Here is a 57,671-nt window from a genome sequence, read left to right on the forward strand (position 1 = left end):
AGGCAGTGGCCGCCCTGGAGGAGGAGGGTGTGCGCCGCAAGGAGGCCATCACCAGGGTGGCCAAGGAGACCGGGGTGCCCAAGCGCCGCGTGTACGACCTGGTCCACGGGGTCGTCGAAGCTGAGTGAGACCCGCGTCGCTTCCCGGAACCTTTTCCGGCGGGCGGCGTCGAACCTGGCAGTAACGGCGACAGGAACGAGGATCCGACCATGCGCAGCGAGCTCTTCCAGCAGGCCCAGGAGACCCAGCGCCCGGGCATGCACCTGCAGAACCACAAGATGCTGAGGGTGGGCCTGAACGGCGAGTTCCTCGCCCGGCAGGGCTCGATGGTCGCCTACCAGGGCAACATCGACTTCGCCTACCAGGGATCCGGCAGCGTCGGAAAGTTCTTCAAGAAGGCCTTCACCGGTGAGGGCCTGCCGCTGATGCGCGTCTCCGGGCAGGGCGACGTCTTCCTGGCCCGGGACGCCTGGGACATCCACCTGATCGACCTGGAGGGCGACTCCATCACGGTCAGCGGGGAGAACGTACTCGCCTTCGAGCCCGGCCTCGATTGGGACATCCGCCGTGTCCAGGGCGCCGGAATGGCGGCCGGGGGCCTGTTCAACACCGTGTTCACCGGGCACGGCCGAGTGGCGGTCGCCTGCCACGGGACCCCCGTGCTGCTCAACGTCGACCAGCCCACCTTCGTCGACACCGACGCGGCCGTGGCGTGGTCGAGCACGCTCCGGGCCGGGATCCGGAGCACCGTCAGGGCGGGCGCCATCATCGGGCGCGGCAGCGGTGAGGCCTTCCAGCTCTCGCTGGAGGGTCAGGGCTTCGTGCTGGTGCAGGCCTCGGAGGGCGCCCCCGCCCCCACGCAGGCCTGACGCAGAGCGCTCCCGGAAACGGGGAGGGGCCCCGGCCCGCGCGGTGGGCGCGGACCGGGGCCCCTCCTCTGCCTGCGGGCCGGGATCAGACGACGGCGCCGTCGTCCGCGTCCCGGGCGGCCTTGGCGGCCACCTTCTCCTTGGCCTTGCGCTCCTTGAGCACATGCGGCGCGGGCGTCCTGTCCCACTTCTGGAGCCAGATGGCGATCGGCACCGCGACGAACACGGTGGAGACCACACCGGTGGTGAGACCGACCAGCATCGCGATGGAGAAGTCCTGGAGCGAGGACCCACCGAGGAAGGTGAGGAAGCCCAGGATGATCCACGCGCCGACGGTCGTGTTGACCGTACGCGGCAGGGTGTTGAGCACCGCGCGGTTGGCGATCTCCTTGAACGAGGACTTCTCGTCCCTCGCCCACTCGTCTCGGACACGGTCGAACACCACCACCGTGTCGTTGACCGTGAAGCCGATGACACTCAGGATCGCGGCGAGGAAGACACCGTCGATCGGCTTGCCCAGCCAGATGAACAGACCGATGACCAGCACCATGTTGAAGGCCAGCGACAGCATGGTGGAGACACCGAAGGACCAGCGGAAACGCCAGGCCAGGTAGATCATCTGGAGGGCCAGGGCCGCAGCCAGGGCGATCAGGGCCCGGTTGCGCAGCTCGTCGCCCATGCTCGGGCCGATCAGCTCGTCGCTGACCATCTCCACGCCGCCGGTCTCCTCGGTGAGGGCGTCGGCGATGCCGGCGGCCTCGGCGTCGGAGATGTCACCGGTGCGCACGGCGATGTCGCCGTTACCGGACTCCTGCACCACGGCGGTGTCCGAACCCGGGAAGTTCAGCCCGGAGATGACCGAACGCGCCTCGTCGACCGAGAGGGTCTGGTCCCCGGTGATCTCGTACTCCAGGACCCGGCCGCCGGTGAACTCGACACCCAGGTTGGTGTCGCGGACCAGCGGGGCGGCGATCGCGACGAGCACGATCAGCGCCGCGACGATCAGACCGTTGCGGCGGTGGTCCATGAGCTGCGGGTTCTTCTCGACCAGCCAGGTGCGGACCGGGCCGATGCGGTCGAGACCGGTGATCGACGGGTGCTTCTTGATGACCGCGCGCCGCACGGCCCACTCGACGAACACGCGCGCGATGATCAGTGCGGAGATCATCGACGCGATGGTGCCGATGCTCAGCGTGACGCCGAAGCCCTGCACGGTGCCGGAGGCGAAGAAGAACAGCAGACCGGCGGCGAGGAACGTGGTGACGTTGGTGTCGAGGACCGCGCTCCAGGCCTTCTGCGTGCCCTGGACGAACGCCTTCTCCAGGTTGGGCGCGATGGCGCGGCGGCGACGGCGGGCCAGCGCGCCGCTCTCCGACTTGGCCGACTCGGAGTCGCCGGCGTCCTTCATGCCCGCGGACTTGTTGGCCTCGTAGGTCCGCTGTTGGCGCTGGTACTCCTCACGCGCGCGCTCGAAGATCAGCACGTTGGCGTCGATGGCCATACCGATCGCCAGCACGAAACCGGCCAGACCCGGGAGGGTCAACGTGGCCCCCAAGGCGACCAGCGCTCCGTAGGCGATCAGCGTGTAGAACGCCAGGGCGATCGAGGCCAGGAAGCCCACGAGCCGGTACACCACCGTGATGTACAGGGCGGTGAAGGCGATGCCGAGGAGCGCGGCGATGGCGCTGGCCTCGATGGCGGCGGCACCCAGGGTCGGGCCGACGGTCTGGCGCTGGACCTCGGTGACCGGCAGCGGCAGCGAGCCGCCCTCGATCAGCACGGCCAGCTCTTCGGCGCTCTCACTGGTGAAGTCGTTGCCGCTGATGGTGGTCTGACCACCGGACATACCGGCTTCACAGCCGATCTCCGGGGACACCTGCGGGGCGGAGATGATCTGGTCGTCCAGCACGATCGCCACACGGCGGCGGGGGTCGCCGTCGTTGTAACAGGCGGCCTTGCCGGTCAGTTCGCGCCACTGCTCGCGGCCCTCGCCACGGAAGCCGACGTTGACGACCCACTGGGCGCGGTTGGCGCTGTCCAGCGCAGCGTCGGCCGTGGAGACCCGGTCGCCCTGGATGAAGGTCTCACCCAGCTGGAGCATGTTGCCCTGCTCGTCGGGCAGGGTCTGGGCGACGTCCTCGGGGTTCTCCGCGGAGGGGCCCGCGGGAGCCTGGGGCATGCCGCCCTGGCCGCCGAGCATGTCCTCCAGGCCCTCCATACCCTCGAGGCCCTCCATGCCCTCCGGCAGTTCGCCGCCGCCCTCGGGGGCGCCGTCCTGGCCGTCGGAGGGGGCGCGGGCCTCGTCCGCGGGCGGGTTGGCGAAGTCGCCGCCTCCGCCGGGAGCCTGCACGCCCTGGCCACCCTGGTCGCCGACGCCCAGGACCTCGTGGAAGGACAGCTGGGCGGTCTGGCCGACGATCTGCGCGGCCTCCGCCGGGTCCTGCACGCCCGGGAGTTCGACGATGATGCGGTTCTCACCGGAGCGGGACATGGTCGCCTCGGCCACACCGAGGCGGTCGATGCGCTGTCGCAGCACCTCGACGACCTTGTCGGTGTTCTCCGAGTTGGCCTGCGTGCCGTCGGTGCCGTCCTGGGTCTCCAGGACGATCTGCGTGCCGCCGCTGAGGTCGAGCCCCAGGCGCGGTGGGATGAACCACGCCGCGCCGAACGCGACGAGGATGACGAGGAGGGAGATGAGCGCGCGTGTCCAGCGCGCCCCGGCTCCCGTTTGACTGGACAAGGGGTGAACCTCTCACTGCGGATGGTGGGTACCGGTCGCTTGCCCGGCGGCGCCGGGCAGGGGGGTGCGTGGGGCCGGTCCCGGCGCCGTCGAGGGCTCCGGGAGACGGCCGACCGGGATGGTCAGACGAGGGTGTGCGCGGTGAGAGGCGGTGCCCGGGTGGGCGGCAGCTCCTCCGCGTCGACCGTTTCGGGAACGGGGTCGTGGTGCGGCAGGGGCAGCGGCCACCAGGGTTGGTCCCACACCGCCAGGCGCAGTGCGCACGTGGGGACGACATCGGGCAGGTCCCGCAGTACCGACCGCTGGTCGCAGACGGAGACGGGCGGCCCGAGGGAGACCGTCTGGGTGCCGCGGTAGGGGTGCGCCTCCTCCGACGCCCCCGAGGGGTCGTCGTCGGCGGACTCCGCGGCGTCGCGCTCGGGGGCGCTGTGCCCTCCGTGCGCGGGCAGGGCGACGGTGTCCCTCTCCCCGGACAGGCCGGAGGCCACCGGGAAGGACAGGATGACCAGCAGGACCACGCTGGTGATCAGCGATCCGGTCCGCAGGGCAGGGCGGGGTAGGGCACGGGTAACCGTGGGGACCACCGCCTCAGAGCCGGGTTGGAGGGTCGTGCTGGCATCGGCCGGTGCCCCCGGGGGCACACGGCTCCATCCAGCAGAGCATACGGGTAGGCACCCTTCGGGGGGAATCACGTGAGTCGCCCCTGTGGACGGGGCCCTCCCCGGCGGACACCGGGTGTCCTTTGGTGCTCGGACACCCCGGGCCACCTTTAGTCTTGAGTCATGTCGTCGAATCGCCACATCCTGACCGCGGTCGCCTGGCCCTACACCAACGGCCCGCGCCACATCGGCCACGTCTCCGGTTTCGGGGTCCCCTCCGACGTCTTCTCTCGCTTCCAGCGAATGTCGGGGAACAGCGTGCTGATGGTCAGCGGCACCGACGAGCACGGCACCCCGATCCAGGTGCTGGCCGACCAGGAGGGCGTGTCCGCCCGGGAGCTGGCCGACCGCTACAACCGGATCATCGCCGAGGACCTGGTCGCGCTCGGACTGTCCTACGACCTGTTCACCCGCACCACCACCGGCAACCACTACTCCGTCGTCCAGCAGCTGTTCACCACGCTCTACGACAACGGTTACGTCTTCACGCGCACCACCCAGGGCGCGATTTCCCCGTCCACCGGCCGTACGCTGCCCGACCGCTACATCGAGGGCGTCTGCCCGATCTGCGGCTTCGACGGCGCGCGCGGCGACCAGTGCGACAACTGCGGGAACCAGCTCGACCCGATCGACCTGATCTCGCCCCGTTCGCGGATCAACGGCGAGACGCCGGAGTTCGTGGACACCGAGCACTTCATGCTCGACCTGCCCGCCTTCGCCGACGTCCTCACCGACTGGCTCAAGGGCAAGGAGGGTGAGTGGCGCCCCAACGTCCTCAAGTTCTCCCTGAACCTGGTGGAGGACCTCCAGCCGCGCGCGGTCACCCGTGACCTCACCTGGGGCGTGCCGATCCCGCTGGACGGCTGGAGCGACAACGCCGCCAAGCGCATCTACGTCTGGTTCGACGCGGTCATCGGCTACCTGTCGGCGTCCATCGAGTGGGCCCGGCGCGTGGGGGAGCCCGAGGCCTGGCGCCGCTGGTGGCAGGGCGACGAGAACGAGTCCTTCTACTTCATGGGCAAGGACAACATCGTCTTCCACTCGGTCATCTGGCCGTCCATCCTGCTCGGAGCGAGCGGGAAGGGCGACCGGGACGGCGACGTCGGTCCGCTCGGCGAGCTGAACGTGCCCACCGAGGTGGTCTCCAGCGAGTTCCTCACCATGGAGGGGCAGAAGTTCTCGTCCTCGCGCCGCGTGGTGATCTACGTGCGCGACTTCCTGGAGCGCTACTCCGCCGACGCGCTGCGGTACTACATCATGGCCGCGGGTCCGGAGAACCAGGACACCGACTTCACGTGGGCCGAGTTCGTCCGCCGCAACAACGACGAGCTGGTGGCGGCCTGGGGCAACCTGGTCAACCGCTCCATCTCCATGGCGGCCAAGAACCTCGGTGAGATCCCCGCCGCGGGTGAGCTCACCGACGAGGACCGCGCGGTCCTGGCCGCCTCCCGGGAGGCCTTCGCGACCGTGGGCGCCCGGCTGGAGAGGTCGCAGTTCAAGGCGGCGCTCCAGGAGGCCATGCGCACCGTCGCCGAGGCCAACAAGTACATCTCCGACCAGGCTCCGTGGGCGCTCAAGAAGACCGACCCGGAGCGGATGGCGACCGTCCTGCACGTCTCCCTCCAGCTGGTCAGCGACGCCAACACCCTGCTCACGCCGTTCCTCCCGGAGTCGGCGAACAAGGTGTACGCGATGCTCGGAGGCACGGGCACCTGGACGGGTATGCCGCGCATCGAGTCCGGCCACGACACCATCGGCGGCTCCGAGGAGAAGGTGGACTACCCGGTCATCACCGGTGACTACGCCGACAACGACGCCCGCTGGGAGTCGGTGCCGATCGTCGCGGGCACCCCGCTGGGCCGTCCCACCCCGTTGTTCACCAAGCTCGACCCGTCCGTCGTGGACGAGGAGCTGGCCCGCCTGTCCGGCGGCGACGAGTAGCGCCCGACCCCGCGCCGAGGCGGGCACCGGACCCACGCGGACCGGTGCCCGCCTCGGCGTGTTCGAGGCCGTTCGGGCCCCGTGGTGCCCATCGGTGCCGATTCGGGGGACCGGGCCACCTAGAATCACCACGGCGCACGCGGTACACGGTGATGGGGGCATGACATGGGCAGACGCAAGGGCAGTGCGGTCAGGGAGCGCAACGCGCAGACCCCGCCCCCCGCACCCGAGGCGCTGCCGGTGCAGGTGGCAGACAGCCACACCCACATGGACATGCAGACGCCCGAGGTCGAGGAGATCATCGCGGCCGCCGAGGCCGTGGGCGTCACCCCGCTCGTGCAGGTGGGCGTCGACCTGTCCTCCTCGCGTTGGGCGGCGGAGGTCGCCGCGAAGCACCCCGGCAAGGTGTGGGCCGCCGTCGCCCTGCACCCGAACGAGGCGCCGCGCGTGGTGCACGGCGACGGCGCCGAGGGCGTGGAGGCCGACGACACCGACTGGACAGGGAAGGCCCGCCCCGCCGGGGGGATCGAGGCCCTGGAGGCGGAGCTCGCCGAGATCGACGCGCTGGCGGCGCTTCCACAGGTGGTGGCGGTCGGAGAGACCGGCATGGACACCTTCCGGACCGGTCCCGAGGGCGCCCGCGCCCAGGAGGCGTCCTTCCGCCGCCACATCGCCATCGCCAAGAGGCACGGCAAGGCGCTCATGATCCACGACCGCGAGGCACACGAGGACGTCCTGCGGATCCTGGAGGAGGAGGGCGCGCCCGAGCGGGTGGTCTTCCACTGCTTCTCCGGCGACGCCGACATGGCCCGGGTGTGCGCGGAGCGGGGCTACTACATGAGCTTCGCGGGCAACGTCACCTTCGCCAGCGCCGAGCCCCTGCGCGAGGCGGCCAAGGTCGCCCCGCCCGAACTGGTGCTCGTGGAGACCGACGCCCCCTTCCTCACTCCCAAGCCCTACCGGGGCCGCCCCAACGCCCCCTATCTCATCCCGCTCACCCTGCGGGTGCTGGCCGGGACCAAGGGACTGGGCGAGGAGGAGCTGGCCGGGATCGTCGCGGACAACGCGCGGCGGGCCTTCGGGTTCTGAACGGGCGGGGCCGGAGCGGGTGAACACCCGCCCCGGCCCCGAGCCGGGTCAGAGGCCGCGCTTGAGCCTGCCGGCCTCCCGTCCCTCGCGGGTGTTGCGCTTCCACTCCCTGCGGCGCTCCGCACGCAGGCGGGCGTCGCCCCGGGACCGGTTCCACCCGGCCTCGCGGCGCAGCCTGAACCAGCGTTCGAGGCGCCCGGAGTCCAGCTCACCCTCGTCCACGGCGGCCCTGACCGCGCACCCGGGCTCGGCGCCGTGGGAGCAGTCCCGGAACCGGCACCGTTCCGCCAGTTCGTTGACGTCGGCGAAGGCGCGCTCCAAGCCACTCCCGTCCCCGGGGACGTCGATGCGGCGCACTCCCGGGATGTCCAGGAACAGCGCGCCCCCGGGCATGGCGATCAGCTGGCGGTGGGTGGTGGTGTGGCGGCCGCGACGGTCGTCGCGGATCGCCCCCGTCTCCATGACCGGCCGCCCGGCCAGCGCGTTGAGCAGGCTGGACTTCCCGGCGCCCGAGGTGCCGAGCAGGACCCAGGTGGCCCCTGGGCGCAGACGGGCGGACAGCTCGTCCAGGCCGAGGCCCCTGTGTGCGCTCACGGTGTGCACCTCGACGCCCGTGGTGACCGACTCGACCAGCTCGACCACCTCGGGGAGGCGGTCACCGGCGAGTTCGGCCTTGGTGACGGCGACGACGGGTGCGGCGCCGCTGGTCCAGGCGAGGCTGAGGAACCGTTCCAGACGACCCACGTTGGGTCCCTGGTCGGCGGCCTCGCAGATGAGGACGGCGTCCACGTTGGCCGCCAGGACCTGGTCATGGGAGTCCTTGGCCACGCCCTGGCGGACGAGGGTCCCCGAGCGTTCCAGGACCGCCTCGACCAGCCACGTGTCGCCGGAGCGACGGACAGCCACCCAGTCCCCGCTGGTCGGTGCGGTGAAGGGGTCGGCCTCCGCGGCCCTGCGCACCTCGGGGGAGAGCGCGGCGGTCTCGTGCCCGGGCAGGCGGACGCCGACGGCGCCTCGTCGGGCCTCGGAGACCCGGGCGGGGAGCAGGACGTGCGGCGCGTTGTGGGCGACGGCGTCGAAGGCGGTCTCGACGCGGGTGTTCCAGCCCAGTGCCGAGAGCGGGTGGGCGGGGTGTTCTTCGGATATGGGGTTCGTGCTGTGGTGACTCACGGTGCTCTTTCTGGGAGCGCGAGCCGCCGCTTGACGCTACCTACGGCTCGCTGACGACGGAAGTTCGGAAACCGGGGCCGGGCATGGGGTGGGCCATGGCGTGCTCCTCTCGTCAGCGGCCGGCGCGGACCGCACGGCACGCACCGACCCTAGGACAGGGCTCGGGCGCGGTGCCAGTGGTTTTTCCGGTGCCGGTCAGCGGCGCCGGGTCCACACGTCGTCCCCGGGCCGGGGTTCCGACGGGGCGCCGTGTCGGGGCGTGTAGGTGTCCTCGGAGCCGACCGTGTGTTCCGCCGCCCGGTGTGAGGCGCGGGAGTAGTCCCGACGTTCGTTCTCCTCGTCGTCGCCGAGCAGGAGGAAGAGGCTGCAGATCAGCAGGAGGACGAACAGCCCGGTGATCACCGGGAGCAGGAGGTCCCAGGCCTTGGCTCCGTCGGGTGGGCTGACGGGGGTGAAGTCGGGCGGGACCACGTGCATCCCGGCCATGCTGGTGTAGTGCGTGGCGGTGACCGCGGCGGCCATCACCGCGGAGGCGAGGAGGATCGCGGGCGGTCCCTGCAACTGGCGGGCGCACCACAGGGCGACGGTGGAGGCCACCACGGCGATCACGGCGGAAACGGCCGTGAGGGTCGGGTCGTGGTGCATGGTCCCGTGCACGTTCATGGCGACCACGCCGACGTGGTGCATGGCGATGATGCCGACGCCGACCAGGACGCCGCTGGCCAGGAGCCGCACGGCGGTGGCCTGGCGCACGATCAGGTGCAGGGCGAGCACGGTGGCCACCACCGGGATCACCCCGCTGACGGCGGTCAGGGGACCGTCGTAGCGCAGGGCGGTGCCGGGGACGCTGAACCCGAGCATGGCGACGAAGTGCATCGCCCAGATGGCCATGCCGCCCAGGGCGAGCGCGGCCAGCCCCTGCCACTGCCATCGGAAGAAGCCGGTCGTGCGGCGGGCCCTGGCCGCGAAGGAGAGTCCCAGGAACGCGCCTATGACCGAGATGGCGTAGGCGATCGAGGGTGTCATCCAGCCTTGGGGGAGGAGATCGGACACGGTCCCTCTGCTTTCCATGAAGTGGGTCCCAGACATGACCCCCGTTCATGGAGCGTAGGGACGCTCGCCGCCGATGACCAGGGGTTCCACCACCGAATCGATGGCCTGATGTGGCCAGGGGTGATTCCTGGGGCCAGTGGGGCGATCAGTCCCGGCTGGACCGCAACCCTTCGAAGGCGATGCGGCACAGGGAGTCGGCGATCTCCTCGCAGGACATGCCCCGGTCCGGCTTGTACCACTCGACGATCGAGTTCACCATGCCGAAGAGCAGGCGGGAGGCGACCGCGGGGTCGACGTCGCTGCGGATGTCACCGTCGACCACACCCTCGCGGACGAGGTCGGCGATGAGGTGGTCGAACCTGCGGCGCCGCTCCAGGGCGTGCTTCTCCACCTCGGTGTTGCCGCGCACCCGCAGCAGCAGGGTGACGTGGGGCAGCTCCTCGACGAGCACCCGGACGCTGCCGCGCATCACGTGTTCGAGCCGCGCGATGGCAGGGCCGGTGGTCGCGCCCTCCTCGCGGGTGACCTCGAACAGCGCGTCCATGGCCAGGTCGAGCGACTGGCGCAGGAGTTCGGACTTGCCGGTGACGTGGTGGTAGATCGCGGACTTGGTCACGCCGAGGGCACGAGCCAGGTCCTCCATGCTCGTTCCGTCGTACCCGCGTTCGTTGAACACGCGAGCGGCCACGCGGAGCACGGAGTCGGCGTCGTGCCCGGGGCGGCCGGAGCGGCGCCTGCCGGTCTGCCTCGGGGCGGCTGGTTCGGGTGCGGAAGATCGGGACACGGTTGTCGAATCTACCTCGTGACGGGGGCGAACGTGCGCGGGGTCGGTGGTCCGACCGCGTCGGCCGCCCGAGGGTTTGCTAACTTAACGAACGGTCGGTTGGTAAACCACCCTAGACCCCGCACCACCACCTGAGGAAGGGCGCGCGCCGTGTCGAAATCCCACCCGGACCTGCTGGAACGACACCGGACCACCCTCGACGACGCCGTGGCGGCGGTCCGCGGGCGCTACCACCACTCCGCCTTCCCGGAGTCGCCGAGCCGGTCGGTCTACGGCGAGGACGCCGCCGCCCGGGGGCGGGCCGCCTTCGAGGCGCTCCTCGACCGGGACTTCCCGCTGTCCGGACCGGGAGGGAGGGGCCGCGTGGCCACGGAACGCTCCCCCTACGGCCCGGAACTGGGCGTGGGCTACCCGCGCGCCGACCCCGACGCGCTGCTGGCCGCCTCCCGCCGCGCCCTCGCTTCCTGGCGCCGCGTACCCCTCGACGTGCGCACGGGGGTGTGTCTGGAGATCCTCGACCGTCTCAACCGGCGTTCCTTCGAGATGGCGCACGCGGTGCAGCACACCACCGGCCAGTCCTTCGTCATGGCCTTCCAGGCGGGCGGACCGCACGCCCAGGACCGGGGGCTGGAGGCGGTCGCCCTCGCCCACGACCTGATCACGCACTACGCGGGCGAGTCCCGGTGGGAGAAGCCCCGACGCCGGGGCGGCCCGATCACCATGGCCAAGCGGTACACCGCGCGGGGCCGGGGGGTCGGTCTGATCATCGGCTGCAACACCTTCCCCACTTGGAACTCCTACCCCGCGCTCTTCGCCAACCTGGTCACCGGCAACACCTCGATCGTCAAGCCGCACCCGGGCGCGGTCCTGCCGTTGGCCATCACCGTGTCCGTCGCGCGCGACGTGCTCACGGAACAGGGGCTCGACCCCGACGTGGTCCTGCTGGCGGCCGAGGCCCCCGAGGACCGCCTCGCCGCGGACCTCGCCACGCGCCCCGAGACGCGGCTCGTGGACTTCACCGGCTCCACGGAGTTCGGGGACTGGCTGGAGGAGAACGCCCGACAGGCCTTCGTCAGCACGGAGAAGGCCGGGACCAACACGGTGGTCGTGGACTCCACGGACGCCTACCGTCCGATGCTCGCCAACCTCGCCCACTCGCTGGCGCTGTACAGCGGCCAGATGTGCACCACCCCGCAGAACGTCTACATCCCGGCCGGGGGCGTGACCACGGACGAGGGGCACCGGAGCGCCGACGGGTTCGCAGCCGACCTCGCCGCCGCAGTCTCGGAGATCGCCGCCGACCCCGCCCGCCTGGTGGGCGTGCTGGGCGCCGTGGTCAACGACGGGGTGCGGGAGCGGGTGGACGCCGTGGCGGACCTGGGCGAGGTCCTGCTCGCCCCGACGGCACCCGAGCACCCGGAGTTCCCGGGGGCCGTCGTCCGCACCCCGGCCCTGGTCCGGCTGTCCGCGCGGGACCGCGACGTGTACGGGCGCGAGCACTTCGGCCCGGTCTCCTTCGTGATCACCACCGCCGACACCGACGAGTCCCTGCGCCTGTTCGGCGAGACCGTCGCCGAGCGCGGTGCCATCACCGCCTCCGTGTACTCCACCATGGAGGACGTGCTGGAGCGTGCGGAGGAAACGGCACTGGAGGCGGGGGTCAACCTTTCCGCGAACCTGACGGGCGAGGTGTTCGTGAACCAGTCGGCGGCCTTCAGCGACTTCCACGGCTCGGGCGCCAACCCGGCGGCCACATCGTCGCTCACCGACCCCCGTTTCGTGGCGGGCCGGTTCGACTTCGTGCAGGCCCGCAAGCACGTCTGATTCCGGGGTTGGCTGAATGTGGCCATGCGGCGTTAGGAACGCGTCAATCCACTTGTGAGCGCTCCCGAGCCAGGAGTAGCTTTTACCCGCTTTGCTGGCAAAAGTCATTTTGTTCGTAAAACGGAAAAAGAGCCCCAAATGGCTATAACCCGTCGCGGTGCCTTCAAGGCGTCGCTTCTCGGCGGCGTCGGCGCCGCCGTCGCCACCACCATCCCCGCCTCCGTCGCCTGGGCCGACGCCGCCCCCGCGGCCCCCGCCGCCCGGAACGCCCGGGAGGCCCTGCGCCTGCTCAAGGAGGGAAACCGCCGCTGGTCGCGATACGCGTCCAGACACCCGAACGAGGGCAGAGCCCGCCGCGCGCAACTGGTCGAGGGCCAGGCGCCCTTCGCGACCATCCTCGGCTGCGCCGACTCCCGTGTCCCCCCGGAACTCGTCTTCGACCAGGGCCTGGGCGACCTCTTCACCATCCGTTCGGCCGGCCAGGTCCTGGACGGCTCCGTGCTCGGCAGCCTCACCTACGCCGTGGAGCACCTGCACACGCCGCTGATCGTGGTCATGGGTCACCAGACCTGCGGCGCCGTCGACGCCGCCGTGGAGGCCCACCGCACCGGTGAGCTCCCGCACGGACACATCGGCGGTCTGGTCGCCGAGATCCTGGAGGTCGTCGAGTCCACCCCCGACGACGGCGAGGACTTCCTCGACGACTGCGTCCGGGCCAACGCGGAGCACATCGCGCGGCTCCTGCGCGAGGACGACGAACTCGGCGAGTTCGTCTCCGACGGCAGGCTGGAGGTCGTCGCGGCCCGCTACGACCTGGAGGACTCCAAGGTCGTCTGGCTCTGACCCCCACTGGCCAGTCCGCCGAGTATGGGGGAGAATGCCGGTGACCATCCCCCCGGCAGTGCAGGGAGCCCGGAATGTTCCGGATCGCGATCAGTCGGCTCACCGACGGCGGCCAGCGCATCACCCCCGAACACCGGGGAACAGCGCTGTCCGTCGACGAGGCGGTCCTCGCCCTCCGGGAGCATCTGCCCTCGGTGGACACCAGTGCCTTCGGCAGTGACGCCGTGCAGCGCTCGGTCAACCGGGTCAACGACTTCCGCCACGACGTCGCGACGTCGGACGGCGGACACTACCGGGTGGTCATCGCGCCGATGATGTGAGTCCGGTGCCACGGGGACCCGTGGCACCGGACGCTCCGTTCCCCGGCCGGACCGGTCAGTCCGACCCGAAGGCGGAGTCGAAGGACGCCTCGGGGGCGTCGAAGGCGTTCGCCCTCACGAACCGCACCGCCTCGGCGGCCCCGGCCAGGCGGTCCATGCCGGCGTCCTCCCACTCCACGGAGATCGGCCCCTGGTAGCCGATCGAGTTGAGCACGCGGAAGCACGCCTCCCACGGAACGTCGCCGCGACCGGTGGACACGAAGTCCCAACCCCGGCGCGGGTCGCCCCACGGAAGGTGGGATCCGAGCCGCCCGTTGCGGCCGTTGCCCACGCGCTTGCGGGCGTCCTTGCAGTCCACGTGGTAGATGCGGTCGCGGAAGTCCCACAGGAAACCGACCGGGTCGATGTCCTGCCACACCATGTGGCTGGGATCCCAGTTCAGCCCGAAGGCCTCCCGGTGCCCCACGGCCTCCAGGGCCGCCTGGGTCGACCAGTAGTCGTAGGCGATCTCGGACGGGTGCACCTCGTGCGCGAACCGCACTCCCACCTCGTCGAACACGTCCAGGATCGGGTTCCAGCGGTCGGCGAAGTCCCGGTAGCCGGCCTCGATCACGTCCGCGCCGACCGGCGGGAACATCGCCACGTACTTCCAGATAGCCGAGCCGGTGAAGCCCACCACCGTGGAGACGCCCAACTTCGCGGCGGCCCGGGCGGTCAGCTTCATCTCCTCGGCCGCGCGCTGGCGGACCCCCTCCGGGTCGCCGTCGCCCCAGACCCGGGAGGGCAGGACGTCCTGGTGCCGGTGGTCGATGGGGTCGTCGCACACCGCCTGGCCCAGGAGGTGGTTCGAGATCGCCCACACTCCGAGGCCGTGCCGTTCGAGGATCTTCAGGCGCTCCCGGACGTAGGAGTCGTCCACGGCGGCGCGGGTGACGTCCAGGTGGTCGCCCCAGCAGGCGATCTCCAGGCCGTCGTAGCCCCAGGAGGAGGCGAGAGCGCACACCTCCTCGAAGGGCAGGTCGGCCCACTGGCCGGTGAAGAGGGTGACCGGTCGGGTCATCGGGCTGCCTCCAGGGTGGTCGTTGGTGGGACGGGGCCGGACGGCCCCGCCCCGGATCGCCGGGGGTTCAGCGCGGGGTCGGCCCCGCCGGTGCCGGCACACCGACGAGGCCGAGCATGAGGTCGCGCACCTCGGTGGCGGCGACGCGTTCGCGGGCGAGCGCGGGTTCGGTGCACAGCACGAGGGGCCCGTCCCGGGGATCGTCGTGCGGGCGTCCGTGCGTGCCGCGGACACAGCCCGGGTCCAGGGGGACGACGTTCATCGTGTAGCGCAGGCCCGCCTTCTTACGGACCAGGTTGGCCGCCGCCCTCGCCTTGACCAGGGGGTCGGCGGGGTCCAGGAAGAGTTCGGCCGGGTCGTAGCCGGGCTTGCGGTGGATGTCCACGCCACGCGCGAAGTCGGGGGCCGACCTGTCGTCCAGCCAGTAGTAGTAGGTGAACCAGGCGCCGGGCCGGGCGAACAGGACCAGTTCCCCGGAGCGTTCGTGGTCCAGCCCGTACTCCGCCTGGGCCCCGCGGTCCAGGACGAGGTCGACCCCGTCCAGCCCCCGCAGGTGTTCGGCGACCTTCGGCAGGTCGTCCGGGTCGCGGACGTACACGTGCGCGCACTGGTGGTCGGCGACCGCGAAGGCCCGCGAGGCCCACGGGTCGAGGTACTCCATGCCCTCCTGCGTGTACACCTCCAGGAAGCCCTCCCGGCGCAGCAGCCGGTTGACGTCCACCGGCTGGTCGGCGGGGGTGATCCCGTACTCACTCAGCACCAGGACGGCCGCTCCGGCCGCCTCGGCGTCGTCCAACAGCGGGGCGAGGGCGGCGTCGAGGTCGCGCACCGCCTGCCGCGCCCGTTCGGAGTCCGGGCCGAACCGCTGGAGGTCGTAGTCCAGGTGGGGGACGTAACAAAGGGTGAGGTCGGCCCGGGGCAGCAGCTTGCGGGTGGCGGCGACGATCCACTCGGTGGAGCGGATCGAGGCGGTCGGCCCCCAGTAGTTGAAGAGCGGGAAGGGGCCCAGCTCCGAGGTGAGTTCGTCGTGCAGCTCGACCGGCCGGGTGTAGCAGTCGGGGGACTTGCGGCCGTCCGCGTGGTAGACGGGCCTGGGTGTGACGGTCCAGTCGGTGGTGGCGCCCATGGCGTACCACCAGCAGACGTTGGCGGTCCGAAAGTCCGGGCGGTGGCGGCGGGCGGTCTCCCACACCTTCTCGCCCTGGACCAGCCGGTTGTGCTGACGCCACAGGTACACCTCACCCAGATCCCGGAAGTACCAGCCGTTGGCGACGGCGCCGTGGTCGGCGGGGGCGGTCCCGGTCAGGAAGGTGGACTGCACGGTGCAGGTGACGGCGGGCAGGACGGTGTCCAGCGGGGCCCGCCACCCGCGCTCGGCCAGTCGGCGCAGGCGTGGGGCGTGTTCGAGCAGGCGGGGGGTGAGCCCGACCGCGTTGACGACGAGGAGGCGGCTGGTCATGGGTGGCGGTCCCTTCCTTGGTGGGCCGTGGCGTGCCTTGGTGGGCCGTCAGAGCGGGGTGAGCCCGAGTGCGGTGAGCCGGTCCCGGGCCCAGGCCAGTTCGGCGGCGATCCCGGCGATCAGCCCCTCCTCGCCGACCGGCCGCCGGTCCTCGGGGAGCACCGTCCAGGTGTAGGTCTCCACCTCCACGTGGTCGGTGCGGGCGCTGTCGGGGCCGAACAGGCGGGACAGGGTCCGGTCGAGGTGGTCCGTGGTGCCGCGCAGGGGAGCGGCGGCCGGGGAGTGCAGGGGCGCGTGGAAGTGGGTGCGCCAGGGGCCCCGGCCGTCCAGGGGACGGGGACCATCGAGGGCCTCGGGCAGGTCGTCCCGGGCCCGGGTGCGACCCTCGTCCAGCTCCCGGGTCTGGTGCAGGAACCGGTCCTCGGCGAAGGCGGTGAGGGCGGCGCGGGTCCCGGGGGCGGTCGGGTCGGGCGCCTCCACGGCGGCAGACGCCTGGGTCTTGACCACCGGGAGTCCGGCCCGGGCCAGACGGTCCAGCGCGGCGCCCGGTTCCTCGAACTCCACGGCCAGGTGGCAGGTGTCCAGGCACACTCCCACGTGCGGGGGCGGGTCGGCGAGGAGCCGGGCGGCGTCCCGTGTGGTCTCCACGGCGCAGCCGGGTTCGGGTTCCAGGCCCACCCGGACCGGGCGCCCCGCGTCGGCCAGCCCGTCCAGCACGGCGGAGAGTTCGGTGAGGTGCGCTCGCGCCGCGGCCTGGCGCCCGGTGTCCCAGTGCTCCCGCCACGCCAGGGGCAGGGTGGAGACGCTGCCCCTGGCGGCGTCGTCGGGCATGAGCCGGGCCAGCACCCGCGCGCAGTCCACGGTGTAGTCCAGGCGGGCCCGCTCGGTCCAGTCGGGTGAGTACACGGCGTGCTTGACGACGGGCGCGTGGAACCCCGTGTAGGGGAACGCGTTGAGCGTGACGGTCTCCAGCCCGGCAGCCGCCAGACCCGCGCGCAGCCGGTCGGTGAGCGCGGGGGAGCGGGCCAGTTCGCGGGCCAGGGGCGCGGGCAGCCACAGGCCGAGCCCGAGCAGGTCGGTGTCCAGGGCCGCGCGGACCCCGCCGCCGAACACCCGGATCTGGCGCAGGACGCCGTCCAGGTCCTCGGCCGGGTGCACGTTGGTGCAGTAGGCGAGGTGGACGACGGTGCCGTCGGGGTGCCGGAACCTCATTCGGCGCCCCCTCGCGGGTCCTCCGCAGCGCCCTCCGGCGGCTCCACCTCCGGGCGTTCGCCGCGCAGGATCGAGTTGCCCGAGAAGGTGGCTCCGGCCGCCGGTCCCGTGTCCTCCTCCAGCAGCAGGCGGCCGCTGCGCCCGTAGAACTCCACGGGGTTGCGCCACAGCACGCGGTCCACGTCGTCCTCGGTGAATCCGGCCTCCAGCATCCGCTGACCCGTGTAGAGGGTGGTCAGCGGGTCGCTGTGCCCCCAGTCGGCCGCCGAGTTCACCACCATGCGGTCCAGACCCCACTCGGACAGCACGCGCACCATCCGCTCCGGGGACATCTTGGTGTCCGGGTAGATGGAGAAGCCCAGCACGCAGCCTGAGTCGCGCACCATCTCCACGGTGGTCTCGTTGAGGTGGTCCACCAGGACCATCTCCGGGGCGATCCCCGACTCCTCGACCAGCCGCAGGGTGTGCCGGGTGCCCTCGACCTTGTCCCGGTGCGGGGTGTGCACCAGCACCGGCAGACCGAACTCCCGAGCCAGTTCCAGCTGGTGCCGGAAGGCCTTCTCCTCCTCGGAGGTCCGCGAGTCGAACCCCACCTCGCCCACGGCCACCACTCCGTCCTTGGCCAGGTAGCGGGGGAGGAGGTCGAGCACCCCGGCCAGGCGGGGGTCGTTGGCCTCCTTGGGGTTGAGCGCGATCGTGCAGTGGTGGCGGATACCGAACTGGGCTGCCCGGAAGCGCTCCCAGCCGACCAGGCCGTCGAAGTAGTCGCGAAAGGAGCCCACACTGGTGCGCGGCTGCCCCAGCCAGAACGCGGGCTCCACCAGGGCCCGCACACCGGCGTCGTGCATCGCCTGGTAGTCGGCGGTGGTCCGCGAGGTCATGTGGATGTGCGGGTCGAAGATACGCATGACGCCTCCTATGAGCGGGGGGTCGGACCCTGTGGGCGGTCCGGGCCGGTGGTCCGGGGGAAGCGCTCCAGCACCCGGTGGACGTCGGCGGGCACCGCGCGGCCCGCGCGCTCGCGTTCACGGGCGAAGTCCGCGCACATGCGGGCCAGCTCGGCGTCGGCGCGCTCGTTCACCCCCGCCACCAGGCGCAGCGGCACCCCGACGAACAGGCACTTGAGCACGGTCTGGCGCCAGGCGTGCTCGTCCAGCAGGGCCTGGGCCCCGCTGGCCGCGGCCGCGGCGACCAGACGGGTGTCGTTGGTCCGCAGGGCGTCCGCCAGCAGGCGCCGGGCGGTGGCGGCGACCTCGGGCTCCCGGGTGTCCAGGCGGTCCAGCCCGTGCAGGACGGCGCGGCGCTCCTCGGCGTCCCCGTACTCGTAGAGGGCGTCCACCTCCCGGGCCAGGTCCGCCGGGGGCAGCGCCCCGGCCAGCACACGCAGCAGGTCCGCGCGCACCAGGTCGTCGAGGGTCGGCCCCTCCGCCCCGGTGGGGTCGCCGGAGGGTCCGGCGCCGCGCGCCACCCGGCGCGCGGCGGCCGGGAAGAGCACCGCGACGCGCTCCGGGTGCTCGGCCACCTCGGCGCGCAACGCGGCCAGCCTCGTACGCGCGTCCCCCTCCAACAGGTCACCGGCGTCCACCACGGTGCCTCCCCTCCCGGTTCGGTCTCCGCCCCTGCTGATCACTCCGGCTTCCCCCGTTCCTCCAGCACCCGGGACCAGGCCGCGTCCAGCGCCCGCTTGGAGCGCTCGGCGACCAGCGGGGCGGCGTGCCCGTGCCGGGGCAGCTCCACCGAAGCCAGCCCCGTGTAACCGACACGGTCGAGGGCGCCCAGCACTCCGGCCAGGTCGAGGTCGCCCTCCCCGAACTCCAGGTGTTCGTGCACCCGGGGGCGCATGTCGTCCAGCTGCACGTTGGCGATCAGGTCCCCGGCCCGGGCCACCGTGCCCTCGGGGCCGTCGGGCTCGTTGCACACGCCGTGCCCCACGTCCAGGGTCACCCGGAGCCGCGCGGGGTCGCCCAGCGCGCGCCGCAGCTCCAGGACGTCCTCCAGGCGCTCGGCGAACATGCCCGGCTCGGGCTCGAAGGCCAGGTCCACGCCGAGCTCCTCCGCCGTCACCAGGACCTTCTCCACGCCGGAGAGGAGCCGTTCGCGCCCCTCCTCCCGCGTGGCCCCGGCGGGCAGGACGCCCGACCAGAAGGACACCGCCTCCGCCCCGAGGGTGTGGGCGATCCGCACCGCGCGGCGCAGCAGGTCGACCCGCACGTCGCGGTCCCGGTCGGAGACCAGGGTGGGTTCGTGCTTGCGGCGCGGGTCCAGCAGGTACCGGGCACCGGTCTCCACGACCACCGCCAGTCCCAGCTCGTCCAGCCTGCGGGCGACCGCCGCCACCCGGGCCTTCACGTCCAGGGAGAACGGGTCCAGGTGCGGGTGGTCGAGGGTGAGACCGACCCCCTCGTAACCGAGGTCGGCGATGATCGCCAGGGCGTCGACCAGCCGGTGGTCCCAGAACCCGTTCGTCCCGTACCCCAGCCTCAGCTGCTCGCTCATGTCACCGACACCGCCCTCGCCGCCCGCGCGGTCACCGGTGCCCCGGCGGCCAACGCGCACGCGGTGCCCACCGCCCCGTACCGGGAGAGCAGCGCCGCCTGGAGCGGGATCATCCCCCGGATGCCGGTCCCGGTCGCCGCGCGCGCGTGGTCCGCGCTGGGTTCGGCCAACGCCCGGGCCTGGGCCGTTCCCACGGTGGCCGCGAACGAGCCAGCGAAGGCCCCGGCCGCCAGCTCGGCCAGCGAACCCCGCACCGTGGCGGGAGCCGTGCGCGCCGGGTAAGCCGCCACTGCGGCCCCGGCCAGGGTGCAGGCCAACGCCCCGGCGGCCACCTCCGGTCGGGTGCCGTGGACCTCGCCCCGGCTCAACGTCGTCACCCCGTAGGTGTGGACGGCCATGGCGGCCGCGGGCAGCGCGGCCGCGCCGGTCCGGTCACCGGCACCGAGCAGCACGTCCAGCCCCCGGTTGACGGCCATGCCCAGCGGGGCCAGGGGCGTGGGCTTGAGGACGAGGTCGTAGGTCCACACGGTGGTGGCCAGGGCGGTGGCCACCAGAGCGGAGCGGCCGCCCCCGGCCAGCGCGGCGATCCCCACCCCGGCAGCCGTGAGCCCGGTCGCCACGGCCAGGGCCTCGCCCGGGGTGACCTCGCCTGAGGGCAACGGGCGTTCGGGGCGCTCGACCGCGTCCAGGTCGCGGTCCGCGTAGTCGTTGAGCGCCATCCCGGCCCAGTACAGGCACACCGAGGCCGCGGGGAGGGCCCACGTGCCGGGCCGGTCCAGCCGGCCCGCGGCGGCCGCGCCGGTGAGGGAGTCGCCGAGCACGGTCAACGCGGCGGGCAGGCGCACCAACCGGGCCAGGGCCCTCAGCTTCCGGCTCATCCGCGCCCCGTCCCCTCGGCGGCGCACCAGGCGGTGAGCGCCTCCCACTGCGCCACCAGTCCGTGCACGTCACTCCCGGCCGGGTCCTTGAAGAAGAAGCCCAGTTCCGGGACCGGTCCGGACCGGCCGGTCCGGTGGGCGTGGGCGGCCAACCGGGCCAGGTCCAGGACCAGGGGCGCCGCCAGCGCCGAGTCGTAGCCGGACCAGGTGAACTGCAAGCTCATCCGGGTTCCCAGGAAGCCCTCGAAGGACACGTGGTCCCAGGCGGTCTTCGCGTCACCCAGGTCGGGCACGTAGTCGATGTGCAGGGGCCCGTCCACCGGGTGCCCCAGCAGGTGCTCCAGCCCCCGGGCCTTCGAGGCGGTCTTGTTCTCGTTGCTGGCGGGGTCGGCGAGGGTCGCGCCGTCGCCGCCGCCCAGGAGGTTCATGGAGGACCACGAGCGCACGCGCAGCGCCCGGGCCGCGAACATCGGCGCGAGCACGCTCTTGACCAGGGTCTCCCCGGTCTTGCCATCCGAGCCCGCCCAAGGCAGACCCAGTTCCCGTGCCAGGGCCGCCAGCGCGGGCGGGCGCGGCCCCGCGTTCGGGGTGAACTCCACGAAGGAGCACCCCGCCCGCAGGGCCGCGTAGGCGTACACCGAGCTGGCCGGGATCCGGGCGGTTCCCGCGTCCAGGGCCGCTTCCAGCAGTTCGGGTTCGTCCAGCTCGGGAACCCGCTCCGGGGCGGGCTCCGTGCTGGACAGGTCCACGACCACCACGCGCTCCACCGCCTCGCCTTCGGCGAACGCGCGCAGGTCCTGTTCCAGACGGTCCACATGACACCGGGCGAACCCCTCGGGGCGGGGCTCCACGCCCCGGCGGACGCGCCGGTCCACCGCGTCGAGCTCCTCGGCGAAGGCCTCAGGCAGGTGCGGCGGGATCACACCCGACCTGGCCAGCGGCTCCGCGCTCTTGGACAGGTGGGTGTCCGAGAGGTCGTGGCCGCCGAAGACCAGGTCACCGAGGCCGGGCAGGCCCGCGTCGGCGAACTCGGGGCGTTCGGTCACACACCCCGTCCGCTCGGCGGCGCCCGCCCGCACTGCCAGCGCGCCCAGGACGGCCGTGGTGGCGACCGACCCGCGCGCTCCGACCAACCACACTCCGATGCGTGTCATGTGCTCCCCTGCTGGTTGTCGTGCTGGTGCTGCTGGAGGCCCCGGCTCAGTGGCCGTCGTGGGCGGGCGGCGGCCCGTCCCCGGTCGCGCCGTCGCCGTCCTCGGCCTCGTCGGGCTGGAGGGCGCCGCTGCCCGGTTCGGAGGGTAGGTACAGGTGGATGTGGCCGTGCCCGGCGTCGATGCTGACCATGTCGAGCTGGGTGGCCGCCACCGACCAGGCCGTCACGGCTTGGTCGCGCAGGTCGGCGGCCAGTTCCAGAAGCTCGGTCTGCTGGTCCCCGTCGGACTGGGAGGCGGCCTGGTAGGCGCTCACCGCCGAACCGAGCAGGTCCACGGAGCCGTCGAGTCCGGCGAGGGTGACGTTGAAGTCGGTCTGGCCGGAGTCGCCGAGGTCGAAGTGGGCCCCGGCGTCCCGGATCGTGCCGAGCCAGGCGTCGATCTCCTCGCCGTCCGGGAAGTCGTCGGAGGGTGCGGAGCCGTCGGCGGGCAGGACCCCGTTGAGGGACTCCAGCGCCGGGACCAGCTCCTCGTGGGCGGCCCTGGTGTGGCCGATCAGGCTGGACACCTGGTCCACGTGGCGGGCGTCGGCGGAGGCCTCCAGCTCGGCCACCCGGGCCGGGTCCGGGGAGACCTGGTCGTCCCCGCCTCCGAAGAAGAGCACCACCGCGGCGACGACGGCGCCGACCAGCAGCACGGAGCCGCCGGTCAGCCACCAGGTGGTGGGATTGGAGTTCGCGGAGTGGACCCCCGCGGTCCGGTCCGGGGCGGTCTGGCCGCTCTCCGGGTCGGGGGACTTCCCCTGTTTGGTGCTCAAGGGGTCGGTGCTCACGGGCACCTCCTGTCAGGTTGACACTGGCCGGGTGACGGGCGGCGCGTGCCGTGCGAACGACGCCGCGGGGGTGTGGCGGGGCCGGGGGACGGCCCCGCCACGGTTCGTCGGGTTACTGCTGATCTGGGACTACTCGGGTACTGCGGTCAGGTGTTCGAGGCCGTCGGCCAGGCGTCCCAGCTCCTCTCGGGTCTCGGGGTCGGCCACGGTCTCGGCGGTCGTCCGGAACCGGTCGAGTGAGCGTCCGGCCTGCGCGGGCCGGCCCACGCTCACGTTGTGCTCGGCCAGCTCCAGCTGGCGGGTGAGCCGGGTGGCCTCGGAGGCGGTCAGAGCGCCCGCCTCGGCCAGTTCCCCGACCCGTTCGTGGACCTCGGCGAACGTGAACGTCTCCGTCTTGTCCTCCAGGTCGGTGACCTGCACGTCGCGGAACCACACGAGGTCGTTCGCGCCGTGGTTCTGGATCCCGACGTGCCCGGCCGAGAGGTCGCGGGCGGGGTCGGTGCTCTCGAACTCGTTCACCAGCTCGCCGTTGATCCACACGCGGATCATCGGGTCGTCGACCTCGATCTCCATCGTGTTCCACTCGCCCACGACCTCCGGGTGGGAGGTGGCCGCCTGGAAGGTGTAGATGGCCCCGGTCTGGGTGAGGGGGTCGCCCTCGGGGGCGCCGTACGGGTCGATCTGGATCTCGTAGCCCTCGTTGACCGCGACCCACGGGTCGTCGCCCGGGTCCGGGAAGCCGACGAAGACACCGGAGTTGTCGGACTCCTCGTGGGTGAGGTAGTCCAGCTTCAGCCGGTAGGAGCCGAGCTCGTTCTCGTGCCAGAGCAGGCCCATCCCACCCTCGGTCTGGAGGACGCACCCGTCACCGTCGTCGACGATCTCGAAGCCGCCCGGACCGGCCATGTTCCAGCCGTCCAGGGACTCCCCGTCCCACAGGGCGCGGTAGCCGTCGTCGAGGTTGGGCGGCGCGCACTCCACGGGGGAGGGCTCGTCGCCGACCGTGATGGTGTGGGTGGCGGAGGCGCCGGTGCGGCCCTCGCCGTCCGTGGCCACCGCGCTGACCGCGTACTCGCCGTCGGGGACGTCGGACCAGGTGGCCTCGTAGGGGCCCTCGGTCACCGTGGCGACCGCCTGCCCGTCCACGAGGAACTCCACTTCCTCGATCCCGGCGTCACCGTGGTCGGTGACGTCGGCCGCGAGCGGGACGTCCTCGCCCGACCCGAAGGTCGCGCCGTCGTCCGGGCTGGTCAGCTCGGTCTCCGGCCCGTCCCCGTGGCCGCCGTCGTGGTCCGCGTTCACATCGAAGTAGTTGACGTTGAACAGCGCCTCGTCCCCGGCTCCGTCGTTGACGAAGACCAGGTGGAGGTCGATCGTGCCGCCGGGGTCGGTGACGTCCTCCATCGTGACGTCGGTCCACTCCTGCCAGCCGCCGGTGGGCTCGACGTCGACCGAGCCGACCAGTTCGCCGTCGGGGGAGTCGGCGCGGGCCTCGATGGTGCCGCCCGCCCCTTCCGAGGCCACACGGAAGCCGATCTGCTCGACCCCGTGGAGGTTCACCGGGTCGTAGGCGACCCAGCTGCCGTGGTGGATGCCGCCGAGGTTGCGCAGGCCCCCGTTGGGGTCCTCCGTGGCGTCGGTGACCACTCCCTCGCTGCCGGTGAAGTACTGCGCCTGCATCCGCGACGGGTTGAGCTTGATCCCGTCGCTGCCGGTCAGGGACGGGACGCCGTCCCCGCCACGGTCGGTGTACTCGGCCTGGAGGACCCAGAAGATGTTCATGTCGTGGCCGTGACCGCCGTCGGTCCCGGTGACGCTCACACCCTCACAGCCCTCGTACTGGGTCCAGGGGTGGGCATGGGTGTCGTGGCCCAACGAAGAGGTGACGTCCACCTCGCCGCAGTCGATCCCGTCGCCGATCGACCCGTCCTCGGCGTCCTCCACGGTCACGTCGAACGGGATCTCGTCGCCCCAGTCGAAGAACTGGCCGTCCCGGGGCGTGTCGAAGGCGACCTTGGGCGCGGTGTTGCCCGCGGTGATCGTCACCGTGGCCGTGCCCGTGCGCTCCTCGGTGTCGGTCAGGGTGAGGCTGACGTTGTACCGGCCGGTCTCCTCGAAGGTGTGCGTGGGCGCGGGGTCGGTCGAGGTCGTGCCGTCCCCGAAGTTCCACGCGTAGTCGAAGGCCAGGCCTCCGGGGTGGAAGGAGTTCTCACCGGAGAACTCCACGGTCAGCGGCGCGGGGCCGGAGGTGGTGCTGCTGCTGATCCGGGCCACCGGGCTGTTGCCCGACCCGGAGTAGTCGATGCGGGAGATCGCCGAGTCCTCGGCCCCGCCGAACCAGCCGGAACCGTACTCCAGCACGTACAGGGCGCCGTCCGGGCCGAACTCCATGTCCATGGGGTTGGCCAGGTCGATGTCCGGGACGGTCTCGGTGATGTCGAGGACACCGCCCTCGTCGTCCAGGTGCACCTGCTTGATCCACTGGCGGCTCCACTCGTACAGCAGCGGGACGCCGTCGTAGTACTCGGGCCACTTGTTGTCCGACTCCAGCTCCGGGTCGAAGCTGTACGCCGGTCCGCCCATCGGGGCGCCGCCGCCGGTGCCCAGGTGCGGGAACTCCTCGGACTCGTCGTAGCCGTACCAGATCGCCGCCGGAGTGACCGGGGGCAGCTCCGTGAGGCCGGTGTTGCGCGGCGACTCGTTGACCGGGGCGTCGCAGTCGAACGGCTCCCCGGAGGTGCCGGATCCGAAGTCGTACTTGTTGTAGGCGGAGTTGTTCCCGATGCAGTACGGCCAGCCGATGTTGACCGGCTCCGTGATGTGGTGCCAGGTGACCGTGTTCTCCGGGCCGCGCTCGGGGTCGGCCACGGGGGAGTCCGGTCCGTAGTCGGCCAGGTAGACGCTGCCGTCGTTCTGGTCCACGGAGAACCGGAACGGGTTGCGCAGACCCATGGCGAGGATCTCGGGACGGGTCAGGTCGGCGTCGGAGGTCTCCGGCGGGAACAGGTTCCCCTCGGGGATCTCGTAGCCGCCGTCCTCGTCGACCGCGATGCGGATCAGCTTGCCGCGCAGGTCGTTGGTGTTGGCCGAGCCGCGCTGGGCGTCGAAGGCCGGGTTGCGGCTCTCCCGCTCGTCGTGCGGGCTGAACCCGTCCGAACCGAAGGCGCTGGTGTCGTCGCCGGTGGAGAGCAGGAGGTTGCCGTCCGGGTCGAAGTCGATGTCGCCGCCGACGTGGCAGCACATGCCGCGGGTGGCCTCGACCTCCAGGATCACCTGCTCGCTCTCCAGGTCCAGGGACGGTTCGTCACCGTCCACGAACTGGAAGCGGGAGAGGTTGTTGTGCGCCTCGAAGGGCTCGAAGTCCTCCGGTGAGCCGTTCTCCGGTGCCGCACCCGAGGGGACGCCGTCGATCACGGGCGCGTAGTACAGGTACACCCACCCGTTCTCCTCGAAGTCCGGGTCGAGCGCGATGCCCTGGAGCCCGTCCTCGTCGTGGTCGTAGACGGGCACGTCCGCGAGCGCGTTGGTGCTGTAGGTCTCGGGGGACCACATGGACACCTGGCCGTTGCGGGAGGTGTGCATGATCCGGCCGTCCGGGAGCACCGCCATCCCCATGGGCTCGCCGACGTTCTCCTCGCCCTGGGCGAGCGTGACCTTCTCGAAGTTGTCCCACTGGGTGGCACCGCAGTCGCCCTCGACCTGTCCGGCGGCCCACTCGAGGCCTCCGAGGAGGTGGGCGGTGAACTCCGGCTCCGAGTACGACTCGACGGTGTGGCCGCCGCCGGTGTACCAGGACCTGCCGCCGTCGTACACCTGACACCAGGCGATCGGGTGGTCGAAGCCCATCTGCCCGGCCGGGTCGACGACGTCCTCGTAGGAGGCCTCGTTCAGGCCCGCCAGGACGTGGACGTCACCGCGCGGGCTGACGTCGTAGTCGTACCACTCGTCGTGCCGGTCCCAGCTGGCCGGGAGCATGGAGGTGGAGGGGTGGGTGCGGTCGTTGACCATCACCTCGGCGTCCTGGGTGCCGGGCGGGTGGCTGGCGAAGTACGCCCCGACCAGGTCGCCGTACCACTCCCAGTCGTAGTGGGTGTCGGAGGCGGAGTGGACGCCGACGTAGCCGCCGCCGCCCTGCACGTACTCCTCGAACGCGGCCTGCTGGGTCTCGTCCAGGACGTCGCCGGTGGTGGAGAGCCAGATGACCGCGTCGAAGCGGGCCAGGTCCTCCGGGTTGAAGATGTCGGAGTCCTCGGAGTGCTCGGTCTCGAAGCCGTGCTCCTCGGCGAGCGCCTCGTAGAGGGCGACGCCGTAGGGGATGGAATCGTGCCGGAAGCCGGTGGTCTTGGAGAAGATGAGCGCGGTGAACGGGTCCTGTTCGTCCGCGTCGGCTTGGGCCGGGACCGACGTCAGCCCGAGGGCCAACGCGACGCTCGCCGTAAGGGCGCCCAGCGTTCGTAGGGATCTTCTGATCACGGGAAACCTCACCTGGGGGTGGGGGGTCGATGAGTCCGTGCGGCGTGCCGGCGCCGACGGCAGGGACGGTGGCCGCGTTCGCGTGCACGGCGGGGGGCCGTGCGGCGGGTGCGAACCGTCGGGGAGTACCTGCTATCGCGTTCGGAAGCGGGGGGTGGCCGCCTCATCGGTGTGATCAGGTCACGGAGGTTCCTTTCGTCGGGGGCAGGGACGAGCGTGGGCAGGACGGACGGCTCGCCGCGTTCGCGTGCGCGGCGGGGGGCGCCGCACGGACGCGACCGTGGCGATGTCTGCATTGTCCGTCGTGGCGGTCACGATGAACAGGGGCTCTGAGTGACCTGTTGAGGCCCCTGGGTTCACGCTCCGTAACAGTTCCAGGTGAACGGCACCGAGGGCGTATCGGCTATTCGTACAAACCTGGACGAGGCCGACCCTTGAGGCGGCCATCAGTGCCCCGTCCGGGACTCGACCGGGGGCACGTCGACCCAGCGGCGTTCCCGGGCCGACTCCAACACCGCCTCGGCGAGCACGGCGGCCCGAAGACCGTCCGCGAAGACGGGAAGACCCTCGGGTTCCCCGCCCGCCACGGCGGCGCCGGTGTCCTTGACCAGGGCGTTGAAGCAGTCCTGGTAGCCCTGGGGGTGGCCCACTGGAAGGGTGACCAGTCGGGCGGCGTCCGGGCTGAGATCGGGGTCGTCACGGGAGATGATCGCGGTGCGGTCGCGCCCGCCCGCCCAGAGGGTCTCGGGCCGTTCCTGGTCGAAGCGGAGCGACCCCTCGGTGCCGGAGACCTCGAGCACGAGCTGGTTCTTGCGGCCGGGGGAGACCTGGCTGATCACGGCGCTGCCGACGGCTCCGCCCGCTGTGGAGAACTGGAAGGTCACCAGGTCCTCCGTGGTGACCGCGCGGCCTCCTCCCTCGCCCCGGTGCTCGTTGAACCGGGAGGTCTGGGCGCTGACGGCGGTGATGCGGTCGCCGGTGACGAACTCCAGCATGTCGCACCAGTGGGAGCCGATGTCGCCGAAGGCCCGGGAGGGGCCGCCGATCTCCGGGTCCACCCGCCAGTTGTCCTCCTGGGGGTAGAGGAGCCAGTCCTGGAGGTAGCCGCCGTGGGCGAGTCCGACCCTGCCGACGGCGCCCGCGGCCACCTGGGCGCGGGCCTCGCGGGCCATGGGGTGGAAGCGGTAGACGAAGGGGACGACGGCCACGCGGTCGGCCTCGTGCGCGGCCTGCGTGAGGCTGCGGGCCGTCTCGGCATCGGTGGCCAGGGGCTTCTCGCAGACCACGTGTTTTCCGGCTGCGAGGGCCGCCCGGCTGAGGGGGGCGTGCAGGTGGTTGGGGGTGCACACGTGCACCACGTCGACGTCGGATCGGTGGATGAGTTCGAGGGCGTCGGCGTGGGCTCGGGGGAGGCCGTGCGCGGCGCGGAAGTCCTCGGCTTTGCCGGGGGAGGATCCGGCCACCCCGACGACCTCGCCGCCTGAGGCGCGGACGGCGTGGGTGTGGACGCGTCCCATGAAGCCGGTGCCGATCACCGCTGCTCGATAGGCCGAGGGGGCTGTCAGTCCGGGCGTTGGCGAATCACCCAGACCTGTGACTTTTTTCACTGACATGTCCGAGACGTTACGTCTGACTTATGTCGAAGGTCAAGCATAAGTTGCCGGTTGTGGACAAAATAGATGGATGACGGCCACTCAATAGATCCTGTGCTTCACTGGTCCCATGACGGAAGACGCGCTGACAGCCCCGGGGGGACCGGGGGCGACACCTCTGCGAGCCCCGGCCGCCACAGCCGCGCCCGGTGCCGGGACCCTGCTCCGGCTGCTGCGCGACGGTCGCCCACGCACTCGCTCCGAACTGGCCGCCGTCACCGGCCTGGCCCGTTCCACGGTCACCCAGCGCGTGGACGCGCTCCTGGCCAGCGGACTCATCGGCCCGGCGGGGGAGGCCGTCTCCACCGGAGGACGGCCGCCGACGACCTTCTCGTTCCGCCCCGACGCGCGCGTCGTGCTCGCCGCGGACCTGGGCGCCACCCACGCCCGGCTCGCCCTCACCGACATGTCGGGGACCGTGCTCGCGGAGGACCGCGCCGACATCGACATCGCGCTGGGCCCCGAACCCGTCCTGGACTGGGTGCTGGACCACGGCCTGTCCCTGCTGGAGTCAGCCGGACGCGCGACCGAGGACCTGCTCGGCGTCGGCGTGGGTCTGCCCGGCCCCGTGCAGCACTCCACGGGACGCGCGGTCAACCCGCCCATCATGCCCGGCTGGGACGGCTTCGACGTGTCCGGCCACGTGCGCGGCCGCATCGACCGGCCCGTGCTGGTGGACAACGACGTCAACATCATGGCCATCGGCGAACACCACGTCGCCTGGCCCGGCGCCAGCCACCTGCTGTTCGTGAAGGTGGCCACGGGCATCGGCTGCGGGATCGTCAGCGAGGGCAGCGTCTACCGGGGCGCCCAGGGAGCCGCCGGGGACATGGGGCACATCCACGTGCCCAACGGCGCCGACCGGCCGTGTCGCTGCGGCAACACCGGCTGCCTGGAGGCGGTGGCCAGCGGACACGCGATCGCCGAGACCCTCACCGCGGAGGGGGTCCCCGCCTCGGGAGCCCGCGACGTGGTGGAGCTGTCCCGCAACGGGTCCGTCCCGGCGCTGCGCGCCCTGCGCCAGGCCGGTCGCGACGTCGGCGAGGTCCTGGCCGCCTCGGTCAACATGTTCAACCCGTCGGTGATCGTCATCGGTGGCGCGCTCGCCACGGCCGGGGACCACCTGCTCGCGGGGGTGCGCGAGGTCATCTACCAGCGCTCGCTGCCGCTGGCCACGGAGAACCTCAGCATCGCCTCGTCGAAGGCCGGGGAGAGCGCGGGCGTGATCGGCGCGGCGGTCATGGTCATCGAGCACTGCCTGAGCCCCGAACACGCGGAGTCCCTCGTCATGGGCGCCTGACGGGGGTACTCAGCTGCGGCGGTCCCGGCTGACGGGGCGCAGGTGCCGCATCAGGGCCTGGAACCTCTCCCAGCTGTCCGGCTCCACTCCGTCGCCGATCCGGTACCAGATCACCGGGGTCATGGGCGGGCCGAAAGACCTACCCTTCACCGGTCCGGCCAGGGCGTTCTCCCTGCCCACGGCGGTGATCCCCTCCGCGCCCACGGCCAGGCCCACCGGAACGGGGACTCCGGCCCAACGCGGGGGCTGGAGCAGGTCGGCGCGGCCGTGCGCCCGCCGCACGGTCATGGAGCGCAGCCCGTCGCGATCGGACAGGGCGCGCACGAGCGGTCGAAGGGCGTCCAGATCCGGCTCCTCACCCTCCTGGTAGCCGACGGTGAAGCGGACGTACTCGCGCACCCCCGACTCCGTGCGCGCCACCCGTAGCTGCCCGGCGAACGGCCGGACGCCCTCATCGTCGGAGTCGCCCGGCTGGCCCCCGAACACCAGGGTGGTCTCGCTGGGGGCCCTGTTGCGCGCCATGGCGGTGACGGCCGCCGCGTCCCACTCGCGGGTCAGCGGCTCGGAGACGCCCCACACCGAGGGCCGGGCGCCGCCCAGACGCTCGGCCAGCAGCTCCACGACCCCGCCCAGCTCCAGGCCGTCGCTGGCCGGGTGGTCCATCTGGAGGTCCACGTGCAGCTGCGTGCCGGTCACGTGCTCCTCCCGGGCACGGAAGTCCGGGTGCGGGCCGTCCTCGGTCACCGCGTTCGGGTCCGGGACGTAGCCCACCCCGTCCTGCCAGGTCAGGGGTAAGCCGTTGAACCCGTCGTAGTGGTGCCCGTCGGCGGTGCGCACCGCCCACGTGGCGTTCGGGTTGCCCAGGAGCGAGCGCAGCGCGTGGGTGAGCACGCTCGTGGAGGGGGTGACCAGCTGGATACCGAGCCCCTCGCGCCCGTACCGGGCCAGGGCGTCCACGGTCCAGCTGGACAGCGACACCACCGGCCGGTCCTGCACCAACACGGCGTTCTTCGCGGTCAGGGCGCTCACCGCCGGGTGATCGGTGGCGCCGACAAGGGAGTCGTCCCGCTCCAACCGTGACGGGGGCTCCCAGACGACCCCGCCGTGCTGGTCGACCAGGTGTCCGACGAACCGCCGGGCCAGCTCCGCCGTGTCCGGGGTGACCAGGTCGGCGCCCCGGGCCTCCACCCACAGCGGCTGGGCGGGCAGCTCCTCGCTGACCCCGTCCTCCAACAGGCGGTCGGCCTCGGTTGCCACCGCCATGCGCTGCGCGGACTGCACGGCCAGGACGAGCTGGCCGGAGTCGTCGCGTAGCTCCACGACGGTCCCCTCCGCGACCAGACGGATTCTCAGGTCGGGATCGGCCGCCACCATCGCGTCCAGGAGCGAGCGGCGGCTGGGGCTCTCCGCGAGTAGGGCGATCACGTCACGGCTCAAGGGGGAGTCCTCCGGGAAACTGAGCGGAACGGGGGGTTTCGCGTCGTTCCCACGCTACTGGGAACCGCGCCCGCGTTCCCGCGTGCCCCCGCCCACCGCGGGCGGCTCCCGCTTCGGCTCCCCGTCGGCGGAGTCGACCTCCTCCGACCGACCAGAGCGAATCATCGGGGGTGGGGAACGAGGATGAGCCCCTTCCGAATCCGCGAGTCATCGACGAACGGCGTTCGACGAGGCCGCGCACTGCGAATCCTGGCACGCGAAGGGGGCGGGGCCCTCTCGGGTCCCCGCCCCCGGTGGTGTCGCGTTCTCCGTCAGTCGTCGCGCGTGCCGTGACGGGCACGGTCCTCCTCCGCCCGCTGGGCCTCCGCGCGGCCGCGAGCGGCGTCGTAGTCGGCGTCCTCCTCCATCGCGCGGTAGCGCGTGGGGTCGTACTCCCGCTGTCCGACGTCGGGCAGGACGCCCTCGTGCCTCAGGGCCGGGCCCTCGTCACTCCTGGCCTGCCGGGGAACCCGGCTGACGACCGCGGTCCGCCCCACGCCGCGCAGCAGCGAGGCGATGGCGATACCGCAGACCAGGTTGATCAGGCCCGTGGCGATCTGGCTGGAGATCTCGGCGCCCTGCGTGAAGGGCGTGACGGCCGCGATGGCCGTGGCCAGACCGACGATCCAGCCGAAGAACGAGAGCGCCCGGGGTGCGGACAGCAGCAACAGGTGCAGCAGCGCGGTCGCCAGCAGGGCGACCACCCCCGCCAGGAGCGCGTAACCGACCGTTCCGGCATCCCCGAGGTGTCCGGCCTCCTCCGGTGCGAGCACCGGAATGCCGAAGATCCCGCGAACCACCAGGGTCCCCGCGAAGATGACCAGTGCGGCGACCACCGCGGTGGCCAGTCCGCCGGACCAGAGCCGGGTCACGTTGACGGCTCGTTCACTTCCCATTTCGTTCATACCGATATCCCCAAAATAGGGCTCGAACTCGGTCGTAGGCCACATACCCGCAGCTCCGCAGCGGTAACCCACGCGTGGAACACTGTGGTCATGGCTCCTTTCGCGCACGCTCGCGTCGATCTCGACGCGATCGCCTCCAACGCCCGGCTGCTCAGCGAACTGGCCGGGGGGACGCCCCTCATGGGGGTGGTCAAGGCCGACGGCTACGGCCACGGGATCCTGCCCGCCGCGCGTGCGCTGATCGCGGGCGGTGCCTCCTGGTTGGGGACCGCGCTCATCAAGGAGGGCCTGGAGCTGCGCGAGGCGGGCATCACCCTGCCCGTGATGTCCTGGATCATCCCGCCAGGAGAGCCCGTGGGTGAGGCGATCGAGGCCGACATCGACCTCGGGATCAGCGACCGCGCCGTCCTGGACACCGTGGTCTCCGAGGCCCGCCGCCTGGGCCGGGTCGCGCGGGTCCAGCTCAAGGCGGACACCGGCCTGAACCGGGGCGGCGTGACCCGGCGCGAGTGGGCGTCCGTGGTCGAGGCGGCCGCGCGCGCGGAGGAGGAGGGCGCCGTCCGGGTCACCGGTGTGTGGTCGCACTTCGCCTGCGCGGACGAGCCCGGCCACCCGTCGATCCAGGCACAGTTGGACGTCTTCCACGAGGCCCTCATGGTGGCGGACAAGGCGGGGCTGACCCCGGAGGTCCGGCACATCTCCAACTCGGCCGCGCTGCTCACTCTGCCCGAGGCCAGGTTCGATCTCGTGCGGGCCGGAATCGCAAGTTATGGTCTCAGTCCGATTCCGGGTTTTGGTGTGCCCGGATTGCGTCCCGCGATGACCTTCGAGTCGAGCGTCGCGCTCACCAAGCGCGTCCCCGAAGGCAGTGGGGTCTCCTACGGACACCGTTACGTCACCAAGGACGAGACCACCCTGGCCCTGGTGCCGCTCGGCTACGCGGACGGCGTGCCCCGCGCGGCCACCAACCGGGGCCCCCTCCTCGTCGGCGGCGCCCGCCGCACCATCGCGGGAACAGTCTGCATGGACCAGTTCGTTGTGGATGTCGGGGACGACCCGGTGGAGGCGGGCGACCTCGCGGTACTGTTCGGCGACCCGAGCGCGGACCCGGCCGTGCCCACCGCGCAGGACTGGGCCGACGTCCTGGACACCATCCCGTACGAGATCATCACGCGGATCGGCGCCAGGGTGCCCCGCGAGTACGCGGGCGGGGCCTGACGCACTCCCCGATATCGGTCACGAACCTTCCCCACCCGGCCTAACCTGGGTGAAGAGGGACCTTCGGCGCGCTCCGACGCTGACCACCACACGGACCTACCTGTGAGAGCGATGACAGACACCACAGCCACCACCGCGTCCCACGTCCACGCGGTCACCGCCGCGACGGACGAGGAGATGCGCGTTCTGGGCCGTGACCTCGCCGCCCTCTCCCGCCCCGGGGACCTGCTGATCCTCTCCGGGCCGCTGGGAGCGGGCAAGACCACCCTCACGCAGGGGCTCGGACAGGGCCTGGGCGTGCGAGGGTCGGTCACCTCGCCCACCTTCGTCATCTCCAGAATCCACCCGTCCCTGGTCGGCGGTCCCGCCCTCGTGCACGTGGACGCCTACCGGCTCGGCGGCCCCGACGAGGTCGACGACATCGACCTGGACATGACCCTCCCCGAGTCGGTCACCGTCGTCGAGTGGGGTGAGGGCGTGGCCGAGGGACTGGCCGACGACCGCCTGGAGATCCGGATCGAACGCCACCTTGACGACACCCGCACCGTCCACCTGCGCCCCGTCGGCGCCCGGTGGACCGACATCGACCTCCCCGGCACCGCCGCCGGGAACGGATAGGGCGGAACACCCGTGCTTCTCCTGGCCTTCGACACCGCCACCCCGGCGGTCACCGCCGCCATCGGGGAGACCACCCCCGACGGTTCCTTCCTGCTGCGCGCCAGCGCCGGCTCGGTGGACGCCCGCCGCCACGGCGAACTCCTCGCGCCCACCATCCAGAACCTGCTCACCGAGGCGGGTCTGGTACTGGGCGACCTCGACCACATCGCGGTCGGCATGGGCCCCGGTCCCTACACCGGCCTCCGGGTCGGTCTGGCCACCGCCCACGCCCTGGCCGACGCCCTGGACGTCCCCTGCCACGGGGTGACCACCCTGGACGCCCTGGCCTTCGCCACCCGGCGTACCGGACCGTTCCTGGGTATGACGGACGCCCGCCGCAAGGAGGTGTTCTGGGCGCGTTACGACGACCACCTCACGCGGGTGGGGGAGGTCCATGTGGACCGGCCCGCCGAGATCGACACCGAGGGCCTGCCGCTGGTCGGTGACGGCGCCCGGATGTACGCCGAGGTGCTGGGCGCCGACCCCGAGGACACCGCAGCCCTGGCACCGCTCCACCCGGACGCCGCCGCGATGGCCGAACTCGCCCTGCTGCGCCTGCACCGCGGTGAGAAGCTGCCCGAGCCCACCCCGCTCTACCTGCGCCGTCCCGACGCGGTCGAGCCCGGTGCCCCGAAGAAGGTCCGCCAGTGGGTGAGGTGACCGCGCCGGTGGGACTGCGCCCGATGACCGCCGCCGACGTACCGGCCGTCCTGCAACTGGAACGCGCTCTGTTCCCGCTCGACGCCTGGAGCGAGGGCATGTTCCGCGACGAGCTGGGCGAGGTGTCCACCCGCCATTACGTGGTGGCCGAGGCCGAGTCCGGGATCGTCGGCTACGCCGGGCTGCGGTTCGTCCCGCCCGAGGGGGACGTCCAGACCATGGCCGTCGCGGAGGACGCGTGGGGCAGGGGGATCGGTCGGGCCCTGCTCACCGCACTCCTCGACCAGGCCGCCGCCCGGGGCGTCACCCACATGTTCCTGGAGGTGCGCTCGGACAACCCGCGCGCCCAGGACCTCTACACACGTTTCGGCTTCGTGGCGATCGGCGTGCGCCGGGGCTACTACAAGGGGGCGGACGCCATCGTCATGCGCCGCGTCGCGGAGAAGGGGAGCCATGAGTGAGCCGTTGATCCTGGGGATCGAGTCGTCCTGCGACGAGACCGGCGTCGCGCTGGTCCGGGGCTGTGAGCTGCTGGGCGAGTCGGTCGCCTCCAGCGTCGACCAGCACGTGCGGTTCGGCGGCGTGGTGCCCGAGGTGGCCAGCCGCGCCCACCTGGAGGCCATGACCCCGACCGTGCGCCGCGCCCTGGACTCCGCCGGGGTGAAGCTCTCCGACGTGGACGCCGTCGCGGTGACCGCCGGACCCGGCCTGGCCGGTGCGCTCCTGGTGGGCGTCTCCGCCGCCAAGGCCTACGCGATGGCGCTCGGCAAGCCGCTGTACGGGGTCAACCACCTGGTCGGCCACGTCGCCGTGGACCAGCTGGACCACGGACCCCTGCCCAAACCCTCGATCGCCCTCCTGGTCTCCGGCGGCCACACGTCGCTGCTCCTGGTCAACGACCTCGCCACCGACGTGGTCTCGCTCGGCGACACCGTCGACGACGCCGCCGGGGAGGCCTACGACAAGGTCGCCCGGCTGCTGGAGCTGCCCTACCCGGGCGGCCCGCCCATCGACCAGGCCGCCCAGCGGGGCAACCCGAAGGCGATGCGCTTCCCGCGCGGCAAGTGGGGCGACGGGACGTACGACTTCTCCTTCTCCGGGCTGAAGACCGCCGTGGCCCGCCACGTGGAGGACGCCGACCGCCGGGGCGACCCGCTGGTGGTCGCCGACATCGCCGCCGCCTTCCAGGAGTCGGTGGTGGACGTGCTCACCCGCAAGGCCGTCGACGCCTGCGTGGAGCACGGCGTCAGCACCCTGGTGATCAGCGGAGGCGTGGCGGCCAACTCCGCGCTGCGCGCCCTGGCCGGACAGCGCTGCCAGGAGGCGGGGATCGAACTCCGCGTCCCGCGCCCCCGCCTGTGCACGGACAACGGAGCGATGATCGCGGCCCTGGGCGCCGAGGTGGTGGCGGCTGGCCTGCAGCCGTCGGCCCTGGACCTGGCCACCGACACCTCGCTGCCGGTGGAGTCCTCAATGGCCCTGTAGCCGTTCCTTCGAGCCCCTCCGAGCCCCGCCGAACCACCGGTCCGGCGGGGCTCGGACGTCTCCCGGCGTGTTCTGGTCCGCCGCACCCGGTCGGGGCACCGACCCGGGCCTGTGGTTGGGTGCGGGTATGTTCGCGATCTCGGCAGCACGCATCTCGTTCGACGACCCCCTGTCCGGGCTGGAGGTGGGCGAGCGGCCCGACCCCGAACCCCGCGAGGGGTGGACCACCGTCCGGGTCAGGGCGGCCGCGCTCAACCACCACGACCTCTGGAGCCTGCGCGGGGTCGCGCTGCGCGAGGACCGCCTGCCGATGGTCCTCGGCGGCGACGCCGCGGGCATCGACGAGGACGGCAACGAGGTCATCGTGCACGGGGTGGTCGCCGAACCGCCCAGGCCGGGCCGCTCCCCGCGCTTCTCCCTGCTCTCGGAGATTCACGACGGCACCCTCGCGGAGAAGGTGCTCGTCCCCCGGGAGAACCTGGTCCCCAAGCCCCCGGAGCTGTCCTTCGAGGAGGCCGCCTGCCTGCCCACCGCTTGGCTGACCGCCTACAGCATGCTCTTCGGCAAGGCCGACCTGCGGCCCGGCTCCACGGTCCTCGTGCAGGGTGCCGGTGGAGGGGTTTCCGCCGCGCTCATCGCGATGGCCGCGCAGGTCGGGCACCGCGTGTACGTCACCAGCAGGAGCGAGCACAAGCGGGCCCGTGCCCTCGAACTCGGCGCGCACGCGGCGCTGCCCTCCGGGGAACGGCTTCCGGAGAAGGTGGACGTGGTCTTCGACTCCGTCGGCCAGGCCACCTGGAAGCACTCGATCCACTCGCTCAAGCCCGGCGGTGCCGTCGTCACCTGCGGGGCGACCAGCGGCGACGCCCCCGCGGCCGAGCTCACCCGGGTCTTCTTCCTCCAGCTTCGGGTGCTCGGCTCCACCATGGGGACCAGGGATGAGCTGGTCGGCCTCACGGAGATGTGCGTGCGCACCGGGCTGCGCCCGGTGATCGACCGGGTGCTGCCGCTCAAGGACGCCCCGGAGGCCTTCCGCGCCCTGGCGGCCGGAGAGCAGTTCGGCAAGATCGTCCTCGTTCCCTAGCCGGTTCGGGCTCGGAAGGCCCTGAACCATCGGGGCCTTCCGAGCGTCTACTGACTGACTGGGGAGTGCCACGGTCAGCCGGGAACGGTTCCCGGCGCGTGATAGAGGGGCGTGAGCACATGTCGGGCGAAGTGGCGGCCAACACCGGGGACGCCGACAGCGGGGGCGAGCAGTCGCAGAACGCCGCCTCCTACCTGCGGGAACTACCACGCGACTTCCAGGAAGCCGTCGACGAGGCCAAGCGCCTGCTCAACCACGACCCGACGATCGGCGGCTGGGGCGGGTTCGGCGAGCAGCACGGCACCCACATGGAGCAGGTCCAGGCGCACGCCGCGACTCTCGCGACAAACATCCGCAGCGGTGCAAGCCGCGTCAGCAGCACGGACCAGTCGGCCGAGGACGACTTCACGGGTGGTAGGGCACAGGCTCCCATCGACGGATTCCAGCACCTCAACCCCAACATCCAGGTGAACCGGTAGACGGTCCGGTCCAGGAAGATTCGGGAGTCACAGACGTGTCTCTACTGAACTACACAGAGTGTGAGTTCGACGCGGGGCAGATCGAAAAGGCCCGGAACGAGTTCGAGTCACTGCACGCCAAGATCGCGGGGAGATCCGAGTCGTACAAGTCGATCACCTCTCCGGTGGGCGACGAGTTCAGCGATCTCATCGGCGACGGGTTGAGGCAGCTCGCGACCACGAACCAGTCGGCCTGGGGCAGTGCGCTCCTGGCCTGCCTGCACGGTTACGGCGTCCTCGACAAGACGGTCACGGACACCAATTGGTACAACGAGCAGATAGCGGACATCAAGTCCCGGCTCTCCATGGCCCTGAACGCCATTCCCCCTGTGGAGCAGGACAGTTTCAATCGTGTCGACTCCACAAGGAGGACCTTCGACGCTGAGTCGCGCACTCTGTGGACGAAGTTCGAGGCACGCTGCGAGGAGACCGAGGACACGCTGAAGGAAGGCCCTACGCCGCTGCGCATCCGCCAGCTCGCTGAAGGGGGCCACTTCGGTGTCAACGAGCAGATCGGCTACCAGACCACCGGCGACATCAACTTCTATGTCGTCGAGACGGACTACAACACCGACGTGCTCACCGTCCACCTGTTCGACGCGGTGATCCATGGTTATGACGGCAGCATCCAGATGCTGGAGTCCGACCCGAAGACCCTCGCGCTCTTGGAGAACATGCTCCTGCGGGCGGAACAAGCCCGGGAGTCCGGCGAAGAGCTGAGCGACCGTGAGCTCGCCTACCTGGAGGCGGTCTACCAGACCCTCGGCAAGGACGGCAGGGGGCAGGAACCCGGTCTCCTGTGGTTCATGGACCAGGTGGCCGGCAGCGATCACATCGACGACGACCTGCGCGAGAACATCCAGCGTCAGCTGGCCGGTGGCATGCTCGTCCTGTCCGACGAAGAGGTCGGCGGCGGCATGTCACGGCTCCCCGAGGACGTTCGCAGGACCGCAGTGGGGCCGGACCGGATCGAGCCCTCACGGGACGGCGACGACCCCGGCATCGACCTGATGGGTTACTCCGCGTGGTCGGACGACTGGACCAAGTTGAGTGGCTTCCTGAATCACGCCGACTCCGATCTCCAGGGGGGCACAGAGTTCTCCACCAACCTGTTGCGTACCGGCTCTGACATGCTCCTGCGCAGCACCGTCGACGGAGTCCCCAAGGTCGAGACCTTCCAGGACATCATCGAGGTGGCCACACGCAACAAGGAGGCCAACCACATCATCCTCACTGGGGAGGGGTCGGACGGCGAGGCGTACCCGACACACGCGAACCACGAGCACCTCACCCCGGAGCGGATGCTGGAGAACCTGTACACCGTGCCCTGGCCCGACGAGGGCGAGGCGGTCCGCGGGCTCACCGACTGGATCTCCGCGGACGCGGACTCCGACTCCCAGGAGGACCGCGACCGCGCCGGGAGGTCGGCGAGCGCGCTGATCGAGATCCTGACCACCACGGAGAACGAGGACGGCGACAACCCGTTCCTGGACACGGCGGTGGGCGGCAAGGACTACCAGCCCTCGGTCGCCGAGATCAACCCCGAGGTGCTCAAGAGCCTGGCGTCGGTGTACGGCGCCTACCTGGACGACATCTCCATCGACGCGAACGAGCGGGGCTACCGGGCGGCTGCGGGCGGCGATGACGACGAGGACGACCTCCACCTCTTTCACAGGGGCGGTGAGATGGCGCTTCACCTGCCGCAGGAGGAGCACGAGAAGTTCCTCCAGCTCCTGCTCTCCAATGAGGAGTACTCCGCGCCGATCGTCAGCCTGGTCGAACACCAGGAGCGCAGGATTCTCAACGCCTACCTCGACAAGGACACGCTCGGCGACAAGGTCGGCGGTGCCGGAGCCGCGGACCTGCGGTCCGCCATGTCCAACGCGCTCATCGCCGAGTACATGGATCGGCACGACGACGTCGAGACGGCCCGTGAGAAGGCCAACCAGATGGTGCAGACCGGGTACAACATCGTCATCGCCTCCACCGTGCAGTCAGCGGGTTCCAAGGCGACCCCGGCCGGTATCGCCGTGGAGACCCTGCTGCGCCTCATGGAACAGCCGGTCAAGGACTACTACAACGACAAGTACGAAGAAGGCATCGGCTTCACGTACATCAAGGACATGGACGAGCACCTCCTCAACAACTCGTCGAACATTCGGGACCACGCCAACCTCCAGGTCCTCCAGAGCATGTGGGACCGGGGCATGGTCGACGAGGAGACGCTGGAGGACAAGGGACTTCTGATCAGGCACGGCGACGAGAGGCGTCTGCCCACCAGCACGGTGGAGTGGGACAGCGCGGCCACGGGGTACGTGTCCAGGGTCGATGCCCTCATCAACGAGATCGACCCTGAGATGGGCGATCGGGCCGCGACCTACATCCAGCACTTCCAGGAGCGGTATGAGCAGGGGGCTGCCCCGGAGTGGGGCGGGAAGAAGAAGCACTGACCGCCGAGGCACTCCGCTCGGCCTCCTGACGAGATGAGGGGCCCGGGGCGGTCACCGCCCCGGGCCCCTCACGCTGACGTGGGGTTACTCGTCGTCGTCCTCGTCGCGGCGGCGCTTCTTCTTGCCGTCGCGGCCCGGGCGCAGCAGCGCCTCGGCCAGGGCGAGCACGGTCTCTTCCAGCGAGGAGAACCGCTTGGTGATGTCGTCGTGCGAGTTCTCGACCGCCTCGGTGACGGTCTCCTCCAGCTCGTGGCGGTCCGGGCGCTGCTTGAGCTCACGGATGACCGGGTCCACCGCCGTGGTGACGTGCGAGTCGATCTCGTCGAGCCTGCCGGAGTGGTCCAGCAGCGGACGCTCCACCAGCTCGGTGAGGCGGCGGTGCAGCTCACTGACCTCAAGGGTCTGCGGCAGCTGGTTGAGGCGCTGGTTGAGCGCCTCCAGGCGGTCGTCGATGGCCTCCATACGGCCGTCGACGCCCTCGAAGTGACCGCTGACGCCCTCGAACTGGCCCTCGACGCCGTTGACCCGGCCGTCGATCCCGTCCAGGCGGCCGTTGAGGCCGTCGAGTCGGCCGTCGACCCGGTCGATCTTGCCCTCGACGCCCTCGAAGCTGCCCTCGAAGTGGCCCTCGAAGGTGTCGAAGCGGTCGGTGAGGCGGCCCAGCTCGTGGTCGACCTTGCCGGTGATCTGCGACAGGTGGTTGTCCACCTTGCCGTTGAGCCCCTCGCGGTGACGGTCCAGCCGCTCGTCGAGCGCGGTCCGGTGGGCGTCGGCCTGGTCGGTCAGCGCCTCGGTCAGCGTCTGGTGCCGGTCCTCGGCCTCCGAGGCCAGCTTGGCGTTGTCCTCCTGGACGAACGTGCGCAGCTCGGCGAGGTCCGCGGCGACCTTGGTGGCGTCCTCGGCGATCCGGGCGGCGAGGGAGTCGGTGCGCTTGGTCAGCGACTCGCGCAGACCTTCGGCGGTGCTCTCGGCGTGCTCGCGGGTCTCCGTGCGGCCCAGTTCGATCTGCTCGTCGAGCTCCGCCAGGCGCTGGCGCATGTGCGAACGCAGGTCGTTCAGGGACTTCTCGTGGTTCTCCCGCAGCTTGGCGAGCGAACCGGTGACGTCGGCGACGGCGGCGGTGGCCTCGGCGTGGTTCTCCTCGGCCTGGGTGTTGAGGTGCCCCACGCTCTCGGTGACCTTGCCGGTGAGCTCCTCGTGGCGCTTGAGCGACGCGGCGGCGTTGTCCTTGAGCTCCTGGGTGAGGGTCTCGTGGCGCTCGCCGGAGGCCGTGGCCAGGGCGCCCAGCTCCTCGGCGAGGGCGGTGGTGCGCTCGCCCAGTTCGCCGGTGTTCTCCTGGAGCTTGGAGAGCAGCGTCTCGTGCTGTTCGGCGGTGCGCTCCTCGACGAAGCCGCGCAGTTCGGCCGTGCGCTCTTCCATCGAGGAGGTGAGGCCGGTGGTGACGCGCTCGCCGAGCTCGGTGGTGGCGGTCTCCAGGGCCTCGCGGTTCTCCTGACCGGCCGTTTCGAGGGCCTCGCGGCTCTCCTTCACGGCGGTCTCGATGGTCGCGCGGCTCTCGGTGATGGCCTCGGCCAGCTCGTCCCGGCCCTCGCCCAGGGTGGTGCGGACGGTGGCGGTCAGTTCCTCGTGGCGCTCGCCCAGGGTGGTGTCCAGGGCCGTCAGCGAGGCCTCGATCGCCTCGGCGCGGGTGCCGAGGTCGGCCAGAGCCTTGTCGAGGGAGTCCAGACGGGTGCCGACGGTCTCGCCCAGCTCGGTGACGCGCTCGCTGACCTCGGTGACCTGCTCGGCGGTCCGGGTACCGGTCTCGGCCATGCGCTGGAGCCGGGTCAGGGCGGTGTCCAGGTGTCCGGCCACGCGCTGGGTGTCGGCCCGCAGGGACGACATCTCCGACAGCGGCTTGACCTGTCGGCCGACCACCTCTATGTGCTCGGCGAGGGCCTCGGCCCACTCCGGGGGACGGGCCAGGAAGTCGTCGATCCGACCGTCGACGGAGGTGATCGCCTCGGCGAGCGAGATGAGTTCCCGCTCGCGCAGCTCGCGGAGCAGCCACTCCATGCCCTCGAGACGCTGGCGCATCTCCTCGCTGACCGCGCCCTGGGACTTCTGCTCGGAGACGTGCTCCTGGGCGGCCTGGGAGAGCAGGTCACGCATCCGGTCGGAGACTCCGGCCTGACCTCCCCCATTGAGGAAGTTGTGATTGGTCTGTTCCACCGAGGTGCTCCTTATGGTTCTGGCGCTCCCGTCCGCTTCGCCGCACGGTGGTCGCACGGACGGGTTCTCGATGGTCCCCGGGCGGACGTTGCTCCGCGCCAGTTGAGCCCCAACGTGATTGAAGTGTGACTGTGTGTATACACGGGGGGCGTGGGCCGAGTGCCGACCGAACCGCTGAGCGGATCAAACAGGCACGGCCTTCCGGGAGAACCCATGAGAAGGGAAGTGAATCTGCGGCGCCAGTTTAACGACTTCGCCCCGCGCGACCCCAGGGGTCCACGAAAGATATGGGTGTGGGAGATAACGATATGGTCTGCGTGGCCTGTGCCGAATGTGGCGCGGGCCGCATCGGGAGGTTCGTGCGGCGGTGGTTTCCGCAGCCCCTACGCCGCCCCGGTTTCACGGCACAGCAGGTAGAACGGTTTCTCGCCGATTCTCGTCAGCACCACGGTCACGGATTCCGGTCCGGAGGCGCGAAGGTCGCGCCGGAGTTTCTCGGTGTCCACCGCCGAACCGCGTTTCTTGATCGTTACCGTTCCGGCCTTGTGCGCACGCACCGATGAGCGCAGCCGTTTCAGTGAGAACGGTGAGAACTCCAGCACCTCGAGCACCCGCCACAGCGGTGAGCGCTCGGCCCGGTCCGCGGTGAAGTACGCGATCCGCTCGTCCAGCAGCGCGCCGTCCACCCGGGTCGCAGCCTCCGCCACCAGGTGGGAGCGGACCACGGCCGGGTCCGGGTCGTAGAGGTAGCGCCGCGCGGGGGCGACCGGTGCGGGCCCCAGGTCCGGCTCCTCGTCCAGGTGTGCCACCGCGCCCTCGCTCGCCAGCAGGCCCTCGCGCTCGTGCAGCACCGTCGCGCGCCGTCGCGGCCCACCGGGACCGAAACCCAGACCGCCGAACCACAGCGCGGTCTCCTTCAGTTCGCCGTCCACCGAGATCCACTCGGCCGAGGCGGCAGGGGAGAGGACCTCGTGCGGGATGCCCGGGGCGGCCTTCAGACAGGCCGCCTCCGCGCCCTCGGCCAGCCGGGTGGCCACGTCCCACGGCGGCGAGTACGCGGACGGGTCGAACACCCGGCCCCTGCCGCCGCGCCGGGCCGGGTCGCAGAACAACAGGGGGTGATCGCCCACTCCGACCGCGTTCACGTCACCCTCCCGGACCCGGGCGTACTCCGTGAGCCCCATCGCCTCGATGTTGGCGCGGGCCACCGCCACGGTCAGGGGGTCGGCGTCCACGCCCTCCACCGGCACGCCGTGCTCGGCCAAGGCCAGCAGGTCCGCGCCGATCCCGCAGCACAGGTCGCCCGCGACCGCGTCCCCGCCCATCGAGGAGGGCAGGTGTCGGGCGGTGCGCTCGGCCCGGTACTCGGCCACGGTCCGGCGGGTGGACTGCTCCAGACCGTTCGGGGTGAAGAACATTCGCCCGGCGTTCTCCCCGAATTTGGCCCTGCCCCGCTCCCGCAGGCTTACCTGGGTCATCACAGCGTTGACCAGCTCGGACACCGGGAGTTCGGAGTCGAGCGCGGCCACCCCGGGATCGGTGCGCAGTTTGGAGGCGGTGGCGAGGGGGTCCCTGGCCGCCGCAACGGGGTCGACCCCGCCGAGGACCTCCCGACCCGCGTCGGTGAGCAGCGCCGAGAACGCGGGCACGTGCATGGAACCTCCTGCTGTGGGCACGACGGTGGGGCGGGTCCGCCCTTCGGCCCGAGCCCCCGCCACATTTCCATTCTGGCACTCTCGGGGGTAGAGTGCTAAACGCGACGAGGCCGGTCTGGCACCCGCGACGACAGGCCGCCGCGGTCGCCCCTTTTACGTGGTTGGTCCGTGCTCACGCATGGGCCGACGCCAGATACACCGAGACTTTGAAGGGGGAGGTCACACCGTGTCGACCGCCACCAAGACCGTGCTGAAGCCGCTCGAGGACCGCGTCGTGGTCAGGACCCTGGAGGCTGAGCAGACCACCGCCTCCGGTCTGGTCATCCCGGACACCGCCAAGGAGAAGCCCCAGGAGGGCGAGATCCTGGCCGTGGGTCCCGGTCGCCTCGACGACAACGGCAAGCGTGTCGCCCTCGACGTGAACGTCGGCGACGTCGTCCTCTACAGCAAGTACGGCGGCACCGAGGTCAAGTACGACGGCCAGGAGTACCTGGTTCTCTCCGCCCGCGACCTCCTCGCGGTCGTCGAGAAGTAGCTCTCGGCGCAGAGCCTTCGAACATCCCGCACCGGTCGGCCTCCAAGCCGGGCGGGGCGGGATGTTCTCTTTCGACCCGAACCGTTAGAGGAAGTACTCACACATGCCGAAGATCCTGGAGTTCGAGGACGACGCCCGCCGCGCCCTCGAGCGGGGCGTCGACCGCCTCGCCAACGCCGTCAAGGTGACGCTCGGCCCGCGCGGCCGCAACGTCGTCATCGACAAGAAGTTCGGTGCCCCCACCATCACGAACGACGGCGTGACCGTCGCCCGTGAGATCGAGCTGGACGAGCCCTACGAGAACCTGGGCGCCCAGCTGGTCAAGGAGGTCGCCACCAAGACCAACGACGCCGCCGGTGACGGCACCACCACCGCCACCGTGCTCGCGCAGGCGCTGGTCCGCGAGGGCCTGCGCAGCGTCGCCGCCGGCGCCTCCCCGATGTCCCTCAAGAAGGGCATCGACGCCGCGGCCGTCCGGGTCTCCGAGATCCTGCTCGAGCGCGCCGTGCCGATCAAGGAGCGCGCCGACATCGCCTACGTGGCGACCAACTCCGCCCAGGACGCCCAGATCGGCGACCTCATCGCCGAGGCCTTCGACAAGGTCGGCAAGGACGGCGTCATCACGGTGGAGGAGTCCCCGACCTTCGGTCTGGAGCTCGACTTCACCGAGGGCCTCCAGTTCGACAAGGGCTACATCTCGCCCTACTTCGTCACCGACGGGGACCGTCAGGAGGCCGTCCTCGAGGACGCGCAGATCCTGATCAGCCAGGGCAAGATCGGCAACCTGAACGAGCTGCTGCCGCTGCTCGAGCAGGTCGTCCAGAGCAAGAAGCCGCTGCTGATCATCGCCGAGGACGTCGAGGGCGACGCCCTGGGCGCCCTGGTGCTCAACCGCATGCGCGGCACCCTCAACGTGGCCGCGGTCAAGGCGCCCGGCTTCGGCGAGCGCCGCAAGGCCATGCTCCAGGACATCGCCGTGCTCACCGGCGGCCAGGTCATCTCCGAGGAGGTCGGCCTGTCCCTGGAGAACGCGGACCTGTCCGTGCTGGGCTCGGCCCGCCGCATCACCATCACCAAGGACACCACCACCGTCGTCGACGGCGGCGGCCAGCAGTCCGAGGTGGAGGACCGCGTTCGCCAGATCCGCAAGGAGATCGAGGCGAGCGACTCCGACTGGGACCGCGAGAAGCTCCAGGAGCGCCTGGCCAAGCTCGCGGGCGGCGTGTCCGTGCTGAGCGTCGGCGCGGCCACCGAGGTCGAGCTCAAGGAGAAGAAGCACCGCCTCGAGGACGCCATCTCGGCGACCCGCGCGGCCATCGAGGAGGGCATCGTCGCTGGTGGCGGCGCCTCCCTGGTGCACGCCTCCACGGCTCTGGACGACCTCGGCCTGATCGGCGACGAGGCCACGGGTGCGGCGATCGTCCGTCGCGCGCTGGTCGAGCCCGCCCGGTGGATCGCGGAGAACGCGGGCGCCGAGGGCTACGTGGTCACCCACCGCGTCTCCGAGATGGAGGTCGGTCACGGCTACAACGCCGCCACCGGCACCTACGGTGACCTGACCGCCGAGGGCATCCTCGACCCGGTCAAGGTCTCCCGCTCGGCCGTCCAGAACGCCGCGTCCATCGCGGGCATGCTGCTGACCACCGAGGTGCTGGTCGCGGACAAGCCCGAGGAGGACGAGGGCGACGGTCACGGCCACGCCCACTAGGACGTTGGTCGGTGTCCGGTAGGACCCGGTCCGGGGGTGGGGCGCTCCGTCGTCCCACCCCCGTCCACTACCACGGGAGAGCCGATTCACACCCGCTACTACGTACCGTTTTCGGGCTATTTTCCCAAAATGTGACCATTCTGTAGTTGCTGATTGGAGTGGTTGGGTCCCCAACTGCGGGCATCATTCCTAACGTGACGGATGCAGGCGCCCGAACGGGCGTTACCGCGCAGCGGCCAGGTACGCCCGCAGGGCACGACGAGGCGGACCCCGCTCCGCGCGACACGGGGTTGAACCGTCTGGGCTCACTCGCCGTCCAGGGCGACGACGGGGCCATGGACTCCCTCCTGCGCGAGGTCAGACCCATGGTGGTGCGGTACTGCCGGACCCGCCTGGCCCGGGTCTCGGGTCTGGCGCACTACTCGGACGACGTGGCACAGGAAGTGTGCATCGCGCTGCTCACGGCCATCCCGCGCTACCAGGACCGGGGCAGGCCCTTCGCCTCCTTCGTGTTCGGCATCGCCGCGCACAAGGTCGCGGACACCCTCCGCGTGGCCGGCCGGGTGGAGACGGTCCCCACCGACACCGTGCCCGAACAGCCGGACGACGATCCCGGCCCCGAGGAGTCGGCGGTACGCGTGTCCGAGGCCCAGCGGGCCAGGGCGCTCCTCGACGAACTGCCCGAACAGCAGCGAACGCTGCTGGTCATGCGGGTGATCACAGGACTTACAGCAGACGAGACGGGACATCTCCTTGGCATGTCGGCAGGTGCGGTACGGGTTGCCCAGCACCGAGCTATTGCTCGGCTTCGGAAGGTGGCCCTGGCGAACCGCGTCCTCCCCTGAACACCGTCGCGCCGCCCGGCCGGGGCGGCGCCGGTGCCCCACGCGCCCCCGCCCGAGCGGATACTGCCGCTACCCCCGCTGATTTCTCGCCGGGCCCTCGAAGTCATCCACGCGACCGGCGACGCCACCGAACCCGAGGGGGCTCCAGGAGCTTCCAGGGTCGGTCCCGGTGAGTTGCCCGCGCCCCTCCCGGGACCAGAACGGTCTGTCGTCGCCTCGTGCCAGACTCCGTCGCGATGACGGAGACGGCTCGATGGGAAGAGGACCCGGTGACCCTGCGGATCGAACGGCACGAGGTCGACGACGAGGCGATCGCGATGGCCACGAAGGACTTCACGGACCGGATCGGTGAAGAAGTCCGTATGGAACAGCACAGCGGTCGCAGCGGGTTCGGCTGGGACATGATCTCCCAGAACCTACGGGACTACGCGGCGGCGCGCTCAGTGCGGGCTCCCCACGCCGAGGCCGACGTCCGGGCCGCTCTGTACTCGGCAGCCGAGGCACGTGTTGGCGCGATCATGCTGGAGGGGGCGCCCACCTCCGCCGAGTTCTCGGTGCACCTCACCTACACCGGCACCGGCATCTTCTACCAGGACTTCGAAGGGGAGGACGCCCGGGGAGAACGGCCGGTCCCCCTGGGCGACTGGACCGAGGCCCTGTACCTGTGCGTCCTCGCGAATCTGCACGAGAACTACGAGAGCCCTCTGGTCCAGTGCGCCTCGGCCTTCGGTGAGAACGAGGTGTTGCAACGAGCGCTGGTCTTCTACCTCTACCCGCACCTGGGCGCTGAGCGGGAACAGTTGGAAGGGTATGTGTGGTCCGCGCTCGGGCCGCTTCTGAACTCTCTCGACCTGGACTCCGAGAGCGACCGTGTCGAGCCGGGGTCGATCGACCACGGCCTCCTCTTCCTACGTGCTCTGCTCGCCCGCGACCAGGAAGCCTTCTGGGCGACCATGGCCGTGCGGTTGACGTGGCTGCGGGACCACACCGGTGAGCGGGGACTCACGGGGCTGTTCCCACTGACCGAACTCGCCTTCGCGGCCTTGGCGGTGCGGGTCGAGGGCTGGGAGATGCCGTTCGATTCCGACTACCTTCCCCGGTACCTGGTCGAGGGGCCCGGGAGTGGGGGCCGTCGAGTGGGCCCCTGCGGCGAGGACAAGGACCCTGAGGCCCTGGCCGTGCTCGAACACGGTTCGCTGGTGGTCGAACGCCCCACGCGGGGGTTCTCGGCCGAACGTTCGATCGAGGAGATGTTCGGGCTCGTGGACGGGAACCTCGAGAGGGTCCGGGACCCCCGGACCCACCGCGAGGGGATCCCCGACGAGTTGGGGCGGGCGGCCCGGACCGAGCTCCTCGTCTTCCGTCTCGCCTCGGTCGTTGACCAGGAGACGCGGCATCCACGTCAGCTCGCCGCTCTCGACCACGCCGCGCAGTACATGGTGGCGCTGTTCGCCTGTGCGGAGGCCGAGGGGGACACCGTTGAGGTGACCATCGGCGACACGACCGTGCCGATGCGCTCCTTCGAGTCGGAGTCCGCCATCTCAGGCGAGAAGCTACGGGAAGCCCTTCAGTACGCCCTGGTGGCGGGCTCTCGGGAACACCTGGAGTACCTCCTCGCCCACGTTGAGGACGATCATCCGCGCAAGCGTGGCGGCTTCTCCGTCCTCTCCCCTTACGGGTCGGCGTTCCTGGCCTATCTGGTGTCCGAGACGGACCGGCTCCGCCGACCCGACGCGGGGAGTGATCCGCGGGTCGAGGAGAAGCTGGGCCGGGCGCTCGAAGCGCTCGTGGTCGACGACGTGCCCGGCTCCGCGCAGCCTCCGGTCGTACTGCTCTCCCAGCTGGTCGCGGGGGACCGGGACGGATTCGACCTCGCCCTGGCCGACACCCTGGAGCGACACCGGGACGCCTACGGCTTCGGCGAGCGGGCCCGGGACACCGACGGGTTGATCGATTTCGACACCCTGGCCCTGGCCTGTCTGGCCAGTGCCAAGGGATGGCCGGTGCGGGTTCGGAGCGGTTATCTGCCGCAGGGGGTCCTCGACCGGGCCGCGGCCATGTTCGCCTGACTCCCGGGCCCGATCGCCGTTGAGGCGGGCTCTGACCCCGCCCGGCCCCGACCTCCGCCCCGCCCCGGCCCCGACCTCCGCCCCGCCCTGGCCTCCGCCCCGCCCCGGCCCCTGACCTCCGCTCAGGCCTGGCCCGGCCCCGACCTCCGCCCGGGCCGGGGCCCGGGCCACGGGACCTCCGTGCCGGGCTGGTGGCCGATTCGTGACCGAGGTGACCGGGCGAACATCGCATTCCACCTGGGCGGTGCCGGACGACGACCTAGGATGAGACGACACGCGGGGGCGATCCGCGCAGTTGTTGCCGGGAACAGCGGAGGTTGTGTCATGAGCCAGGACCACAGCGACTACGGGAGCAAACTGCTCCCGCCGGGGCTGACCTACGACGATGTCCTGCTGGTACCGGCCTACTCGGACCTCCAGCCGGGTGACGTGGACACCACCACCAAGCTCTCCCGCAACATCAGCCTCAGCATTCCGCTGCTCTCTGCCGCGATGGACACCGTCACCGAGGCCCGCATGGCCGTGGCGATGGCCCGCCAGGGTGGCGCCGGTGTACTGCACCGCAACCTCTCCGCCGAGGACCAGGCCGCCCAGATCGACCTCGTGAAGCGCTCCGAGGCGGGCATGGTCACCGACCCGGTCACCTGTCACCCGGAGGACGACCTCGCCGAGGTCGAGCGCCTGTGCGCCCACTACCGCATCTCCGGTGTTCCGGTCACCGACGCCCAGGGCTCCCTGGTCGGCATCGTCACCAACCGCGACATGCGCTTCGAGAACGACCGCTCCCGGCTGGTCCGCGACGTCATGACCACGGAGAACCTGGTCACCGCCCCCGTCGGCGTCAGCCGCGAACAGGCCTTCGAGCTGCTCCGCAAGCACAAGGTCGAGAAGCTGCCGCTGGTCGACGGCCAGAACCGCCTGCGCGGACTCATCACCGTCAAGGACTTCATCAAGAGCGAGCAGTTCCCCGACGCCACCAAGGACTCCAACGGGCGTCTCGTGGTCGGCGGCGCCGTCGGCGTGGGCACCGAGGCCGAAGAGCGCGCCAAGCTGCTCATCGACGCCGGGGTCGACTTCATCGTGGTCGACACCGCGCACGGCCACTCCTCCGGGCTCGCCGACATGGTCGCCAAGCTCAAGGCCAACTCCCGCGCGGACATCGTCGCGGGCAACGTCGCCACCCGCGCGGGGGCCCAGCTGCTCATCGACGCCGGTGCCGACGCCGTCAAGGTCGGCGTGGGACCGGGCTCCATCTGCACCACCCGCGTCGTCGCCGGTGTGGGCGCCCCGCAGCTCACCGCCATCCTCGAGGCTGGCCTGGCCTGCGGCCCCGCCGGAGTCCCGCTGATCGCGGACGGCGGCCTCCAGTACTCGGGCGAGATCGCCAAGGCGATCGTCGCCGGTGCCAGCACCGTCATGCTCGGCAGCCTCCTCGCCGGTGTAGAGGAGAGCCCGGGCGAGCTCATCTTCATCAACGGCAAGCAGTTCAAGGCCTACCGGGGCATGGGTTCCCTGGGCGCCATGCGCGGCCGCTCCTTCTCCAAGGACCGCTACGCGCAGGCCGACGTCTCCTCCGAGGACAAGCTGGTCCCCGAGGGCATCGAGGGCCAGGTGCCGTTCCGCGGTCCGCTGTCCGCCGTGGCCCACCAGCTGGTCGGCGGCCTGCACCAGTCCATGTGGTACGCGGGCAGCCGCACCGTGCCGGAGCTGCGCGAGCGCGGCCAGCTCATGCGCATCACCAGCGCCGGGCTGCGCGAAAGCCACCCGCACGACATCAAGATGACCGTGGAAGCGCCGAACTACAACGCGCGCTAACCAGCGCGGGGACGGTGCCGGAGTCGCGCCGACCACGGCCGGATAGACTCGCGTCCGCGGTCACGCGACGGTCGACCGACCGGCGCCGCACGTCAGAGGGGAATCGAACAGTTGGCTCAGGTGGAGATCGGGCTGGGTAAGAACGGGCGTCGCGCCTACGAGCTCGATGAGATCGGGATCGTGCCCGCACGACGGACCCGCGACCCGGAGGAGGTGTCGATCGCCTGGCAGATCGACGCCTACCGGTTCGAGACGCCCCTGGTCGTCAGCCCCATGGACAGTGTGGCCTCGCCCAGGACCGTCGTGGCGGTGGGTGAGCAGGGCGGCCTCGGCGTCCTGGACCTTGAGGGTCTGTGGACCCGTTACGAGGACCCGGAGCCCCTGCTCCAGGAGATCCGCGAGCTCGACGACGTCGCCGCGACCAAGCGACTCCAGGAGATCTACGCGGCGCCGATCCAGGAGGAGCTGATCGGCCGCCGGATCGAGGAGATCCGCGACGCCGGTCTGGTGACGGCGGCCCGGCTGTCGCCGCAGCGCACCGCGCAGTACCACAAGGCCGTCGTGGACGCCGGGGTCGACATCTTCGTGATCCGCGGCACCACGGTCTCGGCCGAGCACGTCTCGGGCCGCGCCGAACCGCTCAACCTCAAGCAGTTCATCTACGACCTCGACGTGCCCGTCGTGGTCGGCGGCTGCGCCACCTACACCGCCGCCCTGCACCTGATGCGCACCGGTGCGGCCGGTGTGCTGGTCGGGTTCGGCGGTGGCTCCGGCCACACCACCCGTTCGGTGCTGGGTGTGGCCGTCCCGATGGCCAGCGCCATCGGCGACGTCGCCGCCGCCCGCCGCGACTACCTCGACGAGTCCGGCGGCCGCTACGTGCACGTCATCGCCGACGGCGGCATGACCGGCAGCGGTGACATCGCCAAGGCCCTGGCCTGCGGCGCTGACGCCGTCATGGTGGGTTCCCCGCTGGCCCGCGCCACTGAGGCGCCCGGCGGCGGCTACCACTGGGGCAGTGAGGCGCACCACAGCGAGCTGCCGCGCGGCGAGCGGGTCGGGGTGGGCACCATCGGCGACCTCAAGTCGATCCTGCACGGCCCGGCCTCCACCAGCGACGGCTCCATGAACCTCATGGGCGCTCTGCGTCGGACCATGGCCACCTCGGGCTACACCGACCTCAAGGAGTTCCAGCGGGTCGAGGTCGTGGTGAACCCGCACCGTTAGGGAGCGGCCGTGGGGGAGCCTCCCCACGTGTTGGCACCCGACGTGAGTGTGGTGAGGGGCGTCCCGGGAGAACCGGGACGCCCCTCACGCCGTCCCAAGGGGGTGCGTCGGGGTGGCCGCAGTGTGTCACTATGGTGCCTGTTTTCCAGTCTCGTGATCTGATGGTGACTTTCTATTGGAGGACTGCATGGGTGACAGCGTGTCCGGTGCCCCCGGGGCGCCCGGTTCCTCCGAGGAACCCCGCGCCACCGAGGGGTCCCGCGCCGCCGAGGCGGTCCGCCCCGGGCACCGTCGGCGTCGCCGACGCGGACCCGCGATCGCGGTCAGCCTCGCGCTGGTCGTGTGTCTGCTGGTGACGGCGGGCGTCGTGGTCCTGGTCGGGCGTGTCTCCAGCGCCCTCAACGGCTGGGAGGCTCCGGTCGCCGAGGCCACCCCGGAGGTCGGCACCATCGAGACCCCTCCGCACGACCAGCTCACCGGTCCGCCCGCGCAGAGCGGGGTGACCGCCCGGGAGGACGACGCGCCGGCCGAGGCGGACGCCGGGGCGGACGAGCGGTCCAGCCCGGCGGGCCCGCAGCGCCCCAGTGACGAGTGGCTCGACGAGGTCTCCGACAACACCGGCGTGCCCCGCCGCGCCCTGGAGGGCTACGCCAGCGCCCAGCTGGTCCTCGACGCCGACCAGTCCTCGTGTCAGCTCTCCTGGCCCACGCTCGCGGGCATCGGGTACGTCGAGTCCCGCCACGGCACCTACGCGGGCGGCGAGCTCGGCCCGGACGGCAACACCACGGTGGACGTCATCGGCATCCCGCTGGACGGCACCAACAACACGCAGGCCATCCCGGACACCGACAACGGCGAGCTGGACGGTGACACCGAGTGGGACCGGGCGATCGGCCCGATGCAGTTCATCCCCAGCACCTGGGACCGGTGGGGCGAGTCACTGGAGGGCGGCGCCCCCGACCCGCACAACATCGACGACGCGGCCCTGACCGCCGCCCGCTACCTGTGCGGCAACGGTCGCGACCTCACCTCAGCGAACGACTGGGAGTCGGCGATCCTGGAGTACAACCGCTCGTCAGCCTACGTCAGCGACGTCCTGGCCTACGCGCACGCCTACGCCGACGCGGCCTGAGGCCCCGGGCGGGGCGGGGCGGCCTCACCGGCCAGGGGGCTGGCGGGTGCGAGGTGGGCCAGCAGGGTCCGGCTGATGTCCAGCAACTGCTCACGCTGTGCGTCGGTCAGCGCGTCGAGCAGGTTCTCCTGGATGCTCCGCACGTGCGGGACCCAGGCCCGGCCCAGGACCTCCCGGCCCTGCTCGGTGAGGCTGGCGAACCAGCTCCGGCGATCGCTCTCACAGCGCACACGCTCCACGAGCCCGGCCTCGGTGAGCCTGCGAACCGCGTGGGTGATCCGGCTCGGCCTGGTGTGGGTGAGGTCGGCCAGCCAAGAGCACCTCAACCGACACCGAACCCCGTTCCCGGGGAACCAGTCGCACAGAACTGGTGCCGGGCACCCTGGCTGGTCGCTCTCCTCGCGCTGAGCGGGGCCGGTGCCGAGGCCGGGTCGGGACCGCTGGCCACCGCCTCCTGGGTGGGCGGGATCGCCGCGATCGCCGCCGGGTTCCTTGTCCCGGCCGCGCCGCGGAGGTAAACCGGCGGTATGGGGTGTGGCAACGCACAGCCCTGACGGCCTCCGGGTGGCTAGAGGCCCCACCACTGCGGGTATGCGCCTTGGTGGAACACCGATCGAAAGGGAGGACCATCCATGGCGACCACCTGGTTGGGGCCGAAGGGGCGCACTGAGGCGCTCGCGTCGATGGCCGACGAGGAGCTCGACGTCCTCGTGGTGGGCGGCGGGATCGTGGGCGCGGGCATCGCGTTGGACGCGGTCTCGCGCGGGCTCTCCACGGGTCTGATCGAGGCGCGGGACTTCGCCTCCGGGACCTCCAGCAGATCCAGCAAGCTGATCCACGGCGGGCTCCGCTACCTGGAGCAGTTCGACTTCGAGCTGGTGCGCGAGGCCCTGCATGAGCGCGGCCTCCTGCTCACCACCATCGCGCCGCACCTGGTCCGCCCGGTGCCGTTCCTCTTCCCGTTCGAGCACCACTGGGAACGCTTCTACATCGGCGCGGGCGTTACCCTCTACGACACCCTGGCGCTGACCTCCCGCAACAACCGCGGGCTGCCCTCGCACCGGCACCTGACCAGGTCCGGTGCGCTGCGGGTCTTCCCGGCGCTCAAACGCAGCGCCCTGGCCGGGGCGGTCCAGTACTGGGACTGTCAGGTGGACGACGCCCGCCTCGTCACCACCGTCCTGCGCACCGCCGCCGGGCTCGGGGCGAAGATCGCCTCCCGGGTCCAGGCGGTCGAGTTCCTGCGCGAGGGCGAGCACGTGGTCGGCGCCACCGCGGCCGACCTGGAGACCGGTGAGCGCAAGCAGATCCGTGCCCGCCAGGTGGTGAACGCCGCCGGGGTGTGGACCGACGACATTCAGGAGATGGTGGGCGGTCGCGGGCAGATCCACGTGAGCGCGTCCAAGGGCGTGCACCTGGTGGTGCCCCGGGACCGCATCCAGGCCTCGTCCGGGATGATCCTCCAGACGGAGAAGAGCGTGCTCTTCGTGATCCCGTGGGGCCGCCACTGGATCATCGGCACCACCGACACCCCCTGGGACCTGGACAAGGAGAACCCGGCCGCGTCGAGGGCCGACATCGACTACGTCCTCGACCACGTCAACCAGGTGCTGCGCACGCCCCTGGGCAGGGACGACGTCGAGGGCGTCTACGCCGGGCTGCGGCCGCTGCTGACGGGGGAGTCCGAGGAGACCTCGAAGCTGTCCCGTGAGCACACGGTGGCGCACCCGGTACCGGGGCTCGTCCTCATCGCGGGCGGCAAGTACACCACCTACCGCGTCATGGCCAAGGACGCGGTGGACGCGGTCGCGCACGGGCTGGGCGGCGCCGTCCCGGCCTCGGTCACGGACAAGCTGCCGCTGGTCGGCGCGGACGGGTACGCGGCGCTGTACAACCAGCGGCACCGTCTGGCCCGCGACTCGGGGCTGCACGTCTCCCGGATCTCGCACCTGCTGCGGCGGCACGGCTCCGGCGTGCACGACGTCCTCGACCTGATCCGCGAGCGGCCCGACCTGCGCGAACCGCTCAAGGGCGGGGAGGACTACCTGCGGGCGGAGGTCGTCTACGCCGTGGAGGCCGAGGGCGCCCGTCACCTTGAGGACGTCCTGTCCCGGCGTACCCGCATCACCTTCGAGACCTGGGACCGGGGGATCGCGGCCGCCGAGGCCGCCGCCGAACTCATGGCCGAGCCGCTCGGGTGGAGCAGGGAACAGGTCGAACGCGAGGTGGAGTACTACCGCAAGGGCATAGAGGCCGAGCGGGCCGCCCAGGAGCAGGACACCGACCAGGAGGCCGACGCTGTCCAGCACGGTGCCCCGGAGATCGTTCCGGACCTGCGCGTGGGCGGGCCGGGAGGCCGTTCCTGAGGGCGGTTCCGGGGTGCGGGAGCCCTCGGCCGGGTTCGTATTGTTGCTGATCACTGATCCGGCCGTTGTGGTTTGTGACACATCGTGGGGTTAGGGTGCGTGGAGTTACCCCCGTAGCGTTCACTCGCCGAAGGACCCCTGCCCATGATCAAGGTGCTGCTCGTAGAGGACGACGTGCGCCTCGCCGACGCCCTCGCCGGTGCGCTTGAGACGTACGGCTACGAGGTCGACCAGGTGAGGACCGCGGGGGGCGCGCTGACAGCGCCCCCCGCCGACATCGTCCTGCTCGACCTCGGGCTGCCCGACATGGACGGCGTGGAGCTGTGCCAGCGCATCCGCGAGCGCCAGGACTTCGGGGACACCGCGATCATCATGGTCACCGCCCGGCGCCAGCAGCGCGAGCGGATCCTCGGGCTGCGCTCCGGGGCGGACGACTACGTGGTCAAGCCGCTGGCCATCGAGGAGCTGTGCGCCCGGATGGAGGCGGTCCTGCGCCGCACCGGCGGGCGGGTCGGCACCGTCCTGGAGACCGGGCCGCTGCGGGTGGAGCTGTCCACCCGCTCCGTGGTGTGCTCCGGCCGCCCCGTGGAGCTCACCCGCAAGGAGTTCGACCTGCTCGTCGTCCTGCTCAGGGAGGCGGGCGGGGTCGTCTCCCGCGAACACCTCCTGCTCCGGGTCTGGCAGACCGCCTGGCCGGGCACCCTGCGAACCCTGGAGGTGCACATCGGGACCCTGCGTTCGAAGCTGGGCTCTCCCGGGCTCATCCGAACCGTGCGCGGGGTCGGCTACCAGCTGGTGACCTCCGAGTACACGACCGCCGGGGCCGCGCCGGCTCCGGCCTCCCGGTGAGGGGTCCGCTCTGGCGCGGGTCGGAGCCTCGCGTCACGGAGGTCCCGCGCGCGAAAGAGGGACGTTGATGCACCGCCGCGTGGTGACGGTCTACGTCTCCCTGCTCGTGGTCGCCTGCCTGGCGCTGGCCTTCCCCCTGTGCGGGAACATCGCCGCCCGGGGCACCTCCGACATGGTCCTCGACCGCATCAACGACACCGCCCGCTTCGCCGGTCTGGCCGAGCCCGGGGTGCTCTCCGGGTCCGAGGGCGCCCTGTCCGGGCTGGTCAGCGAACTCACGGTCTACGAGCAGGTGTACGGGATCACGGCCGTGGTGGTGGACCGCGACGGGGAGGTCGTGGCTGCCTCGCGCCCCGGGCTCAGCCTCGCGGACCTGGACCCCGAGGGCTGGCCCGACAGCGAGGAGCCGCTGCCGGGGCCGGTCCGCGGCGCGCTGGCGGGCAACCGCAGGGCCACCGACAGTGTGGTCTGGCCGTGGCAGGAGGGGCCGCTCATCGTCGCCGAGCCCATCGGCAGTTCGGGCGAGGTGGTCGGGGCGGCCGTCACCGCATCGCCGACGTCCGCGCTGCGTCGGGCCACCCTCGGACAGTGGTTCGTGGCCTGGCTCGTGGTGACCGCCCTGATGGTGGCGGGTATCGCCGTGGCCGGTCCGCTCACCCGGTGGATCCTGCGACCCATCGACGACCTCGACGAGGCCACTCGCGCAGTGAGCGGCGGCAGCCTGGACACCCGGGTCCGCACGGCGGCGGGGCCGGAGGAACTGCGCAGGCTGGGGGAGTCCTTCAACCAGATGGCGGACACCATCACCTCCATGCTGGAGAGCCAGCGCACCTTCGTGGCCTACGCGGGACACCAGGTGCGCAACCCGCTGGCCGCGCTGCGTCTGCGCGTGGGTGGTCTGGCCCGGCACCTGGGGGACGAGGGCCTGCGGGAGCACGGGCTGGCCCTGGACGAGGTCGACCGGCTCACCCGGATCTGCGACAGCCTCCTCACCCTGGCGC

The 57,671-nt window shown here is 71.3% G+C and carries 47 protein-coding genes (2 of these 47 running past the window's edge); 26 read left to right on the top strand and 21 right to left on the bottom strand.

Annotated features, from left to right (window positions below; translation table 11 throughout):
- A protein-coding gene (rsmI, locus tag KBX21_RS08450) for a 16S rRNA (cytidine(1402)-2'-O)-methyltransferase (protein WP_049569688.1) crosses the window boundary here: on the top strand, positions 1-128 show its end. It extends 748 nt beyond the left edge of the window; only the last 128 of its 876 coding nucleotides appear in the window; its start codon lies off the left edge, out of view; the stop codon is at positions 126-128.
- Positions 129-209: 81 nt separating this feature from the next.
- Positions 210-869, top strand: coding sequence for an AIM24 family protein (locus tag KBX21_RS08455; RefSeq protein ID WP_049569691.1), 660 nt, complete (start codon positions 210-212; stop codon positions 867-869).
- An 85-nt stretch (positions 870-954) separates the two neighbouring features.
- On the opposite strand, the gene secD is transcribed toward KBX21_RS08455, so the two are convergent.
- Positions 955-3,609, bottom strand: coding sequence for a protein translocase subunit SecD (secD, locus tag KBX21_RS08460; protein ID WP_049569694.1), 2,655 nt, complete (start codon positions 3,607-3,609; stop codon positions 955-957).
- Positions 3,610-3,731: 122 nt separating this feature from the next.
- Positions 3,732-4,193 (bottom strand): hypothetical protein, encoded by a 462-nt coding sequence (locus KBX21_RS08465; RefSeq protein ID WP_307869176.1) that lies wholly within the window; start codon positions 4,191-4,193, stop codon positions 3,732-3,734.
- 198 nt (positions 4,194-4,391) lie between these two features.
- Here KBX21_RS08465 and metG point away from each other — a divergent pair, with 198 nt between their 5' ends.
- Together metG and KBX21_RS08475 are read left to right on the top strand one after the other, a co-directional pair.
- On the top strand, positions 4,392-6,209 hold the full coding sequence (gene metG, locus KBX21_RS08470; RefSeq protein WP_210841551.1) for a methionine--tRNA ligase: 1,818 nt from the start codon (positions 4,392-4,394) through the stop codon (positions 6,207-6,209).
- A gap of 165 nt (positions 6,210-6,374) precedes the next feature.
- Positions 6,375-7,298, top strand: a complete 924-nt coding sequence (locus KBX21_RS08475; protein ID WP_210841552.1) for a TatD family hydrolase — start codon at positions 6,375-6,377, stop codon at positions 7,296-7,298.
- A 48-nt stretch (positions 7,299-7,346) separates the two neighbouring features.
- Here KBX21_RS08475 and rsgA read toward each other — a convergent pair whose 3' ends face one another.
- From rsgA to KBX21_RS08490, 3 genes are all read right to left on the bottom strand, one after another.
- Positions 7,347-8,468, bottom strand: coding sequence for a ribosome small subunit-dependent GTPase A (rsgA, locus tag KBX21_RS08480; RefSeq protein ID WP_210841553.1), 1,122 nt, complete (start codon positions 8,466-8,468; stop codon positions 7,347-7,349).
- Between the two features lie 195 nt (positions 8,469-8,663).
- On the bottom strand, positions 8,664-9,521 hold the full coding sequence (locus KBX21_RS08485) for an MHYT domain-containing protein (protein ID WP_374225703.1): 858 nt from the start codon (positions 9,519-9,521) through the stop codon (positions 8,664-8,666).
- 145 nt (positions 9,522-9,666) lie between these two features.
- Positions 9,667-10,209 carry a TetR/AcrR family transcriptional regulator gene (locus KBX21_RS08490; RefSeq protein ID WP_026129138.1) on the bottom strand — a complete coding sequence of 181 codons (543 nt, stop codon included), beginning with the start codon at positions 10,207-10,209 and terminating at the stop codon, positions 9,667-9,669.
- A 246-nt stretch (positions 10,210-10,455) separates the two neighbouring features.
- Between KBX21_RS08490 and paaN the strand changes: the two genes are divergently transcribed.
- From paaN to KBX21_RS08505, 3 genes are all read left to right on the top strand, one after another.
- The gene (gene paaN / locus KBX21_RS08495; RefSeq protein ID WP_210841555.1) at positions 10,456-12,129 is read left to right on the top strand and encodes a phenylacetic acid degradation protein PaaN; all 1,674 of its coding nucleotides are present in this window, start codon (positions 10,456-10,458) and stop codon (positions 12,127-12,129) included.
- Between the two features lie 138 nt (positions 12,130-12,267).
- Positions 12,268-12,972, top strand: coding sequence for a carbonic anhydrase (locus tag KBX21_RS08500; protein ID WP_049569716.1), 705 nt, complete (start codon positions 12,268-12,270; stop codon positions 12,970-12,972).
- 74 nt (positions 12,973-13,046) lie between these two features.
- Positions 13,047-13,292 carry a hypothetical protein gene (locus KBX21_RS08505; protein WP_017543904.1) on the top strand — a complete coding sequence of 82 codons (246 nt, stop codon included), beginning with the start codon at positions 13,047-13,049 and terminating at the stop codon, positions 13,290-13,292.
- 55 nt (positions 13,293-13,347) lie between these two features.
- On the opposite strand, the gene KBX21_RS08510 is transcribed toward KBX21_RS08505, so the two are convergent.
- The 11 genes from KBX21_RS08510 to KBX21_RS08560 all read right to left on the bottom strand — a co-directional run bounded on the left by KBX21_RS08510 (position 13,348) and on the right by KBX21_RS08560 (position 28,460).
- On the bottom strand, positions 13,348-14,352 hold the full coding sequence (locus KBX21_RS08510) for a sugar phosphate isomerase/epimerase (RefSeq protein ID WP_210841556.1): 1,005 nt from the start codon (positions 14,350-14,352) through the stop codon (positions 13,348-13,350).
- Positions 14,353-14,419: 67 nt separating this feature from the next.
- Entirely contained in the window at positions 14,420-15,811 is a 1,392-nt protein-coding gene (locus KBX21_RS08515) for an alkaline phosphatase family protein (protein WP_210841557.1), read from the bottom strand.
- Between the two features lie 48 nt (positions 15,812-15,859).
- Positions 15,860-17,023 (bottom strand): metabolite traffic protein EboE, encoded by a 1,164-nt coding sequence (eboE, locus tag KBX21_RS08520; protein ID WP_210841558.1) that lies wholly within the window; start codon positions 17,021-17,023, stop codon positions 15,860-15,862.
- Positions 17,020-17,931, bottom strand: a complete 912-nt coding sequence (locus KBX21_RS08525) for a TatD family hydrolase (RefSeq protein ID WP_049569731.1) — start codon at positions 17,929-17,931, stop codon at positions 17,020-17,022. Before KBX21_RS08525 ends, eboE begins: the two co-directional genes overlap by 4 nt.
- Before the next feature lie 8 nt (positions 17,932-17,939).
- On the bottom strand, positions 17,940-18,611 hold the full coding sequence (locus KBX21_RS08530; RefSeq protein WP_307869177.1) for an EboA domain-containing protein: 672 nt from the start codon (positions 18,609-18,611) through the stop codon (positions 17,940-17,942).
- Positions 18,612-18,649: 38 nt separating this feature from the next.
- Positions 18,650-19,519: a sugar phosphate isomerase/epimerase gene (locus KBX21_RS08535; RefSeq protein WP_210841559.1), complete on the bottom strand. Its 870-nt coding sequence runs from the start codon at positions 19,517-19,519 to the stop codon at positions 18,650-18,652.
- A complete protein-coding gene (locus KBX21_RS08540) occupies positions 19,516-20,397 on the bottom strand; it encodes an SCO3242 family prenyltransferase (RefSeq protein ID WP_210841560.1) in 882 nt (293 codons plus the stop codon). Before KBX21_RS08540 ends, KBX21_RS08535 begins: the two co-directional genes overlap by 4 nt.
- Positions 20,394-21,551, bottom strand: coding sequence for an inositol-3-phosphate synthase (locus KBX21_RS08545; RefSeq protein WP_210841561.1), 1,158 nt, complete (start codon positions 21,549-21,551; stop codon positions 20,394-20,396). The genes KBX21_RS08540 and KBX21_RS08545 overlap by 4 nt, the downstream gene beginning before the upstream one ends.
- Positions 21,552-21,597: 46 nt before the next feature.
- On the bottom strand, positions 21,598-22,380 hold the full coding sequence (locus tag KBX21_RS08550) for a hypothetical protein (RefSeq protein ID WP_210841562.1): 783 nt from the start codon (positions 22,378-22,380) through the stop codon (positions 21,598-21,600).
- Between the two features lie 129 nt (positions 22,381-22,509).
- Positions 22,510-26,853, bottom strand: a complete 4,344-nt coding sequence (locus tag KBX21_RS08555) for a ThuA domain-containing protein (protein ID WP_210841563.1) — start codon at positions 26,851-26,853, stop codon at positions 22,510-22,512.
- A gap of 446 nt (positions 26,854-27,299) precedes the next feature.
- Positions 27,300-28,460, bottom strand: coding sequence for a Gfo/Idh/MocA family protein (locus KBX21_RS08560; RefSeq protein WP_210841596.1), 1,161 nt, complete (start codon positions 28,458-28,460; stop codon positions 27,300-27,302).
- A gap of 115 nt (positions 28,461-28,575) precedes the next feature.
- Here KBX21_RS08560 and KBX21_RS08565 point away from each other — a divergent pair, with 115 nt between their 5' ends.
- The gene (locus KBX21_RS08565; RefSeq protein WP_210841564.1) at positions 28,576-29,805 is read left to right on the top strand and encodes an ROK family transcriptional regulator; all 1,230 of its coding nucleotides are present in this window, start codon (positions 28,576-28,578) and stop codon (positions 29,803-29,805) included.
- Positions 29,806-29,814: 9 nt separating this feature from the next.
- Here KBX21_RS08565 and KBX21_RS08570 read toward each other — a convergent pair whose 3' ends face one another.
- Entirely contained in the window at positions 29,815-31,242 is a 1,428-nt protein-coding gene (locus KBX21_RS08570; RefSeq protein WP_210841565.1) for a DUF6177 family protein, read from the bottom strand.
- Between the two features lie 311 nt (positions 31,243-31,553).
- Complete coding sequence (locus KBX21_RS08575; protein WP_049569760.1) at positions 31,554-32,186, bottom strand: DUF6069 family protein; 633 nt, start codon at positions 32,184-32,186, stop codon at positions 31,554-31,556.
- Positions 32,187-32,276: 90 nt separating this feature from the next.
- On the opposite strand from KBX21_RS08575, the gene alr reads away from it, so the two are divergent.
- The 8 genes from alr to KBX21_RS08615 all read left to right on the top strand — a co-directional run bounded on the left by alr (position 32,277) and on the right by KBX21_RS08615 (position 40,258).
- Positions 32,277-33,404, top strand: a complete 1,128-nt coding sequence (gene alr / locus KBX21_RS08580; protein WP_210841566.1) for an alanine racemase — start codon at positions 32,277-32,279, stop codon at positions 33,402-33,404.
- Between the two features lie 111 nt (positions 33,405-33,515).
- Positions 33,516-34,022 carry a tRNA (adenosine(37)-N6)-threonylcarbamoyltransferase complex ATPase subunit type 1 TsaE gene (gene tsaE, locus KBX21_RS08585; RefSeq protein WP_049569765.1) on the top strand — a complete coding sequence of 169 codons (507 nt, stop codon included), beginning with the start codon at positions 33,516-33,518 and terminating at the stop codon, positions 34,020-34,022.
- A gap of 12 nt (positions 34,023-34,034) precedes the next feature.
- Entirely contained in the window at positions 34,035-34,721 is a 687-nt protein-coding gene (gene tsaB, locus KBX21_RS08590) for a tRNA (adenosine(37)-N6)-threonylcarbamoyltransferase complex dimerization subunit type 1 TsaB (protein ID WP_210841567.1), read from the top strand.
- A 23-nt stretch (positions 34,722-34,744) separates the two neighbouring features.
- The gene (gene rimI / locus KBX21_RS08595; RefSeq protein ID WP_210841597.1) at positions 34,745-35,182 is read left to right on the top strand and encodes a ribosomal protein S18-alanine N-acetyltransferase; all 438 of its coding nucleotides are present in this window, start codon (positions 34,745-34,747) and stop codon (positions 35,180-35,182) included.
- Positions 35,175-36,206 carry a tRNA (adenosine(37)-N6)-threonylcarbamoyltransferase complex transferase subunit TsaD gene (tsaD, locus tag KBX21_RS08600; RefSeq protein ID WP_210841568.1) on the top strand — a complete coding sequence of 344 codons (1,032 nt, stop codon included), beginning with the start codon at positions 35,175-35,177 and terminating at the stop codon, positions 36,204-36,206. The genes rimI and tsaD overlap by 8 nt, the downstream gene beginning before the upstream one ends.
- 127 nt (positions 36,207-36,333) lie before the next feature.
- Positions 36,334-37,290: a zinc-binding dehydrogenase gene (locus tag KBX21_RS08605; protein WP_210841569.1), complete on the top strand. Its 957-nt coding sequence runs from the start codon at positions 36,334-36,336 to the stop codon at positions 37,288-37,290.
- Positions 37,291-37,409: 119 nt separating this feature from the next.
- Positions 37,410-37,769: a hypothetical protein gene (locus KBX21_RS08610; protein WP_210841570.1), complete on the top strand. Its 360-nt coding sequence runs from the start codon at positions 37,410-37,412 to the stop codon at positions 37,767-37,769.
- A 35-nt stretch (positions 37,770-37,804) separates the two neighbouring features.
- Positions 37,805-40,258, top strand: coding sequence for a hypothetical protein (locus KBX21_RS08615; RefSeq protein ID WP_210841571.1), 2,454 nt, complete (start codon positions 37,805-37,807; stop codon positions 40,256-40,258).
- Between the two features lie 84 nt (positions 40,259-40,342).
- On the opposite strand, the gene KBX21_RS08620 is transcribed toward KBX21_RS08615, so the two are convergent.
- Together KBX21_RS08620 and KBX21_RS08625 are read right to left on the bottom strand one after the other, a co-directional pair.
- Entirely contained in the window at positions 40,343-42,469 is a 2,127-nt protein-coding gene (locus KBX21_RS08620) for a hypothetical protein (RefSeq protein ID WP_210841572.1), read from the bottom strand.
- Between the two features lie 383 nt (positions 42,470-42,852).
- Complete coding sequence (locus KBX21_RS08625; protein WP_210841573.1) at positions 42,853-44,124, bottom strand: class I SAM-dependent methyltransferase; 1,272 nt, start codon at positions 44,122-44,124, stop codon at positions 42,853-42,855.
- A 226-nt stretch (positions 44,125-44,350) separates the two neighbouring features.
- On the opposite strand from KBX21_RS08625, the gene groES reads away from it, so the two are divergent.
- From groES to KBX21_RS08660, 7 genes are all read left to right on the top strand, one after another.
- Positions 44,351-44,659: a co-chaperone GroES gene (groES, locus tag KBX21_RS08630; protein WP_017543880.1), complete on the top strand. Its 309-nt coding sequence runs from the start codon at positions 44,351-44,353 to the stop codon at positions 44,657-44,659.
- 103 nt (positions 44,660-44,762) lie between these two features.
- Positions 44,763-46,367, top strand: coding sequence for a chaperonin GroEL (gene groL / locus KBX21_RS08635; RefSeq protein WP_049569781.1), 1,605 nt, complete (start codon positions 44,763-44,765; stop codon positions 46,365-46,367).
- Between the two features lie 290 nt (positions 46,368-46,657).
- Positions 46,658-47,212 carry a sigma-70 family RNA polymerase sigma factor gene (locus KBX21_RS08640; protein ID WP_082206341.1) on the top strand — a complete coding sequence of 185 codons (555 nt, stop codon included), beginning with the start codon at positions 46,658-46,660 and terminating at the stop codon, positions 47,210-47,212.
- Between the two features lie 236 nt (positions 47,213-47,448).
- A complete protein-coding gene (locus tag KBX21_RS08645) occupies positions 47,449-49,281 on the top strand; it encodes an immunity 49 family protein (protein ID WP_247665415.1) in 1,833 nt (610 codons plus the stop codon).
- 324 nt (positions 49,282-49,605) lie between these two features.
- Entirely contained in the window at positions 49,606-51,096 is a 1,491-nt protein-coding gene (guaB, locus tag KBX21_RS08650; RefSeq protein ID WP_049569788.1) for an IMP dehydrogenase, read from the top strand.
- Positions 51,097-51,216: 120 nt separating this feature from the next.
- Positions 51,217-52,323 carry a GuaB3 family IMP dehydrogenase-related protein gene (locus KBX21_RS08655; protein WP_049569790.1) on the top strand — a complete coding sequence of 369 codons (1,107 nt, stop codon included), beginning with the start codon at positions 51,217-51,219 and terminating at the stop codon, positions 52,321-52,323.
- A gap of 187 nt (positions 52,324-52,510) precedes the next feature.
- A complete protein-coding gene (locus KBX21_RS08660; protein WP_234003867.1) occupies positions 52,511-53,455 on the top strand; it encodes a lytic transglycosylase domain-containing protein in 945 nt (314 codons plus the stop codon).
- On the opposite strand, the gene KBX21_RS08665 is transcribed toward KBX21_RS08660, so the two are convergent.
- Positions 53,437-53,781 (bottom strand): MarR family winged helix-turn-helix transcriptional regulator, encoded by a 345-nt coding sequence (locus tag KBX21_RS08665; protein WP_247665417.1) that lies wholly within the window; start codon positions 53,779-53,781, stop codon positions 53,437-53,439. The two genes, KBX21_RS08660 and KBX21_RS08665, sit on opposite strands and share 19 nt — an antisense overlap.
- Positions 53,782-54,087: 306 nt before the next feature.
- On the opposite strand from KBX21_RS08665, the gene KBX21_RS08670 reads away from it, so the two are divergent.
- The 3 genes from KBX21_RS08670 to KBX21_RS08680 all read left to right on the top strand — a co-directional run.
- Positions 54,088-55,821, top strand: a complete 1,734-nt coding sequence (locus tag KBX21_RS08670) for a glycerol-3-phosphate dehydrogenase/oxidase (protein WP_049569796.1) — start codon at positions 54,088-54,090, stop codon at positions 55,819-55,821.
- Positions 55,822-55,965: 144 nt separating this feature from the next.
- Entirely contained in the window at positions 55,966-56,670 is a 705-nt protein-coding gene (locus KBX21_RS08675) for a response regulator transcription factor (protein WP_049569800.1), read from the top strand.
- 67 nt (positions 56,671-56,737) lie between these two features.
- On the top strand, positions 56,738-57,671 hold the 5' portion of the coding sequence (locus KBX21_RS08680; protein ID WP_210841574.1) for a HAMP domain-containing sensor histidine kinase. It continues 533 nt past the right edge of the window; the window shows 934 of its 1,467 coding nt (coding positions 1-934); its start codon is at positions 56,738-56,740; the stop codon falls past the right edge of the window.

The sequence above is a fragment of the Nocardiopsis sp. B62 genome (assembly GCF_018070675.1).
In the GTDB taxonomy this organism is placed as follows: domain Bacteria; phylum Actinomycetota; class Actinomycetes; order Streptosporangiales; family Streptosporangiaceae; genus Nocardiopsis; species Nocardiopsis prasina.

What these genes read in the sequence shown, in the direction of transcription:
- KBX21_RS08505 (WP_017543904.1), top strand. Translation starts at nt 13,047, where the DNA reads ATGTTCCGGATCGCGATCAGTCGGCTCACCGACGGCGGCCAGCGCATC.
- KBX21_RS08540 (WP_210841560.1), bottom strand. Translation starts at nt 20,397, where the DNA reads ATGAGCCGGAAGCTGAGGGCCCTGGCCCGGTTGGTGCGCCTGCCCGCC.
- KBX21_RS08535 (WP_210841559.1), bottom strand. Translation starts at nt 19,519, where the DNA reads ATGAGCGAGCAGCTGAGGCTGGGGTACGGGACGAACGGGTTCTGGGAC.
- KBX21_RS08545 (WP_210841561.1), bottom strand. Translation starts at nt 21,551, where the DNA reads ATGACACGCATCGGAGTGTGGTTGGTCGGAGCGCGCGGGTCGGTCGCC.
- KBX21_RS08475 (WP_210841552.1), top strand. Translation starts at nt 6,375, where the DNA reads ATGGGCAGACGCAAGGGCAGTGCGGTCAGGGAGCGCAACGCGCAGACC.
- KBX21_RS08645 (WP_247665415.1), top strand. Translation starts at nt 47,449, where the DNA reads ATGACGGAGACGGCTCGATGGGAAGAGGACCCGGTGACCCTGCGGATC.
- eboE (WP_210841558.1), bottom strand. Translation starts at nt 17,023, where the DNA reads ATGAGGTTCCGGCACCCCGACGGCACCGTCGTCCACCTCGCCTACTGC.
- KBX21_RS08510 (WP_210841556.1), bottom strand. Translation starts at nt 14,352, where the DNA reads ATGACCCGACCGGTCACCCTCTTCACCGGCCAGTGGGCCGACCTGCCC.
- guaB (WP_049569788.1), top strand. Translation starts at nt 49,606, where the DNA reads ATGAGCCAGGACCACAGCGACTACGGGAGCAAACTGCTCCCGCCGGGG.
- rimI (WP_210841597.1), top strand. Translation starts at nt 34,745, where the DNA reads ATGACCGCCGCCGACGTACCGGCCGTCCTGCAACTGGAACGCGCTCTG.
- KBX21_RS08455 (WP_049569691.1), top strand. Translation starts at nt 210, where the DNA reads ATGCGCAGCGAGCTCTTCCAGCAGGCCCAGGAGACCCAGCGCCCGGGC.
- alr (WP_210841566.1), top strand. Translation starts at nt 32,277, where the DNA reads ATGGCTCCTTTCGCGCACGCTCGCGTCGATCTCGACGCGATCGCCTCC.
- metG (WP_210841551.1), top strand. Translation starts at nt 4,392, where the DNA reads ATGTCGTCGAATCGCCACATCCTGACCGCGGTCGCCTGGCCCTACACC.
- KBX21_RS08625 (WP_210841573.1), bottom strand. Translation starts at nt 44,124, where the DNA reads ATGCACGTGCCCGCGTTCTCGGCGCTGCTCACCGACGCGGGTCGGGAG.
- KBX21_RS08575 (WP_049569760.1), bottom strand. Translation starts at nt 32,186, where the DNA reads ATGAACGAAATGGGAAGTGAACGAGCCGTCAACGTGACCCGGCTCTGG.
- KBX21_RS08675 (WP_049569800.1), top strand. Translation starts at nt 55,966, where the DNA reads ATGATCAAGGTGCTGCTCGTAGAGGACGACGTGCGCCTCGCCGACGCC.
- KBX21_RS08565 (WP_210841564.1), top strand. Translation starts at nt 28,576, where the DNA reads ATGACGGAAGACGCGCTGACAGCCCCGGGGGGACCGGGGGCGACACCT.
- KBX21_RS08610 (WP_210841570.1), top strand. Translation starts at nt 37,410, where the DNA reads ATGTCGGGCGAAGTGGCGGCCAACACCGGGGACGCCGACAGCGGGGGC.
- KBX21_RS08515 (WP_210841557.1), bottom strand. Translation starts at nt 15,811, where the DNA reads ATGACCAGCCGCCTCCTCGTCGTCAACGCGGTCGGGCTCACCCCCCGC.
- tsaD (WP_210841568.1), top strand. Translation starts at nt 35,175, where the DNA reads ATGAGTGAGCCGTTGATCCTGGGGATCGAGTCGTCCTGCGACGAGACC.
- groL (WP_049569781.1), top strand. Translation starts at nt 44,763, where the DNA reads ATGCCGAAGATCCTGGAGTTCGAGGACGACGCCCGCCGCGCCCTCGAG.
- KBX21_RS08605 (WP_210841569.1), top strand. Translation starts at nt 36,334, where the DNA reads ATGTTCGCGATCTCGGCAGCACGCATCTCGTTCGACGACCCCCTGTCC.
- tsaE (WP_049569765.1), top strand. Translation starts at nt 33,516, where the DNA reads ATGACAGACACCACAGCCACCACCGCGTCCCACGTCCACGCGGTCACC.
- KBX21_RS08670 (WP_049569796.1), top strand. Translation starts at nt 54,088, where the DNA reads ATGGCGACCACCTGGTTGGGGCCGAAGGGGCGCACTGAGGCGCTCGCG.
- KBX21_RS08525 (WP_049569731.1), bottom strand. Translation starts at nt 17,931, where the DNA reads ATGCGTATCTTCGACCCGCACATCCACATGACCTCGCGGACCACCGCC.
- KBX21_RS08500 (WP_049569716.1), top strand. Translation starts at nt 12,268, where the DNA reads ATGGCTATAACCCGTCGCGGTGCCTTCAAGGCGTCGCTTCTCGGCGGC.
- KBX21_RS08660 (WP_234003867.1), top strand. Translation starts at nt 52,511, where the DNA reads ATGGGTGACAGCGTGTCCGGTGCCCCCGGGGCGCCCGGTTCCTCCGAG.